A 57,671-nucleotide genomic window follows, 5' to 3' on the forward strand; every position below is an offset into this window, starting at 1 on the left:
TTTGTGATGAAATTCAATTTTTTCTAGCTTTTTTTGTGCTTTTAGGGAATAATCCGCCTCCCTTATGTCCCTAGCGGCTTGATGCGATTTAACACTTTTCCGCATCTGAACGGAATCAACTCAATCTGGATTTGTATTGGAATTGGTAGAGCTCGTGGGACCTTTTGTTTTTTTTTGTTAATGGGATCCCAATGACAGATACTGTAATTCAATTTAGTGATTTAGCACTAAATGACGCAATCCTTTCAGCTCTTGATAGCATGGGTTTTGTTTCTCCTACTCCTATCCAAGCAGCAGCAATTCCGCACCTTCTTGCAGGCGCAGATGCTCTAGGTAAAGCTCAAACCGGTACTGGTAAAACAGCGGCATTTTCTCTGCCTCTATTGAACAAACTAGATTTAGCTCAACGTAAGCCTCAAGCGATCGTTCTTGCTCCTACTCGTGAGCTAGCAATCCAAGTAGCTGCTGAGATGAAGAACCTAGGTAAGAACATTTCTGGCCTTAAAGTTCTAGAAATCTACGGTGGTACTTCTATCGTTGATCAAATGCGTGCTCTTAAAAACGGCGCACACGTGATCGTAGGTACTCCTGGTCGTGTTCAAGACCTTATCAACCGTGACCGTCTACACCTAGACGAAGTAAACACGTTCATCCTTGATGAAGCTGATGAAATGTTGAACATGGGCTTTGTTGACGACGTAACTGCAATCATGGAACACGCTCCATCTTCTGCACAACGCGTTCTATTCTCTGCAACTATGCCTCCAATGCTTAAAAACATTGTTGAGCGCTTCCTACGCGAACCAGTAATGGTTGACGTTGCAGGTAAGAACCACACTGTAGATAAAGTAGAGCAACAATTCTGGGTTGTTAAAGGCGTAGAGAAAGACGAAGCAATGTCTCGTCTACTTGAAACTGAAGAAACTGACGCGTCTATCGTATTCGTACGTACTCGCCAAGATACCGAGCGCCTAGCTGACTGGTTGTCTGCTCGTGGCTTTAAAGCTGCTGCACTGCACGGTGATATCCCTCAGTCTCTACGTGAGCGTACTGTTGATCATATCAAAACTGGCGTAATCGACATCCTAGTAGCAACTGACGTTGTTGCTCGTGGTCTTGATGTTCCACGTATTACACACGTATTTAACTACGACATCCCATTCGATGTTGAGTCTTACATCCACCGTATCGGTCGTACCGGTCGTGCTGGACGTAAAGGTAAAGCGATCCTACTAGTTCGCTCTAACCAAATCCGTATGCTACGCACTATCGAGCGCGTAACTAAATCTTCTATGGAAGAAATCCAACTGCCTCTACGTGATGCAGTAGCTGAAGCTCGTCTAGTTAAACTAGGTGCTGAGCTAGAAGCTGAGAAAGAACACAAAGCACTAGAAAAATTTGTAGAGCTAGTTGAAAAACTACAAGAGTCTCTAGAAATTGATGCAAACACACTTGCTGCAATGCTACTTAAACGCCAACAAGGCAAACGTCCATTGTTCTACATTGGCGAAGACCCAATGGTTGAAGCAATTGCACGTGACAAGCAACGTCGTCAAGATCGTCGCGAAGGCGGTCGTGATGGTGGCCGTGACGGCGGTCGTCGTGAAGGTGGTCGTAGCTTCAATACTCAAGATTGGGATACTTACCAATTACAAGTAGGTCGCGAGCAAGGCGTACAAGTTAAAGACATCGTTGGCGCACTAGCAAACGAACTAGGTCTTGTTAAAGGCTCTATCGGTGCTATCAAGCTAGACCAAGGTCAAACTTACGTTCAGCTACCAAAAGCGATGGACTCTGAAACTGCTGGTAAACTAAGCAAACTCCGTATCCGTCAGAAAGAAGTTGGTGCTGTAGTATGTGACTTCAACGATTTCCGTGAGCCTCGTGGTCGCGATGGCGGTGGTCGTCGTGATGGCGGCGGTCGTCGTGATGGTGGTTTCCGTGGTAACCGCGAAGGCGGCAACCGTGAAGGTGGCTTCCGTGGTAACCGTGAAGGCGGTGGCTACCGTGGTAATCGCGAAGGCGGTAACCGTGATGGTGCAGCTCGTCGTGAAGGCGGCAACCGCGATGGCGGCGGCTACCGTGGCAACCGTGAAGGCGGTAACCGCGATGCAGCACCTCGTCGTGAAGGCGAGCGTCGTTTCGACCGCAACCGTGGTGGCGACAACCGTGGTAACTTCCGTGGTGAACGTGGTCACGGTCGTCCAAACCGTAGCGAAGATTAATCTGATTTAATCAGTTAAGAAAGGGAGCATTATGCTCCCTTTTTTTATGCGATAAATACACGATTCAACGCTCTGCTATGCCTCAAGCTAACAAAGCAATAAGTACAAGTCGTTAAGACGCCACCATAACTTGCTCTTTTTGCCGACTGTAAATGAAGGTAACGGCAAACACGACGACTGCTATAAGCCTTACCATTAGCGGCAATTCTGGCCAAACTAAGCAAACTCCAGTGACTAGCATCACGATACGCATTAGCCAATTTAGTGGTCCCTCTAAATACCCTTCTATGGCAGCAATCAGTGCATAAGTTCCAATAATCGCGAAGAAGCCAACCAATAGGATGTGGCTTATATCCCAACTGACCAACCCGGTATAAGCGATCAACAAAGGCACTAAATAGAGCCCTTTGGCAATTTTCCATGCCGTTAGCCCTGTACGCATTGGCGGTGTTTTCGCAATGGTTGCGGCGGCAAATGCTGTTAAACAAACCGGAGGTGTCACATTACTGTCTTGAGAAAGCCAGAATATGATGAGATGTGCCGAGAGCAAAGCCAACGCAACAGCCTCAACCCCTAATGCTTGCTCGAGTAACATACTCATAAAATCAGCTGGCACCAAAGCCACTAACTCATTAGCGGTCTGCTCAAGCATTGGCGCATTAAGTAAAGCTAGCTTATCGGGTGCGGCCAACATAAAGATAGCCTTAGCTTGCTCTGGTAGTTCGCCAGCCATTAGCAACGCTATTAATTGATGCTCTGCGAGCAACTTATACAAAGCAGGTGCAGATAGGGTCCCTAGCACGATATACGCGGCTGTTACTGGTAAGCCCATACCTAATACTAACGATGCCAAGGCAATCAATGCCAGCATTATCAATAATTCGCCACCGGCCCAATTATCAATCATTAGAGAAAAGGTATTGCCAATTCCCGTTGTACTGATCACGTTAACCACCAAACCAATACCAACCAACAATACCGCTGTGGTTGCCATATTTCGTGCACCTTGTGCTAATGCTTCCACAATTGCGGTAAGACCCATCTTGTGTTCTTTCGAGAACCAGCTCGCCACCACTACTGATATTATCGACAAGCCCGCAGCATAAGTTGGAGTGAAGCCTTTTACGAGCAAGAACACCAACACAGCTAAGGGGATCAGGTTGTTCCAACCGGACAACAAAACCTTAGTCAGAGACTGTTCAGAGACTGTAATTTTCTGCACGCCACTGCGTTTTGCTTCAATACGGACAAAAAAGCCGACCGACAAAAAGTAAATTAGCGCAGGCATAAAAGAGACGGCAATGATGTCAACGTAAGGAATCTGCGTATAGGAGGCCATAATGAATGCGCCAGCGCCCATCACAGGTGGCATCAACTGACCACCCGTTGATGCAGCCGCTTCAACACCAGCTGCGAACCTCGCAGGGAACCCCGCTTTGCGCATCAAAGGTATGCTGATCACGCCCGTCGAAACGGTATTTGCAACACTTGAACCAGAAACCGACCCCATCAAGCCACTGCCTATCACCGCAATAAACCCCGGACCACCAATGATCTTGCCTGCTGCTGCGCGAGCAACATTGATGATGTAATCCCCTACTCCCGAACGCACTAAAAAAGCGCCAAAGAGGATAAACATAAACACGAAGCTCCAACTGATACGCGCAATTGGACCAAACATACCTTCCGAGGAGTAAAAGCTTCGATACAGCAATGTCTCTAGGCTTAAGCCAGGAAAATGGAATATCCCCGTCGCCCACTTACCCCACCACACTACGTAACTCAGGCAAATAATAATCAGTGTCGGTATAAACCACCCCATGGTGCGGCGAATCAGCTCAGTCACAATCACAATCGCGAGAATAGCAAAGACCCAATCACTGGTAACAAACTTAACCCCTCGTTGATAAAGCGCATCTTCTGCCAAAGGTAAATAAACCAAACAGGCGATAGCACCTAGTGCTAACAACGCATCAAAGCCAAGCGCCCACTTGCTATGAAGTAGACTGCGGTGAGCTGGGTAGAGCAAAGCACACATCACAGCAAAACCTGCAAAGTGCGTTGCTGAAATCCATAATTCTGAAATCGTTGAGAAAGTATTAAACCAGATATGCAGGAGAGACAGCATCACCCCAAAAACGGTGATCGTCGCGCTGACCCACTTAATATCTTTTCTTGTTGCGAGCTCAAATTGGCTCAATTCTACTACTTGGGCGTCACTCATAATTACTCCATTACAAATGAGGGACGAGATGTCTCAATACCCAAACATGGCATTGAGACATTTCAAGGCGAGGTTATTGAAGGATTAATGAATCTGGTACTTCAATACCCATCTCTTTATAGTATTTAGCTGCACCTGGATGTAACGGTACTGGTAAACCCGCAATCGCTTTTTCTAACGCCATTGCTTTTGTTGCTTTATGAATACCTTGTAGGAATGGCAGATTTTCATAAATTGCTTTGGTAAGTTCGTAGACATCATCATCTGATACGTCATAGCGCACAGCTAGGAAGTTTGGTTGAGCAATGGTGTTGATCGCCGTATCAACCGTTGGGTAAGTCCCCGCTGGGATTTCATATTTCGTCCAAAGATTGTATGAGCCATTCGCTTGTTTAATCTGCTCATCGGTAAATGATAAGATTTGGATTCCATCCCCCAATGCTGCAAATGCTTGTGTTACCGCGCCAACAGGCACGCCAGCAGGCGTATTCATCCCATCAATGGTGCCATTTTGCAGCGCACTCGCACTACCGCCATAGCCCATATGTGCCAAATTGAAGCTATCAGCATCGATGTCTAAACCTTTCATGATCTGACGACCTGAATTTTCTGTACCCGAGTTTTTCTTACCAATCGAGAACTTCTTATCTTTCAAGTTATTTAAATCAGTCACGGTACCGCTGCTCGCCAGATCACTGCGCACAATAAAGTGTTCAACGTTTTGCCACAGCATAGAAACGGATCGAAGATCCTCTTGGCGCTCTTTATAAGGACCCTCACCATTCCATGCCCAAGCGCCATACAGACCTTGTAGGATGGCAAACTGAGCTTCATTCTCGTTAAGCAGTTTGACGTTTTCACCCGATCCTGCCGAACTAATAGCGGATAAAGAGAATTTGTATTTCGGTGTCAGCTTAACCTTACTTAATGTCGCTAAGGCAACGCCAACCGGATAGTAAGTCCCGCCCGTCGATGCGGTTGTTAGAATGTAACTTCTATCCTCAGCAAAAGCTTGGCTCGCAAATCCCATACATGCTGTGGCTAGCGCTAAGCTTTTACCCAACTTTGATAGTTTCATCTGTGACTCTCCATGTTAACCGTAAGCAAGGCGTGTGAATCGCCTACTTCATGAATACCGCTCACATGAGTCACAACAAAAACATCGCTTCATGTGAGCTGGTTTCTCTACCAATTATTTAGTTCCTCACAACCGTTCAGCCGCTCTATCGACCTGAATCTAGTGAGAAAACAAACACTGCTTATAAAGTAAGCGATAAAAATAGGCGAAGGAAGGATCTACATCGCACTTATTAATAACAAAATGTTAACAATCAAGATTTGAGATAAAAAAAGAGTGCCTAGAAAGGCACCCTATTTAGATTTTTCTAACACTTTCAATAATTAGAAAGTAAACGCTAAATTCGCTGAGGCACCAAACTGGTTTTCACCTGCGTAAGAACCCGCTACATCAAAGCTCACAGCGTCAAATGGGCTAATACCAATACCAGCTGTGATTGAATCATCAAGCGTATCTTCTAAGTCCATTTCGTAACCAGCGCGAAGCTGTGCCCAGCCCCATGCATTGGCTTCCATACCAAAACGCACAAAGCGCGTGTCATCATCGATTTCTTTGATACGTTTTTGCTTAGTTAGGTCAAAGTCCATGCTTGCAGTAAAGTACTCACCTACGTAGCCCATGCCAAGCGTAGCTTGTGGGTTAAATTCATAAGTATAACTGCCTCCTAGAGTAGTAATCTCTTGTGAGAACAAGTTCTTCATCGCTAAGCCAGCACGCCACGCATCAGAATGCCATGCCACACCCATGTCCATATTGAATGCAGAATCACTGACTTCGCTCTTGTCGTAATCATCTAGCTCAAAGTTATCAATCTTGTCCACTTGATAGTAAGAAATCAATTCTTGATACTTAGGCGAAATACCAAATGCGATGTCTTGTCCGCCTAAGTTAAAGCTTTTTGACAAAGAAAGACCCACTTCAGTTACACCAAAAGCCGCCATTTCAAATTCAGAATCTTCATATCGTGTTTTTACATCAGCTGGTGTATTGCCCCCATCAGCGGCAATTAGTGTTCTAGCTACCACTTCAGTAAAACCACCTGCAAATAGGTTTACGGCTAGAGTGCGAGTTGGAATAGCCACCGCAAAATTCACTCCCGCTGTTGCCGCAACGGGTACATTATCGTTCAAATCAGACATCAACTTATTTAATGCTGTTGCATCTGTAGCTGTCTCACCACCGGCTATAAATCGGTCATAAAGATCTTGCGCATCATCAATGGTCTGAATTGACTCATCTTTATCGTGCACATTAATCCCAATCGCTGGGATCAAAATACCCACATCGTCATTGTCACGATGAAGCGCACCTAGCGCTGGGTTATGAAAAGGAGCGAGTAAGTAATCCGCAGAGACTACGCCGGTATTACCCATTGCATTGCTGCGTGCATCAGCCACGTGTGAAGCGGCCATCGAAGACATTGAGATTGCGCCAAGAGCACATGCCACTGCTAAAGTTGTTTTTTTCATAATCTATCCATGTTTTATATTTCGCTTTCTCACCACTTTTATAAATCGTGTGAATGAGTGGCGACAATACTAAACTTTTTAACTAGCTATAAAAATGCGCATAGGCGAAACAGTCCTGTGTTTTTAGACAGAATGTGTAGTGAGTCAACACTTGCAAATAAACCGAAGCAATCTATTGAAATATGATGAAGGTGTCAGAGATTTACTCATCATTTAGTACTAGCCAACAACTCGAAGGGGAATGGGTAAAATTTGGCAAGTACAACAAGGTGCAGCCCGCAAGCTGCACATTAAAATGATGTTATTCTTCTATTGTAGTTTTAAGCGTAGCAACGCTATTTCGTTCAACTAGAGTAGGTTCAAGTTGAACGACTTTTGGATCTCGTGTTTCATTTTCTAGCTTGCACAGCAAGGTTTCCACCGCCGCTTGACCAAGACGATATTTAGGCTGATGTATGGTACTCAATGGTGGAGACATATACTTAGCGATATGAATGTCATCGTAGCCGATAATCGAAAAATCATCCGGCACCGAGAGACCTTTCTCGTGAGCGGCATTCATCACCCCCATTGCCATCATATCGTTACATACAAAGATAGCCGTCGGAAGCGTCCCTTTACTGTACATACGATTAAACGCTTCATAACCGCCTTCGCATTCAAAGTTTGACTCTATTATCCAGTTTGGGTGGAACTCCAACCCAGCTTCATTGAGTGCACGCTTATAACCTTCGTAGCGCATTTGAGCTTGGTGACGATTCAATGGTCCCGTAATACAACCAATTTGGGTATGCCCACATTCGATAAGATGCTTTGCTGCCATATAACCCCCTTGCAGTGAGTTATCTTGGATCTTATCGCTGGTAAATAGCATTGGGCCCCAATCCATCACAACCACAGGTACGTCTGGATATTTATCAAAAATTTCGATGCGTTCACCTTCCAATGAAGAACACATCAAAATCATGCCATCAACTCGCTTTTGCAACAGCGTATTGATTGAGCTTTTCATTCGCTGTTGATCACCTTCGGTATTACACAAAATCAGGTTGTAGCCTTTTTGATAACAGCAACGCTCTACGCCTTTTACTACCTCACCGAAGAATGGGTTGGTCGAAGTTGTCATTAGCATGCCAAGAGTCTTGGTTCGATTCATCTTAAGACTACGTGCCAATGCTGAAGGGGTGTAATTTAACTCCTGAGCGGCGCGATTAACCCGCTCAGAAATTTCTTCACTAACGTAACGAGATTGGTTAATAACATGACTTACAGTGGACGTAGATACACCGGCCAATCTGGCAATATCTTTCATGGTTGCCATGCTATCGTGCTCCTTTATTGCTTAGCGATAAATGCTTCAACCTCATCCCGACGTGGAATAGAGGTTTGTGCACCTAAGCGAGTTACACTAATTGCAGCTGCGCCATGTGCAAATTTAATCGCCGATTCTATCGGCATATCTTCTAACAAGCCAGTGACAAATGCACCGTTAAACGTGTCACCTGCTGCTGTTGTATCAACCGCTTCAACTCGGAAGCCAGGGATCAACTCACCACGACCATTTTGGCTTAACCACACACCTTGCGCACCCATGGTAATCATCACAATTTCAATGCCCTTCAGGTGTAGAGCATTGGCTGCAAGTTGCGCTGAACTTTCATCCACCACGGTAATTCCCGTCAACACTTCCGCTTCTGTCTCGTTAGGGGTAATAACATCAACATTGGCAAGCAAGCGTTCTGATAACTCTTGTGCTGGAGCAGGGTTTAGAATTACGCTGGTACCCGCCTCTTTTGCTACCTGCACAGCGCGTTCAATACCCTCTATTGGCGTCTCGAGTTGAGTGAGTAAAAACTTCGCATCACGGATAGCGGATAAATCAGATTCAATTCGTTCGGCAGTTAGGAAATTATTGGCCTCAGCCGAAATACAGATGCTATTTTCACCACTTTCGGCGACTTGAATCATAGCAATCCCCGTTGGGCAATTAGGCTGCATTTTTACGCCCTGAGTATTGATGCCATCGAGCTTAAAGCTTTCGCGAATATTGATGCCAAAAGAGTCATCTCCCACACAAGCGATAAAACCCACATCAGCATTAAGACGAGCAGCTGCTACGGCTTGATTTGCCCCTTTTCCACCAGGAATAACTTGATAATTATGACCATGTAGCGTCTCACCCGGACGCGGAAAAGAAGGCACTTGAAGAACATGGTCAGCGTTAACACTACCTAATACCACTAACTTATTCATACGATTATCCTCGGTTATTCAACAACCAAAATTTATTTCAGGGAAATAGGTTTAAGAAAGAAGTTCCACTAGAAAACTCTTTGTTAAAGCCACTCAACATCAATGAGAAGGTGCACTTCCTGCCGCAGACACTCAGCGACAGGAAGATACGACCAATGACTAAAACGACTACTTAGTAATCACTTTCAGTGGAACAGGGATGCTTGCTTCGACTTGCTCGCCTTTAAGGACTTTTGAAGCAACTTCAACACCAAGCGCACCAATCAACTCTGGTTGTTGAGCAACAGTCGCGCTTAGCATGCCGCGGTTAACAGCTGCAATGCCGTCATCTGTGCCGTCAAAGCCGACAATCATCACGTCTTTACCAGACGCTTGTACAGCACGAAGTGCCCCCAGCGCCATCTCATCATTTTGGGCAAATACCGCTTGAACATCTGGATTTGCAGCAAGTAAGTTTTCCATTACATTTAGACCTTTAGTACGGTCAAAATCTGCTGGTTGGCTAGCCAATAACTCCATATTGCTTCCGTCTACAGACTGCATAAAGCCTTCACCACGCTCACGCGCTGCTGATGTACCCGCAATACCCTCTAGCTGGATAACCTTGGCTTTTTCACCCACTTTTTCCATGATGAATTTACCCGCCATTTCACCACCAGCCACGTTATCTGAGGCAATATGGCTAACCACTTCACCGCGTGACGCGCCTCGGTCAAGTGTTAATACTGGGATGTTCGAACGGTTCGCAATGCGGATTGCATTAGAGACCGCATCCGAATCAGTAGGGTTGATCAAAATCGCTTTTACACCACGAATGGTTAAGTCTTCAACATTAGATAGCTCTTTGCTTGGGTCATTCTGCGAATCCAGCACAATCAACTCGTAGCCTAACTCTTTTGCTTTTGCTTCAGCGCCATCTTTCATGGTAACGAAAAATGGGTTATTCAGCGTCGACAGTACAATAGCCATGGTATCTTGCGCTTGCGCTGAAACTGAAACGGTAGAAGTGAGTAACGCTGCTGAGATTAGGGTAGCTAATTTTTTCATCGTCATAATCCTTTGTATCGAGCGAGCCAAGCAAACTTGGCTCTGTTATTGGTATAAAATTGAAAGTCAGTTACTTATTTTTGTTGTCTACAATTACTGCCAGTAGAATCACCACTGCTTTAGCGATCATCTGGTAGTAAGAAGATACGTCGAGTAGGTTAAGGGCATTGTTAAGGAAGCCGATGATTAGCGCACCTATCAAAGTCCCCATAATGCGCCCTTTACCGCCCATTAAACTGGTGCCACCAAGTACGACTGCGGCAATAGCGTCTAGCTCGTAGCCCATACCTGCCGTCGGTTGTGCTGAAGAAAGACGAGAGGTGATAATGATGCCAGCTAGCGCTGCAAGCAGGCCACAAATGGCATACACACCAATTTTCACACGAGCAACATTGATACCTGAAAGGCGAGCTGCCGATTCATTACCACCCACAGCGTAGACATAACGACCAAAGCGGGTGTGGTTGAGTAAGTACCATGCTGCGGCAAATACAAACACCATTAGCCATACCGGGACAGGAATGCCTAACGTGTAACCTGTGCCAAACCAAGCAAAGGCGTCTGCGGTGTCAGTAAAACCGGTTGAGATTGGGCGACCGTCGGTATAAACCATGGTCACACCACGTAATAAAGTCATTGTCACTAGCGTGGCAATAAAGGCTTGTACCTTACCTTTGGCAATAATAATTCCGCTAATTGCACCTAATGCTGCACCAGCCACTAATGCTGTTGGCACGGCGATCATCACTGGTATTTCAAGCCCAATCATGGTGGCGGCAAAAGCACCACATAGCGCTAATACGGAGCCGACACTTAAGTCGATACCAGCCGTCAAGATAACCATTGTCATCCCGACTGCGATGATGGCATTTACCGACGTTTGGCGAAGAATGTTTAGAATGTTGTCTACGGTAAAAAAGTTAGGGTTTAAAAAAGAGACCACAACAATTAGCAACAACAGAGCAATTAAAGATTTCTGCTCAATTAGCCACTCTTTACTAAACAGCTTTTTGCCACTAGCTTGGGTTGTTTTGCTCATGGTTTCAGTACTCATGCTGCTTCCTCATTGATCTGCTTACCTACCGCACAGGCGAGTAATTTTTCTTGGTCAGCCTCTTTGGCTTCAAACATGCCGCTTACGCGCCCCTCATGCATCACCATGATGCGGTCACTCATTCCCAACACTTCCGGCATTTCAGATGAGACTAAGATGATGCTCATGCCTTCCGCTTTGAATTTATTAATGAGTTGGTAAATTTCTTTTTTCGCCCCCACATCCACACCGCGTGTGGGCTCATCTAAAATCAGCACCTTGGGTTTAGTCATTAAACCTTTAGCAATGGCCACTTTCTGTTGGTTACCACCAGAAAGGTTGCCAATAATCTGTTCGCGAGTTGGGGTTTTAATATTGAATAATTTGATGAAGTCGTCGACAGCGATCACTTCGTCATTGTGCTGAATGCGCCCATTTTTAGAGAGCTTATCCAATGCACATAAAGACATGTTCTCTTTTACTGACAAGCCAAGAACGAGCCCATCACCTTTACGATCTTCTGAAATATAAGCGATACCGTTGGCCAAGCCATCTTGTGGACTGACTGGGTTAATGGTTTTGTTATCTAAGTTGATCACGCCGCGTACGCTTGGTAGCGCACCATAGATAACTTTCATCAGCTCAGTACGCCCAGCCCCCATCAGCCCCGACACACCTAAAATCTCACCGCGCTTAAGGTTAAAACTGACATCATGCACACCTGAACCTGTCAGCCCTATAACCTCTAAACAGGTATCACCATGGCTTACCTCAATGCGAGGGTACTGCTCTTCTAGTTTACGACCCACCATCATTTCGATCAGCCCATCTTCATCAGTGTCTGACACCAAGCATTCACCAATGAACTTGCCATCACGCAGCACGGTAATATCGTCACAAATTTCGAAGATTTCTTTCAAACGGTGGGAAATGTAAACAATGCCGCAGCCTTGTTCACGCAGCTCATTAATCACTTTAAAAAGCGATTCGGTTTCAGTATCTGTTAGAGCATCTGTCGGCTCATCCATAATGATGACTTTAGATTCAAAAGAGAGTGCTTTGGCGATTTCAACCATTTGTTGCTCGCCTAAGCTCAGCTCGCCCAGTAACGTTTTTGAACTATGTTTTACATTCAGACGCTTAAGTAATAAGTCAGCTTCGTGATACATGGTGTTCCATTGCACTCGCCCTAATGGACTGGTGAACTCACGACCTAGGAAAATATTTTCAGCAATGGTTAGCTCAGGGATCAAGTTAAGCTCTTGGTGGATAATACTGATACCCGCTTGCTGAGAATCTCGCGGTCCTTTAAACGAAACTGGCGATCCTTGATAGTGAATTGACCCCGCATCCAGTGCATGGATACCCGTCAACACCTTCATTAAGGTTGATTTACCCGCGCCGTTCTCTCCCAATAGCGCCATAACACGTCCGGGATAAACATTTAAGCTCGCTCGGTCGAGCGCTTTCACTCCCGGGAAGGCTTTTTCAATCTCACTCAGTTGTAGAATTGCTTGAGTCATATTTTGTCCTCAACTCGGTATGGCTAAACTAAAACACCACACCCGCTTGAAAAATCACGTTGGCATAAGGCGTACATTCGCCCGTTCGCACTACGGCTTTGCTTTGATGAGTTCTTTGTTTGAAATCTTCATGGCAAACATAACTAATATTGAAGCGCTTACCGCAGCGGCTCTGTTCTAGTTCAAGTTCGGTCAATAGCGCTTGATGAAGTTCTGGACTAACTTGAGCAAATTCTTCCGCCATCACCACGCCTTCGATTTGAGATTCAGTTAAGATCACCCGCACAGTGTCAATAAAGCTCGGAACACCATGAGTTAAGGCAAGGTCAATGCGAGTGACATGATCCGGAATAGGTAATCCGGCATCGCAAATCGTTATTTCATCTGTGTGACCAAGCGTGGACACTAAATACGCAATTTCAGAGTTTAATAGGGTACTTTTTTTCATTTCTTCGACCTTCAATCACACGTCTTTCTGGCACTGAATTTTTGTTATCAAGTTTCAATGAATGTTGTCAAACAACTCATCGAAACGTTTCGATGACACTATAGATCAGATTTATTTCAGGTCACTCACCTTAGCGACAATGTGTGATTATGATCGAAATTGAGTAGATAAAAACCGCATTAGCGTGATACTGATCACCTTAATAAGAGCTATTAGTGTCATTAAGGTCACTTAAAGGCTGGGGGATTACGCAATATCCTATTTTACAAGCCACGGCTTAAGCCAGTATTAGAATTTACAAATAAAAACAACAATTTGACGAAACCCTATAAAAAAACGCTATAATTTCGCTAGTGAACATAACAAGGAAAAGAATGTGAAAAAATTACTCATTGCTTTGGGTTTGAGCCTATTTGTTGTTGGTTGCACCGAAGTCGGTAGCGAAGAATGGTGTGAAGATATGAAGCAAAAAGCCAAAGGTGATTGGACAGCGAATGAAGCGACTGATTTTGCCAAGCATTGCATTTTCTAGCTTGAGGCTTGCCTTACATGAGGGTTAGGATTATCCTCTTACACAAGACGCCAAACGCCTAGCTAAGCCGCAGATATATCTTAATACATATTTTTACTCGCGGGGTTACGATGCTTGGAATAGAATCTTCAATCCTAATTCTCATTACATCCGCCTTAATGTTATATACATGATAGGCAAACAAATTAGTGTTTTCGCTTATGGACCAAGATAAGTTTACCAATATTTATCGCTTACCAACTGCGTTTCAGATCCGAATTGGGCGGTGGCAACAGACCTTCAATGGAACATCTGACATTGTGCTGCATAATGCTATTGATGTGCGAAACAAGCAGTTTAAGCGACCGGAATTTTTACCCACTGGTTGGCATATTAAGCCATTCAAGTTAGATGATATTTCTATCACCAATCATGGCAAATATATCCAAACCGCTATGCGCACGATGATCGATCGCAAGGTATCCTATAAGCGAGTATATCTGTCACGTGTTGAGCTTGAAAAAGCAGAACCTGCATTATACGCGTATAAACTTGAGTGGATTAAAAAGCACAATCGAGTGGCAAACAAATACAACCAAATTAAGAAAAAGCAATTTATGCGCTTTGCTTATGAGGAAGTCGAAACTATTTATCCATCAATTCCAAAAGGTCAGTTTGATCGTCAGCTTTGGAATAAATTGGTGCTATCCGAGCTAGGACACGCCAATAAGTTTGATAACCCGTATTTCGTCAAAAAAGCTTGTTTCTAGATGCGTAAAAGGGAGCCATGGCTCCCTTTCTATATTCAATTCTATGCGGGTGTAGTCAGCAAATTATTTCGCGCTAACCCTTTACGTACACTGCTGCACATCTTGCCAAAACGGCGAATTTCATCAAACTGCGGGGTAATGCCACGCGCCATAGCGCTTTGCCAATAACTCAGCTCGCCATCCACCATTTCCAATAGCTTCTTCGGACAACCAATACAACTTCCTTTTGTACTACAGATAAATGTTTCAGGTTCATAAAGCGGTAGTTCTGCCAATACCTGCTCAATGAGATCTTTCATCGCAGTCATGCGGTCGGGTTTCTTATTTGTCATCATCTATTTGTCTTTATCTAGAACGAGTGCAGCTAGGATTAGCACACAATTTCCGTGCGACGAATTATAGGGACTGCGGTCAAGAATTCAACATTAGTTCTACTTATGACGGCGAGTTGGGCTATATTGAGCGAAATAACAAACTCTATTAATAGTTGGATTAGGAGGGAGAATGCGACGCGATGTACTCAATTTTTGGTTCAATGAACTACAGAGCAAAGACTGGTTTGTGGCAAACCCCGACATTGATGCTGTTATCCGAACTCGCTTTGGAGAACTTCTTCAGCAGGCTTCTCAAGCTGAGCTATATAGTTGGCGTGATACAGCTAAAGGACGTTTAGCCGAGATCATCGTGCTAGACCAATTCTCTCGCAATGTCTACCGCAATACCCCGCAAGCATTTAGCCAAGACCCGCTCGCGCTGGCACTGGCTCAAGAAGCGGTACGATTAGAATTAGACAAACAACTTACTCCACAAGAACGTAGTTTTTTGTATATGCCCTATATGCACAGCGAATCAGCGCTAATCCACGAGCAAGCACTTGAGTTATTTAACCAACCAGGATTAGAAAACAACTACGATTTTGAGTTAAAGCATAAAGTCATTATTGACCAGTTTGGGCGCTATCCGCACCGTAACGCTATCTTAAATCGTACAAATACGCCTGAAGAAGAAGCCTTTTTGTTGCAGCCTGGTTCTGGTTTTTAGTGAGCACATTCTTTTCTGGCTTTGCCTTGAGCCTATCACCATTTCTTTCCCCGCCTTTCGCCACGCAAGATCATGGAAAATACTGGAAGCGGTGATAGGGATGGTAATGCTGATGTTGGCGATTATGCTTATAGTCTAATCGTTACAAAATTGAGGTAAGCAATGATTCGTATTAATGGGTTAGATCATATCGTGCTAAGAGCACACTGCCTCGATAATATGCTCTATTTTTATCGCGATCTACTGGGTTGCCAAATCGAGCGAAGCTTGCCACAACTGGGACTAACTCAACTTAGAGCCGGTGAAGCACTGATTGATATTGTCACCATCAACAGCGAGTTGGGGCAACTAGGCGGCGCTCCCCCAACCCAGGATGGACGTAATGTCGATCATTTCTGTTTGCAAATTGATCCAATAGAAGAAGAAGTATTAATCGCGATCTTGGAGCAATTAAACATCACCCACTCCGGATTTGCCGAGCGCTATGGGGCGCAAGGATTTGGACGATCAATTTACTTAAGTGATCCCGAAGGCAATATTGTGGAACTAAAGCCCAACAAGGAGATGAAATGATTTCATGCAGTCAATATGATTATTTAGAGATAGCGTGTTTATACCACTTTCCAATAATCATAACGTTAATCGATGGCGGTGTTATTGAAGGAAAGGCCTTAGACACTGGCTATAATGATAGCCGCCAAGAGTGCCTACTCGTTGAAACCACAATGGGTGAAAAATGGCTCAGTACCGACCAATTAAAAAGCATCGAAGTCACCATCTCGAATCCACATTTTAGTTTTGTCGAATTTACGCAGTAAAAATCCAGCCGCAGCTGGATTCTCTCTATCGCCATACTAACAAAAGATTGCTATTAAATGGTGTAACAACAGTCTAGGCGGTAATCATCACCATTTTTAGCGGTATACTCTTTATCTTCCGTACAAGCGTTAGGCTTACCTTTTTTGTCACCTTTCACTAAGCTAATCCAGTGACGCATTGCAGAGCTCGCATCCGCTTGTGGGAATGTGGTGCAGGTTTCCATTTGAATATCATCAATCTCAATGTATTCAACACTACCTGTTCCTTTTTGACGACCAAAGATCACTTCCATATGGCTACCGTTTCCATCTCTAAATAGAATCGAATGCGGTTGCTCTTTTTCAGCAGTAAAGGCAACAAAGTGCTTTGGATGCTTCAAGCCACTGTGTGAGCCATCTTTGAAAAATGCTAAAACATGACGTAAGTCGATTACGTATTCCGTTACATCACTGTGCGACCCGTTTTCCAGAGGAAATAAACGGTCAAGAAGTTGCTTAGACTTCATCTGCTTCTCTTGTGCTTGCTCTGCTTTAATCGCTTCCACGGCAAAGACAGCACTTGCAATAACTGAAGTCGAATTTGTTTGGATTTCATTGTTTTCGAACGTTTGCATATTCATAGTCTTTCCCTCGCGTAAATCGCACAATTTTCTGATCCTTGGCAGTTCATGTAATTTGCAATTCAATTTAATGACAAATTTGTGAACTTGCTTACTAGGTAGATTAGCGAATTTTTGACTACAATTTCACAACAAAAATTTTACAATGTGAATTTTACAAAATGCAACTGTCAAAAAGCTTAATTCGTCAGTCCCATTTTTTAGGGACCAAGATAAGAAACCTGAGAAAACGCAACCACTTAACCATGGAAGATCTCTCTGCGCGTTGTATTCGCGTTAACCCAGAGTATGCACCTTCCGTTTCTTACCTTTCGATGATCGAAAGAGGAAAACGGGTGCCGAGTATTGATATGCTCGAGGTGATTGCTGAAGTTTTCCAAAAAGATCCTGCTTGGTTCTTAGATGATGCCCCTACTCAAGAAGCCATTACCCCAGATAAAGGCAACCGTGGTGGTATTAGCGGTATGGCACTAGAGCCGAGCTTCCTATTTTCTAAAGATATATTGCAAATCGCCATCCCGGAAATGTTGTCACAAACTGGCATCACTGGTCGTCAGTTTGCCCATCTACTTATTCGTGCCCATCAGGAGAGCCATCAAAACCATTTCCCTGATTTAGAACGTGCCGCTGAAGAAGTCGGATTAAAAAGGCTCAATCTTTCAACACAGGACTTAATGGATATCGCGCGTAGCATGGGGCTGACTATTCGTTGGATCTCTCGTGCACCGCAAGATGTGGTTGATGAGTTGGGCGTAAGTGCAAAGCAAGTGGTTACTTCATTTTTCGAGCCACCGGGAAGCATTTATCTTAACGAGATCCTACGAGATTACCCTACTCGCTTGAAGTACGATCTAGCGGTGTACATTGGGCACTGCGTTCTGCACAGCAAAGAGGGGCTCAAAAGCGTGTTATCGGTAGGACACGCGAATAGCTGGGAAGAACAAACAGATCGAAACAGCAATACAGAGCTGAACTCACAACATATATTACAAGCATGGCGCGACTTTGAATCCAGCTTTTTTGCTGGCGCCTTACTCTGCCCTAAGGTCCCTTTTAGGCAGTTACTCGACCGTAATGGCTATGAAATTGATGTACACAAAAAGGCGGGGGTTTCGCCTTCTGTAGCCATGCGCAGAATGACCGTTGTTTCCCCTTACCCACATTGGCACTACTTTGATGCTTATGGGCAAAACAAGCTCAAAGCCGTTTATCGTGGCAATGGTATCCCACTCCCTTGGGGTAATATGCGCAAGGTTAACGACCCATGCCAGCATTGGGCGGTTTTCCGCAAGTTATCAGAACCACAAAATGGTAGCTCGGCACAAATTTCAATCCTGCATGTTGGCGATGAACCAAGGATCTATTGTTGTGAATCGATGAATATGACCGACCCTGCTGGTAATAACCGCGTACTTTGCGCAGGCATCGATCTCAACCCGGCTATTGATGCACAAGGTGGCCATGCCCTTTCGATTGCAGAAGAGTTAAAAGCTCTATGCGTGGCGAACGGAGGAAGTGCCTCGATTCCGAACCATATTAAACGAGAGTTCACCACTATCGCCAAGATACTCAATATCAATTGGGTTGAAAGAGGGCTCGATTCTGATGCTCGCGTCATCTGCTCAAGAGGCGCGGTCTGCCCAAGACAGCCAAGTTGTTATAGCGACTAATTGCCTCTCCCATGCTGGCTATTGTTCTCTTTTAGTCAGTATGGAGTTTCAATTTTTTACTCACCAATACACTGCATAATTGGCAGTGCCAATATGAGCTTTGCTTCCGCCACTTTAATGCCCTTCCGACGTATAAATCTTCGCTTGCATCGCCTATAGATAATCCAATTTTAATTCAGATAGATAATAAAAATCTCACCTTTTCTAACGTACATGGGCTGCATCAAATCGAGCTTTGTTAATTCAATGGGAAGTATACGTTTCCCTTATAACGACTAATATTTAAAGGTCTACGACGTAAATTCGATACGTTGAGCAGAGTAAGCGATTTTGTCATTGTAAGAGTGATTGTCATGTCAGACATAAATTACAAGTATTATTGGCTTGGCGAAAAGTGGACCGACTCCATACTAGAAAATGTGGTTTATGTTCAAAGCATCGATGATATCCCAACCGAACTAGGTGGAATGATCTGCTTAAATTTTGTCGATAACCAAAAAATTGAAGAGTCATTAAAAGCCTTCTATAAACAAACCAACCGATGGTCGTGGTGTGTGTTTGTTACTAAAGAAACACCTTATTCTCAATGTGTTACAGATGGCATATTCAATGAACAACAATCCTTAGACACTTGGTATAACGTTCAAAACCACATACAAATCATGTTGCGACATGACTCGTTAGACCCGCTAATTGGTTGGCTAGGGGTCAATCGCCAGCGTAGATTAAAGGCACTAAAAAGCCTCGAATCAATGTCTATCTATTCCTACCCAATTATTGAAGTTCTCCTCCCAGAACTGTACTCAACTTATCGTTATGTCCTTTCAGAACAAAGCCGTGGCATCATTGAAGCGGAAAAGCTAATCGATAGAATTCGTGTTTGTTCCCATTGCAACAGTGGACACCTAAACTACGTCGAGGTATGCCCTTATTGCAGCAGCATTGATATAGATTCACAAAGCTCATTACACTGTTTCACTTGTGGTCATGTAGGCGATCAGCAAAGCTTTCAACGACGTGGAAAAATTGAATGTCCTAAATGCTTAACACAATTACGCCATATTGGTGTGGATTATGACCGCCCATTAGAAAACCACATTTGCAATAGCTGTTCGAGTCTATTTGTTGAAGCCGCTACCACTAGCCAGTGTTTGAGCTGCGACGAGAAAATAAAAGTTGAAGAGCTAGCCGTTCGCAAAATATTTCAATTCAAACTCGGTGAAGTTGGCGAGTATGTTTACCAACATGGTAAATCTATTCAAGCACCAGAACTCTCAATAAAAGGCAAAGTTGACATCGGTTTTTTCCAGAATTTAATCGCATGGCTTAATAAAGTGGCATTGCGCCATGGCGAGCAACACTTACTTTTAGGTTTACATCTCCCCTCTTTAGATGAATACGGAAAGCAATATGGTGACAGCAAGCTATTCTCACTTATGGATCAACTCACACTACGTTTGAGCAGTATGTTTAGAGACACCGATATTTGTTGTCAGTACAAACAAGATGTCTTATTAGTCCTAATGCCCAACACCACACATTCTAGCTTGTCCGTATTGCAGCAAAAACTATCTGAATTAAGTGACCTTATCGAAGATGACGAGTTTGAACTCAGTGTCTTCTCATGGAATCTACCGGACCCCGCAATTGAAGACAGCATTACGCTTTGGTTAGAAGCATTAGTGGATGAAACATATGCTGCAAGATAGTCTCATTTTACTTGATTATTTTCGCGGAATGCTGCTTCACAATGAAGAGCTATGGCTACTGCTATTCCCTATTATGATTGCTATCGAACTGCCACTCTATTTGCTGGTGATCACTGGCATTTTACGCTGGTCGTACGATCAAGAAGAGGCTCCTCTTACTCACTTTCCCTCAATAAGCTTCATTATCACTTGCTATGGCGAAGGCGACGCCATTGGCATCACCATTGATTCACTGGCGGAACAAGTTTACCCCGGTTATATAGAAATTCTCACTGTGGTTGATGGTGCCGTGCAAAACCGAGATACCTATCAAGCAGCGCTGAACGGTAAGAAGCGGCATCTAGGCACCCGAAACCGCAAAGTCCGCGTGCTACCGAAATGGCAACGTGGAGGACGGGTATCGACGCTCAATGCCGGCCTTTCTGTGGCAATTGGCGACATTGTTATCAATGTTGATGGTGATACCTCATTTGATAATGACATGGCATTAACCATGATGACGCAATTTGCATGTGAGAACGTGATTGCAAGTGGCGGCGCCCTGCGCGTAAGAAACCACAATAAAAATATACTAACTAAAATGCAGTCATTGGAATACATGCTTTCCATGCAGGCTGGCAAGACTGGAATGGCAAGTTGGGGTGTATTGAACAACATATCTGGCGCTTTTGGAGCTTTTAGAAAAAACCTGCTAAGACAAGTTGGAGGGTGGGATACCCACACTGCTGAAGACCTCGATTTAACCATGCGTCTAAAGCAATATAAGCGGCGTTACCCAAATCATAAATTGGCATTTTCGACGCACTCGATCGGTCATACCGATGTGCCAGATACTTTTAAAGATCTCATTATGCAGCGATTACGTTGGGATGGTGACTTGCTGTTCCTTTTTTTGCGAAAGCACAATGAAGGACTCACGCCATCACTACTCGGCTGGGGAAATTTCCTATTTACCTTAGCATATGGGATTATTCAGAATGTGTTACTGCCCCTACTGGTGGTCATTTTCACTGTGTATATGATCGTCGCCTATCCGCTTAATTTTGTATTTGCACTAATGCTGCTTCTATATGCAATGTACTTAGTCCTCTCAATACTGCTGTTTATTATTTACATCACCTTAGTCTCTGAACGTCAAAAAGAAGATTTGAAGTTTACAGGGTGGTTATTGCTGTACCCGATTTACCAGTTTTTGATGCGCTTAATCACCGCATTTTCAATGGTGAACGAGGTATTTAGGCGAAGCCATGAAGAGTCCAGTATGGCGCCTTGGTGGGTATTGAAACGAGGTAAGAAGTTCTAGTATGAAAGTTAACTTTCACTTAGACAAACACAACAAACCACAATCTGAAAGTGGTATGAAAGTCATGTACGGGCAAGCAAAGCGTAGTGGTTACCGCCTGCGCTGGTATTTAATTTTAGGCATAGTGATCAGCCCGCTACTGTTTATAGCGTACTACATATTTTATAACCAAGTTTTAGTCACCGCTCCCGGCATAGTCACCTCTTATCCTTTAACTATTACCGCTCCACAATCCGCTTTCGTCGAAGATCTAAACGTAAAAGTCGGGTTCGAGATTGACGAAGGGCAGGTGTTACTATTACTCAAAGATAAATCGCTGAATAAAGAAGTCGATTTTCTTCACGTTGAATTAGAAAAACTCTCCACAAATACCGTGCAAAGTATCGATGTTTTGTATCAGACCGCTATTCAAAACACGAAAAAGAGTCTAGAGAAAGTAGAGCAAATTCAGAACAAATATGACCAATTCCGTAAAAAAGGACAAGTTTCTGAAGTTGACTATGCCGCTATTGTAAACGCAACTAATGCATTGAATAGTCAACTTAGCAGCCAAGAGATAGCCTATGTGAATGCTCAGCGCGAGAGAGAACTGCGCAATTTAGCAGGACCAGAAGCACAACAACATCGCGCTTTAACACAAGAGCTGATAGTTAAGCGTGCGCAACAAGAAAACCTTGTCTTTAGCGCACCGTTCAATGGGCGTGTTTTAGATATCCATGTTCATCAAGGGCAACGCGTTACAGAAAATACACCGTTATTGACCGTAGCCAAAAATATCACTCCTGAAATTACCGCATTCCTCAACCCAAAGCATCTCAAATACAGCCAACTCGGCAGCAAAGCTAAAATTATTTTTCCGGATGGGAAAACATTCTTAGCCACCGTCTCTAAGCCAGTTGAAGTGGTAAACAAATTGCCTCAAGAACTGCAAAGCCCATTTGAAGGACAACCCGCTTTCTTAAAAGTAATCTTGAGCTTTGATACCCAGTTAGAGAAGACTTTTTGGATAGAAGGAATGGAAGTGGAAGTACGTTTTAGTTTGTTACAGAGTGCGCCTTAGCTTCTGGTTAGCAGTTCACTATTCGCCTGATTACTCCGGCTAAAACACGCATAAAAAAAGCCAATCACAACAAATATGATTGGCTATATATGAATGTGAACAAATAGTAGGTTCACTAACAACGTCAGTTGGCTAGGTGACCCTCGGCTTAATAAGGGTCATTTATTAAATAGCATGATGCGTGCCAACTTTGAGAAACAGCAATTCAGCCCAAACTTGACCAATTATCCAGCAGTTTCAGCAAAACAGAGTGCATAGAGTAATTGCAAAATGCGAAACTGATACCAAAATGCACATTTTTCATTTTGCATATTGCAAATTTACGGTTTCTTGTGTGATTTTTCTTGATACATCTGCGCATCGGCTGCTCTCAGAATATCCTCAACTGAATTCATCTCTTGATCGTAAATGGCACAGCCAATGCTGGCTTGTAATCTGATCTGTTTCGAATCGTACTCGATAGGTTCGTTACAGAGGTTGTTTAATATCGATGCTACAATGACTTGAGTGTTCTTTTGTTCCATTATTCTTGGTAATAACACCAGAAACTCGTCCCCGCCAACTCTTGCAACAACATCTGACGCTCGAATCGCTTCCTGTATCCTTATCCCTACCGTTTTCAGGACTTTATCTCCCGCATCATGACCGTAGCTGTCATTGATCTCTTTAAACTTATCCAAATCAATATTAAGCAAAGCAAATCGCTCTTTAGAAAGCGATCGTTTAGCAATCGAAAACTGATGCTTAAGGGTAAACATAAAATAGCGTCGATTCGGTAACCCCGTAAGCTCATCATGCAACGAAAGTGTTCGCGCTTTGTGATAAAGCCTATACACAGCGAAAAAGGCAATAGATACCATAAATAATGCGCTGTAACCGATGAGCCGAGGGCTATTGAGCTGATACCAATTGGCATTACTCAAGAAACCATGTTCCGTCGCTGCTGCCAATAACCAGTTACCATGAGGAAAGTGTACAAATTCTGTCGTGAATGCATTTTCAAATGTCTGCTGAAGACCATAAATCAGTGAGTCTTGTACGTCGGTACTTTCTATCGCAAGTATCGCCACATCATACTCATTGGCAAGTTGAAATACGCCAGCCTCATTCAGTAAACCATCCAAGTCAATGATCACACTGCATGCCCCCCAGTAACGATGATTAAAAGGTGGGTCAACGTAAATAGGCACTGTTGCGATCAGACCTAAATTACCATTAGATAAACGGATAGGGTCTGGATTCAACGCCTGCTTCAACGAATGTGGTCGGTGCCTGGGTCGATTAATATCCTCTGTTCGATCCAAGTCACCAATAAAATGTTGGTTACCTTCGGTTGGATACACATTGCGAACAACATCATCAGGAGCAAGAAGAATGGCTTCTATGTGAGAGCTCCGCTGAATAATATTGGCAGCAATCCGTTTCCATTGCTGTTGTGTCACCTCAGGGTTGCTCGCAATAATAACCGGTAAGCTATTGACCAAGTAGATATCAGAAATAATCAATGACTCTAATTGTGAGCGAATGATCGACAACTCTTCTCGAGCACTCTCTTTTTCATTCTGAATAACATATTGATGTTGCATGTTATTTATATATTCAATGCACGCGCTCGCAACAACGATAAGAGCAATAAAGTACAACGTAAGCGAACCGTGCCAGCTACGTTTGAACCTCATATGCTCCCCCGCAAATATGAGAAAAAAGTAAACTCACTTAAGAGACAGGTGATCTAACGCCACCGTTTGCCAGATAACACTTAAGCAATTAATGTTTACATTTAATCTTAGTAATATATTTATCATTTTTTCAAAATATAATGATAACGGTAGGAAAAATCGTCGCTCACACGTAAATTAATAAGCAACCAGACTATTATCGAGGTTCTACATGGTCGCTTTCCCTCAATGGCAAAATATCGAGCATGGCAAAGTGCTTTATTTGGAAGGTTTTCTTTCTCAACAGGAGGCAGACAAACTCTACCACTTTATGTATAACAAAATGCCGTGGCGTCAGGAGTCCATAGTCTTATTTGGACGCGACGTTCTTCAACCAAGATTACAAGCTTGGTTTAGTGAACATGCCTATCAATACTCAGGTTTGTTACTACAGCCCAACCCCATGCCTCAACCCATCTCTGCCTTAAAAACTAAATGCGAGCAAATCTGCGGACAAACATTTAATAGTGTTTTGTTAAACCTCTACCGAGATGGCCAGGACTACATGGGCTGGCATCAAGATAATGAAAAAGAACTAGGGCATAGCCCCATCATTGCTTCAATTAGCCTTGGTGCTGAAAGAAAATTCACGCTAAAGCACAAAGACAATAAGCAAAAACTCGATTATAAACTCAGCCACGGCAGCCTATTTGTCATGGCGGGTGAAATACAGCATTACTGGAAACATGCACTGCCAAAAACGAAGTTGGTTAGTGAGCCTCGAGTTAACCTCACATTCCGCTATATTAAAGGTAACTAAGATAAGTTTGCTATCTCTGACAAATTACTCACATTGATATGTGTGATGTTTGCTAATGTTCAATACTCACACTCATTGCTAGGATTGACTGATGCGTCGTAAATTATTCTCCCTCATACTTGGTCTTACCCTTTCACATTACGTTTTTGCCGATACAGCAACTGCCTACCAAGAATCAGCGGATTTAATTAAGCAAACCTATGAACAAAAACTGTTTACGTTGCCCGCTTTTAAGGAAGGTCATTACGGCTTAAGAATGTACCGTCAAACGCTTGATGAAAAATACACAGCCGCAATTTGGAGTGACCTAGCTCGTGTAGCGAGCCGCCTTAACTATTTTGCCGCTGAAGTGAATACACCTGAAAGCATTTATGTCTATTCTGAAGAGCGTCTAGCTGGCTATATAGGTGACGATGATGAGCGCAGCATTCGTCGCTTTAATGCCACCAAGCATATGCCTGAGTATCTTTATTTGGGCATCGATTTACTGGGTTCAATGGCTCGTGCTAACGAATACGGTCTGAAGCATAAACAAGATGAAAAATTGCGCCAAGTGATCCGCCGCCATGACTTCGCTCGCTATGCTACCGATACCGAGATGATCCGAGCATGGGCGGCGCAATTAGCTAACCAAGTCTATTGGTTACGCCAGCTAGGTGAACAAGATGTGGTTGAGCCCTTCATTGAGAGTTTCCGTAATACCTACCCAGACTCAATAGACAAAAAGCTTTCACCACAGCAATACGGCAACAAACTCTACGGTATGACTCATATCATATTTGCCGATTCGCAATACTACCAACGCCAAGTTAATGAGAAAGAGCACCAGTGGATTTATGACTACTTTCGCACCCACATTGACCAGATTATCTTAAGAGCAAAGGAAGATGTTATCGCTGAAGTGGGAATTTCCTTCCTATTAGCTGGCCTAGAAAATGAACCTGTGGTTGAAAAAACACGCAAGGCTATTAACAAAGCGATTAATAAGCAACACGGCATGGTGCCATCGAACACCGGGGACTTTGATTTCTCTAAAGGAGAACATCGCAATGTACTTGCTATAATGCTGCTAGATTGGCAACAGGTCAATTTGGCTCCGACCTTAAAGAATCAGCCGGACGTTTTCTCTCGTCTACCATACGGTCTAGTACCGAAATAACGAAGTAAGCCCACAGCCAAAGACTGTAAGCCCTCTGAAAGAGGGCTTTCGCATACGAAGCTTCATGCCTATGACTTAGGCGCTTTGAGGTCTTTAAGCTAAAAATGTCGCAGATCATCATTTAGTAATTAATACTATCTCACCCGTTTAAATGAGATATAAACACGAGCAATTCCCCTTTTTCTATTACTCTAGTTCATAAGATTCATGCATTTAATTGATGAATGTCACGCTAATTTATTATTAGTTTTAACTCATAAAAAAAATATTCTCCTAGACTTATCTTTGCAGTATGAACATAAGGGCACATAAGGCATGGGGAATTTTGTCGGGAGTCATCTAGAAGAAATGGCAGATATACGTGCGACACGTAAGTGTAAGCTCGTTCGTCTTTGCTCTATCATTTCTTTCGTCGTACTACTTGCTTATGGACTAACCCATTTCCTTGACCAAGAGTACACGCGAGCAAGTATCAATGTTATCTGCTGCATTATTGTGGGTTTAAACTTTTGGCAACTGACACGAAATGAAGGTTTGCAATATACGGATATTATGTTGACTGGTGTTTTAATGTTTCAGGGACTTGTTCTTCTGTTCTACAGCGGACAATATCCAGAGCGCTTAGTATGGCTATTTCCGTTAATGATCTCAGTCATTATTATTAATGAATTTAAAGTGGGCCTAATATGTAGCCTAACATTTTGTTTTCTACTCCTTACCACCAGCCTATTTTTGCAAACCAGTTATGTTATAAGTGATCTGCAATCAGGGTTTATACTGAGTATTTTTGCCAGCTGTGTTATTTGTAATACCGCGTCTTTTTACTATTCAAAACTGCTCAATTATATCCAATCTTTATATAAAGAAGGGATTGAAGATCTCGCCTACTTGGATCAATTAACAGGGCTTGCGAATCGATGGAGCTTTGAGAATTGGGCGAAACAAAAACTCACCGAAGTCACCAATCTATCCACCACGACTGCACTCATTTTCCTCGATATTGATGATTTTAAAGAAATCAATGATACCTATGGCCATGCAGTTGGCGACCGCGTATTACAAAATTTCTCTCGTCGACTAAAAAATAATATTCGAACTCGAGACAGAAAAAGTAACCATCACGATTATTCCATCGCTCGATTTGCTGGTGATGAATTTGTGATTTTGCTTTATGACGTACGCAGTAAGAAAGATCTCGATGGGATCTTACATAGAATTTGCCACTTATTCCAAGATAGCTATACCGGCTCAAATCGCGTAGGGAGTTTAACTATCAGTGTTGGTGTTGCACTCTACCCACAAGATGCGACCAATCTAAGTGAGTTAACCCGTTGTGCCGATAAAGCAATGTATGCAGCAAAACATTCTGGAAAAAACCAATATCAATATTACCAAAATGATCTTTTGTACTCACTGGAAGAAATGCCGAGTAAGCACAATGTGCATGATATAAAACGAGCATCAGCCAGTCATATACATAAGCCAAAGAAGGAAGACCAGCGCGACAGAGAGCCACACGGCATATCTTAATGACTTCACCTCTTTATCATTTTTAGCTTTAACCACTGGCTTGAGAGCATTACGTTTGGCGCTCTCAATTAAATCAGGAGAATAGAGTTTTTGTTGGCGTTCCCGCTGTTCTCGATCACGCTCAGCTCGATTGGCAACATTGCCGAAACGGCGTAGTTGATCAGGAGTGAAGTCCTGGCTTGGGTCATAACGTGCATTTGAGTCAGTTTTTCTTGATCCTACAGCCATATCAACCTCCCCATATAAGTGATTACCAATAATCTCAGTATAGTCAAAAGGTTGATAAATATTAGACGAATATTTCGAAGCAAAACATCGCTTTTCTTGAATAATGTCGTCGGGGTAGGTGTAGATTTACGTGCAATAAGCGTAACTATGAAGCGGTTCACTAATATGGCGAGAGAACAAAAGGGTTACAAGATATTTTATAACCGATGTTGGTTAGATTTCACTGCAATCTGACTTATCGCAATCAGTGACGATTGGCGATAAATATTTGGTTATCGCCGCGCTCAAAGCGCGGCTTTTCTTTTTACAAATACTCACATAAGTAAGCAGTCGCTACTTCCACTTTCAATTGGAAAGAAGAATCACCAGTCACGTTGAAAGACTCGCCATCACGAAAAGTAGTCCAATCCGCTTCGCCGTCTCTCTTAATCGTTAAGGCACCTTTAATTACAGACATTTTCTCAGGAGCTGCCGTACCAAACGTGTACTCGCCTGGAGACATAACACCCACACTCGATTCATCACTGAGCTGCGTAAAAGACAGTGACTGTACATTTCCTTCGAAGTAAACATTGTGCTTCATTTTTCTTCCTTGTTTTACTGAACAACATTTGTCGGTTTAACGTAAAAAACCATAACATGTAATCTTGTATATCAAAACTTGCACTACAACAAGCATTAACTTAGGGTTCAATATTCAACCAATTAACTGTTCAAGCTCATAACTAGGATCTCTAAAGCCAACTTGATAGCGAACTATGTCTGATAACGAATCGAAAATCCCAACCAACCGACTGTCTCGAATCGGTCAGTTTGCCTCACTCGCAACCCGAATCGGCGGAAACGTCGTTGCGGAAGGAACAAAGCAATGGCTCCAAGGTCAACGCCCTCAAACCAAAGATCTCCTACTGACACCAGCCAACATTAAGCGCGTTGCTGATCAGCTCGCCCATTTACGGGGCGCAGCAATGAAAGTTGGTCAGATGCTGTCGATGGACAGCGGTGACTTACTCTCACCGGAATTGACAGAAATACTTGCTCGGCTGCGTTCTGATGCAAACCCAATGCTGGCGAAGCAGTTGAACGGCGTACTTGAGCAAGGGTTAGGAAATGATTGGAAGCAGCACTTTCTTTCATTTAACTTCAAACCCGTGGCAAGTGCATCCATTGGACAAGTACATCAGGCTTATACCGATGATGGTGATAATGTCGCTGTAAAAGTACAATATCCGGGAATTCGAGACAGTATCGACAGTGATGTAAACAACGTAGCAACCTTGCTAAACATTGTTGGTGTCATTCCAAAAGATATCGATATCAAAGGGTTGCTTAACGAAGCTAAGAAGCAACTGCATGCCGAAGCCAACTATCAACTAGAATGCCAGTATCTCAATCGCTACAAAGCGCACCTCAGTAACCATACTCAATTTATTGTGCCTAATGTCTACCCTCATTTAAGTAGCCAATCTGTACTGACAATGGAGTTTGTCGAAGGGGACAATATCGAAAACTTGGTTAATGCACCGCAAGCACTAAGAGATCAAGTCATGCATGACTTACTTGAGCTTTTGTTCGCCGAGTTATTTGAGTTTCAGTTGGTTCAGACAGATCCCAATTTTGCCAACTATCTATACAACCACCAGCAAAATAAAATCGTGCTACTCGACTTTGGTGCGACTAGAGAATACAGCGATAGGATCAGCTTGGGTTATCGACATGCCTTTCGAGCTGCAATGATAAATGACCATGAAGCCCTTGAAGATGCCCTTACCCAAATTGGCTTTTTTAGCCAAACGATAGTTGAAAGCCAAAAGCTTGCCATTCTCGACTTAGTGTCACTGGCATGCGAGCCAATGCGCCACCAAGGTTGCTATGATTTTGGGCAATCGGATCTAGCCAACAAAGTTCGCCAAAAAGGGGCAGCACTGAGCCTACAAGAAAATTATTGGCATACGCCTCCAATTGATGCCATCTTTCTGCATAGAAAAATCGGTGGACTATACCTTTTAGCAGCTAGGCTTAAAGCTAGGATCGACATCCAAAGTTTGGTTGTTCCCTATCTCAACTTGTGATTTCAGTTTGCGCTGAAGATCAAACTTATATAGATCAAGATTGCTTTCAAAGACAATCTCTTACAAGATTTTCACCTCAGAGACAGTGTTCTATCCATACGCGGTAAGAGTGGAGTAAGTAGTTGTGACCATGTACTCATTTAATAAACAGTCCACAAGTCGAAAGAGTCACATTCACTTCTCCTTTCTTCACCTTGTTTTTCTGTGCTGTGTGAGCGCAGTTTTGGGGGCATTTTCAATTCTGATCTATTCAAGCTACCAACAGTATATCGCACCGAATAATGTCTATGGACGCTGGCTAGAGGTTGGCACCGCTTCTTACAACCGTTCTTCAATTGAATTCAATCAAAATGGTGTTTTTCGTAATCAGCGAATGGTCGCAACGCAGTTTGAATTTGATGGCCAACAAATCCATGTTGAAACAGGATCTGGCATCTCCATCTATCAATTAACACGGGCTAAGGACACACCTCAATTAAAGCGAATCCAACCCAATAGCCCAACTCAACGTTTTGTAAAGCAAGGTTACGAGCACTTAATTGACATGGAAGCTGTTGGTATCGCAAAACAGCGCCGAGCTGCACTCGCTAACCACTTCAATGAAAAGTAACCTCGACGCTAAATACTCCCTCAATCTAAGTGTTTTCGCATTGTTATTGAATGTATATACTCATGTAGCAAATTGCTTAAGTGACCACACTTATCATCTCACTTTAGAACTCTAACAATGAATGAACTAAAATCTCTTCTCCCTAATAGTTGGGAGTCTTTTTATCAACAACTCGATTCCAATGTGCTGCTTCTCACCGCTATCAGCTTAGTCGCTTGGCTTGTTTGGCGTGTAGTTTACGGTCGTCTCGAAGTGTTAGTTGCTCGTACTGCTATTCACTGGGATAACTTAACCCTTCATGCATTGAAAACACCAATTAGCACACTTATTTGGTGTTGGCCAGCTACCATTTCTCTTGGCTTCTTACTTCAGCAGCAGATGGGCACTAAATTAGATTGGTTAAGCACAGTCAAACTCATTTTGGTTATTGCCATATTTATCTGGTTTACGATGCGACTGATCAATAATGTTGAAGAGTATGTGTTGCAACAAAAAAAACGTGACGAAACAACTGTCCAAGCGGTAGCCAAAGTTGCACGACTGTTTTTCCTCACCATTGGTGCGCTGACCATAATGCAGGCATTTGGGCTAAGCCTTTCAGGCTTACTGACGTTTGGTGGCGTCGGTGGACTGATTGTCGGTTTGGCGGCGAAAGATCTGCTTTCCAATTTCTTTGGTGGCATGATGATCTACTTTGATCGTCCGTTTAAAGTTGGCGACTGGATTCGCTCTCCCGATCGTCAAATTGAAGGTACCGTCGAACGTATTGGGTGGCGAATGACCATCATAAGAACCTTCGATAAACGCCCTTTATATGTTCCAAACTCAGTATTTAGCAATATTGTTGTTGAAAACCCATCACGTATGCTCAATCGCCGCATCTATGAAACCGTTGGATTACGCTATGAAGACGGCGCTAAAGTAGAACAAATCGCACAGCAAATTAGAGACATGTTGGAACATCACGCTGATATCGATGCTAAGCAAACACTCATTGTTAACTTGAATGGCTTTGGGCCGTCTTCTTTAAATTTGATGGTTTACACCTTTACCAAAACGGTCAATTGGATTCGCTACCAAGAAGTGAAACAAGATGTGCTGTTAAAAATCATGACCATCGTGAGTGAAAATGGCGCTGATATCGCCTTCCCTACTCAAACCATAAAAATCGATCCCACAAGTGCGGGAGAGATTCCAATTCTTGCTCATCAATAGACAACAAAGCCTTCCCTTGGAAGGCTTTGTTTTTTTACCCTATATTAAAACTGATAGCCAACTGTAAAGGCTAGTTGAGTCATATCATAAGAAAGCACAGCATCCTCAACTTCAAATAAGTCATAACTCAAATCAAGATACACATTGACGCTCGACGTATAGCGAGCCCCAATTCCATAATAGAACTGACTTGATGAAAAGCGACTTCCTCCTAGCAAGTTTGACTCTTCACTATAGCCAGAAAAGCCTAATGTCACATATGGTTTGAATACACCAATTGGACTCTCAACAGGGTAGCCTAAATCAAAACCACCTTTAACGGTACTACCTTCATAGCTAACATTAGTCGAGCCAATATCCCCTTCATTCTGTTCGTAACTTAGCTTAATACCAACGTAAGGGTTAACATCATAACCTAGCTCTACTTTGAATCCTGTACCGTAATCATCAGAATTTGAAAGTACTTCTATATCGGTTTCAGAGTACCCAACTCCTAAGCGAAAAGCATTTGATTCACTCGCTACAACTGGTGCGCTCACTGCGGTAATAATAGCGAGCAATAAAATATTACGTCTCATACTTCCTCCATATAGTATGAGGGAAGGCTATCAATCCAACATATACACATCAATGCATATTAATGCTTTAGTTTATTTTGTATGAGTGACTACAACTAAAGTCCAGCCAAATCTACAAGCTTTACATTGCAACATATGGTAAAGGTTAATTTCCTTGTAGAGCAGTATGTTGTGTATGCTCATTTTTATGACCTATTCGCTATCTTAAAAAGTAAACGATGGTGTATACTTTAGTAACCTGACAATAAATAGTAAACACAGTCGTTTACTTTTAAATAGTGAAACCGAGCAATGGTAAAGATCAGCGATATAAAACAAGAAGATATTATCAACTCTGCCATTCTAGTTTTTTCTCAAAAAGGCTTTGAACAAGCGAGTATGGAAGGTATTTCGAAGCAAGCTGGGGTTTCTAAACGCACCCTATACAAATACTATCCAAATAAAGAGTCTCTATTTGAGGTTATTGTAGACAAACTCCTCTGCCGGTTTGATGAGCACACCACACCAAAATTTGAACCGTCGGTGCCTATAGTGGACCAACTAACAGAGCTTACGCTTAAACAGCTTTGCTATATCAATACTGAGGATTTTCAGGTAACTGCTCGCATGGTGATGGGAGAGTGTATTCGCAGCCAAAATGCCTCTAAAATGCTGATGAGTAAATTTGGTGCCATCGAAGACAGTTACGGATTGCATAATTGGATTAGACAGGGAATAGAAGCAAACTATCTTGAAGTGGATAATATTTCTTTAACTGTCGAACAATATATTGGCAGTATCAAAGCCGTAGTCTTTTGGCCTCAACTTCTGGCGCACCAAACACCACCGAGCTGCGATGAAGTAAAAATTGCGGTAGAGCAAGCGGTTAAAGGATTTGTTGCGACTTACGCTGTTAATTAATTATGTGTACATCTATGGGTCGCTGCTGCTGATAACTAACCCAAACAGGAAATTCACATCGCTGTGAATACAATACAACCAAAACAACGAAACATTGGTTGTTATTGTATTCCTATTTCCTCTCACCTATTGCGTAACGCAATAGGGTGATCTGGGTTAAGCTGCAGCAAATCCCAAAGGTTGCCGTATAAATCTTCAAAGACAGCCACAGTGCCATAGTCCGCTTCAACTGGCTCTCTAACAAAATGGATACCAATTGAAAGCATGCGTTGGTAGTCTCTCCAGAAATCATCTGTATTTAAAAATAGAAATACACGCCCGCCAGTTTGATTACCGATAAAATCATGTTGCTGTGGCTTCGAGGCTTTAGCAAGAAGCAATGCCACACCACTAGAGCCTGGCGGCGCAATGACTACCCATCGTTTATCTTGCTCTGCTTGATATGTATCTTCTAGTAAATCAAATTTCAGCTTATTCACATAAAAATCTAAAGCTTCATCATAATCACGTACAACCAAAGCAATATGGACTATAGACTGTTTCATTGCTGACTCACTTGTTTATGGCGATGAATTATATTGGTAAACGAAATCAGAATAGTTCTTTCCATTAATCTCGAATGCCTCAGGCACAATGTTAATTAACTTGAAACCACACTTGACTAATACGCGTTCAGAGGCGGCATTCCCTTCGGTAACAACCGCTTTGAATTGGTGGATACTGTGCTCGGAAATCGCCCATTTAAGCAACGCATTAAGCGACTCTGTAGCATATTGATTGCCGTAATATTGCGGCAAAAATAGATAACCGACTTGTGCAATATCGTCCTCATATAAGAACCCTGTGATTCCAACGGGAAGATTGTTCGCTTTATTGATGACCACAAGACAAAGCCACGAACTGACGTCTTTAGTCCAATGGTTTAAGCGTGCCTGAAACTTCGCTTGAATCTCCTCAATTGAAGGAGGATCGAAACAGAGTGACGTCACCTCAAGGTCGGTATGTAAGTTGTAGAAAAGTTGCCAATGCTGTTCTGTCATCGGTACTAACTTCAGCCTAGCGGTTGTGATTTCCATTTCCTAACCACTCCACTATTTCCAACGTTGCACGTAGCAAATTAAATCCATTTAAAACTCCGCTTTAATCTTATTAATGAAGTTCTCAACTCTTTCTCTTGTTACATTTTCACTCTTATATAACGACAACATCTTAAATTTGCATCGCTTTGTGCAAGCGCCGAGTAGTGCTATTTTTAATACTCTATTTACTGGCTTCCAAAGAATAAAAGTATCGACCCACCACGGCGAGCCTAAAGTGGTGATCACTTTTACTTCTTTTAAATTATCGAGTCGTGGTTGAATAGCACCAAGATCAGAAGCATGATCGTAAGCATGACCAGGCGCCCAGACTCGATCAAACCAGCCTTTTAATATGGCAGGAAAGCCGAACCACCAAGTTGGAAACACCAAAACTAAAGACTCTGCTTGTTTGAGCTCTGTGATGCGCTGCGCTACCTGGTTTTGATCAAACTGATCAGCATAATAACTCTGCCTCTCAGATTGGCTTAAGCTTGCTTCAAACTCTTGTTGATACAAGTCAAGCAAAGTGACCTCATACCCTTTCGCTTCAAGATGCTTTACGGTTTCATTACATAGGTGATGACAGAGGCTCTTGGGAACCGGATGCGCTACTACCACCAAGCATTTCATAAATCGTCCTTAATTTTCTATGCTGTTTATTAATTCAACATAGTGCCTAAAGATTCAAGTCAACTCAACAGTAATGTAGCGCCCGTTTCACTAAGATTTTTAGGAAAAGGTATTGATATATAACGCTTCTACCTTATCGCGTGCCCACTGTGTTTTACGTAAGAACTTAAGTGACGACTTAATTGAAGGGTCATTTGTAAAACAGTTAACTCTGATTTCATTATGTAAACCTACCCAGCCATAGTGTTCGACCAAACGTGTCACTATTTTCTCTAGAGAAAGACCATGAAGCGGGTTATTGGGTTGATCTTGTTTCATGAAACTCATATTCCTAATGCAAATCAGTGGTGAATTCGTCGCTCGGTGCGACTCTTAATCAAGCATTTTAACAAGGTCCACAACGTTTACCTAACTAAACAAGCTTATGTTGATTCTAGATGTAAAAAAGCCTAGCGGTTGCTAGGCTTAAGTTGGTTTAGCTCAAGACTAAAATTACTTATTTAACGCATCTATCAGAATCAACTCACGTTGTAAGTCAATGCTTTCTGCTTCGTTAGCTTTGGTGAGTTTCTCTTTTCTCAGTGAAATTGCACTTTGCATCGCCTTCTCACTATCAAATAACAAACCTTGTACGTTTATAGAAGCAATATTGGTATAACGACCATCATCACTCATCGGCACATCAATCTCACCAGCATTAATCAGGCTCTTTACAATGTCACGCTGCACGGCATAACTGTCATCCATACCCGCCAATTTCCAGCGCTGCATTGCTTTACCTTGGTAGACGCCTTGCTTCTCTTCCGTTAGATATTTGATGGTCAAGTTACGAATAGTACCGGCATCTTCGCCATACTCCACTTCAGTATCGAACAGAACAGGGAAATCACGCCCTTCTAACACTCCACCTTTTTTGGTTAAATGCCCCATGCGGTAGCTATTCATACCAAGACGAATATTGCTTTCATCTGTTATCTTAATCCCGTCAGCAAACTGAAGATCCGTAATACGCTCACCTTTTGGCTTGGTCAAATCAATGGTATAAGTCACACCAGAGAAGAAGTCATTCGTTGAGTATTTAGATGCGCGGCGGATAGGGTCAAAACTGTAAGTAACATCACCTGGCTCTACTGAGTTAAAGTAGGCTGCCGACCACTCCATATACGTTTTCAGTTCTTTACCCGTCATTTGATAAACAGTGATTTCACCGCCAGCGTATTGATAGTTATAAGCGATATCTTTTGCTTTAATCGGTCCGACATCCAACTCGGCATTGTCATTATCAATCTGCAAAGCAATCACATTTGCCTTAGGAGCATAAAAGAAGCTGGCTTCTTGGAATAGAGCGCTGATGCCGGTATCTTGAATATGAACTTGTGGGATGCCTCGGATTTCATTTTCTGGCACTAAGTCGATCCCTTTCAGTTCCGCAACTGCACGATTTGCCATTTCACGCAAACGTTTATGATACGGCTGATACAACTTATCCATCTCTAGATCAGATTCTATCCCTTTAATCTTATAGGTATAGCTGTCCTTATTAACAAGACTGAATTTGCCATCACGCTCTTCAAACTGAAGGTCAACACGAGACAATGCTCTACCGTACTTATCAGGTTCGGTAATAATCACGCCATTGACCACGGCTTTATCGATACGGGTATGCATGTGCCCAGCAACAATAGCATCTAGCTCTGGGTTTGCATTGGCAATATCACGTACCCCTGTGTTTGCAATATCGTTTTCATTATCTAAACCCATGTGAGCAACTAAAACGATAGCATCCACTTTATCGTCAATTTGCTTAATGATCTTTTTCACTTCCAGTGACGGGTTAGTAAAAGTCACACCATTTAAGCGATTCGTCCCTTCAGCAAAAACTTGGGTCATCGGCGTATCCATACCAATCACACCGACTTTGATACCGTCGCGCTCAATAATGGTATAACCCGGTAAAAATGGATTACCATCAGCACGTTTGATGTTGCCACCAAGAGATTGTCCTTTAAATTGGCTCAAAGAACGATCAAGTACACCTAAACCAAAATCAAATTCATGGTTACCAAGTACCCAGACATCGTATTTCATTTGGTTGAAACCCAGCATCATCGGATCTACGGGTTCTTCTTTAAATGTCTCAACAAAATTGCCTTGAATGGTATCTCCCGCATCAACCAAAATAATGTTTGGTTGCTCTTGGCGAATATCCGCAACCTTTGTCGCAATTTGGCTTAAGCTACCACGCATATTGAGCTTATCCGCAGCGTAGTCCCATGCCATAAAGTGACCATGCAGATCAGAGGTACCAAGAATGGTAACCTGATGCATATCACCATCAGCAGCAAAGGTCGGAAAAGCTAGGGAAAGTAGGATAGCGCTAGATAAGAGATTTTTTTTCATTGTTGCTCTTCGTCTGGTTATAAATAGATCATGCGCATACTATTGAACATCACAACGATCTAACGTGATCCTTATCGAATATCCCTTCTTTTTAATGCATTGATTTCAGTATAAATGCGATATAGATCTAGTTAAATACAAATTAAGTCTCTACTTTCTGTCAGATTATTCCCAACTAGCCACTAAATTTAACTTCAGGAGCAGAATATCAATCTGCAAATTAAAGGGATTTCATAGACGAGCAATTTCGATTTCTTGCCATTAGTTGCCACTGCTACCATATGTCACAAATATAGATGAAACCCTACTCTTCTCAGTATGAAGTTTTGCCTACCAACTTGGGTTTCACACGGACTAAGATCGACAATTTGTAGAACTGACTTACTCTTTACTCATGTATATATAACCAGTACAAATAAACATGAAAAGTCAATTCTTACTCAGTTTCAAAGAGTATATGCAGCAAAGATACTACGCGAAGAAAACGATTGAGTCTTACATGATTTGGGTATCACGCTATATACGACACCACGATATGCAGCACCCCATTAAGCTCGGCACAGCCGATATAGAACGCTTTCTCACCCACTTAGCTGTCGAACATCGAGTCGCAGTGAAAACGCAAGCGCTCGCGCTCAATGCCATATTATTTATGTATCGTGATTACCTTCAGGTGAAAGTGGAGCCTGATATGCGATTTCAGAAGTCTCTTAAGCATGCCAAATTACCGTTAGTATTAACTAAAACGGAAATGCGCCACTTTGTTGACCATATTGATCCCCGCTATAAACTCCAATCGATGCTGCTATATGGTTCGGGGTTGAGGCTGATGGAATGCATCAGATTACGGATACAAGATATCGATTTTGACTACGGAGCAATCAGGGTTTGGCAAGGTAAAGGTGGGAAAAATCGAACTGTAACGCTGGCAAAGGAACTACACCCGTTAATTCGTGAGCAGATCTCATTAACTCATCGCTATTATCAAAAGGACATGCAAACCAAAGGTTACGGCGGAGTTTATATTCCTCAATCAAGAACAGCAAAATACCCAAACGCGCAGTATGAGTTTCGCTGGCACTTCTTGTTTCCTTCACATCGTTTGAGCAAAGATGCGGAATCTGAGTTGTTGAAACGTCATCATATGGCAGAGACAGTAATTCAACGTTCAGTCAAGAGAACAGCAAAAGAGGCGGGAATAGAAAAGAATGTCACTTGTCATACCTTGCGACATAGCTTTGCAACGCATTTACTCGAATCAGGAGCTGATATTCGAACCGTACAAGAGCAACTCGGCCACAGTGATGTAAGAACCACTCAAATCTATACGCACGTCATAGACCGAGGGGCTAGTGGTGTTTTAAGCCCACTATCAAGCTTGTAAATACCTACGGATATTGATTTATTGCAGATAAGAAAAAAGGAGAGCCTAAGCTCTCCTTTCATTTAAACCTGAACTGCTAATTAAAGAGCAGCTTTCGCTTTTTCAACTAGTACAGCAAATGCTGCTTTGTCGAATACTGCGATGTCAGCAAGAATCTTACGGTCGATCTCGATAGATGCTTTCTTAAGACCGTTAATTAGACGGCTGTAAGATAGACCATTTTGACGAGATGCCGCGTTGATACGTGCAATCCAAAGTTGACGGAATTGACGTTTCTTGTTGCGACGGTCACGGTAAGCGTATTGACCAGCTTTGGTAACTGCTTGGAAAGCTACGCGGTAAACACGTGAACGTGCTCCGTAGTAACCTTTAGCTTGTTTTAGAACTTTCTTATGACGTGCACGAGCTTGTACACCACGTTTTACGCGAGGCATTATGCTTCTCCTAAACTAAACGATTATTAAACTAAAAAGAATTAAGCGTATGGCATCATACGCATAACAGCAGCTACTTCACATTTAGGAAGGATTGCGTTAGGACGTAGTTGACGCTTGTTCTTAGTAGTACGCTTAGTCAGGATGTGACGTTTTGTAGCGTGCTTAAATTTAATACCACCAGCAGTTTTCTTAAAACGCTTAGCAGCACCTCTGTTGGTTTTCATCTTAGGCATGATGAATAACTCCGCATTGTTGAGTTGTTTATAACAATAGTAATCAGGGCGAACAAAACCCAACCGCCAGGCCTTTATGAAAAGGACGACAGCTGAGTTTTCTTACTTGTAAAGCCGTTAATTACTTCTTTTTAGGGGCCAACACCATGATCATCTGACGACCTTCGATACGGCTTGGGAAAGATTCTACTACAGCAAATTCTGCAGTATCTTCTTTTAAGCGACGAAGAACATCAACACCGATGTCTTGGTGAGCCATCTCGCGGCCACGGAAGCGAATAGTTACTTTCACTTTGTTGCCGTCTTCAAGGAAACCAGTCAGGTTGCGTAGTTTTACCTGATAGTCTCCAATATCAGTTCCAGGTCGGAATTTAATTTCCTTAATCTGAACCTGTTTTTGCTTTTTCTTCTGCTCTTTAGCAGACTTGCTCTTTTCAAAGAGGAATTTGCCATAGTCCATTACACGACAGACTGGTGGCTCAGCGTTAGGACTGATCTCAACAAGATCCATACCTGCTTCTTCAGCAGCTGCGATCGCTTCTTGGATCGATACTACGCCAACTGATTCACCGTCAGCGCCAGTTAAACGAACTTCACGAACGCCACGAATTTCACCGTTTAAACGGTGTGGGTTTTGTTTTACCGGCTGTTGGCCGCGTCTTCCGCCTTTAATAGCTTATTCCTCCAGATTGAGCTTACGGCTAGCGATCTCGTCTTGGATGTATGCTATAAAATCATCCACTTTGAATTTACCGAGATCCTTACCTTTACGAGTACGTACTGCGATTTCGCCGGCTTCCATTTCTTGGTCACCACAAACCAGCATATACGGTACACGCTTTAAAGTGTGTTCGCGGATTTTAAAGCCAATCTTCTCATTTCTCAAGTCCGCTTTAGCTCTAATTCCACATTTTTGTAGTTTTTGGGCAACTTCTTGTGCGTAATCAGACTGTTTGTCCGTAATATTCATTACGACAGCCTGTTCTGGCGCCAACCACGTAGGGAAGAAACCAGCATAGTCTTCAATCAGGATACCGATGAAGCGCTCAAGTGAGCCTAAAATTGCACGGTGGATCATCACAGGAACAAGACGTTCGTTGTTTTCACCCACGTAAGTTGCACCAAGGCGACCTGGTAGGTTGAAGTCTAGCTGAACCGTACCACATTGCCATGCACGATCTAAACAATCGTACAGCGTAAATTCAATCTTAGGTCCATAGAATGCACCTTCGCCTTCTTGAATTTCGTATGGGATTTCCATCGCTTCAAGAGATAGCTTCAATGCTTCTTCAGATTGATCCCAGATCTCATCTGAACCTACACGTTTTTCAGGACGCGTAGATAGTTTAACAACAATGTTGTCAAAACCAAATGTTTGGTATGTATCGTATACCATCTTAATGCAAGAAGTGACTTCTTCTTGAATTTGGCTTTCTGTACAGAAGATGTGAGCATCATCCTGAGTGAAGCCACGCACACGCATAATACCGTGTAGTGCGCCCGATGGTTCGTTACGGTGACAAGAACCAAACTCCGCCATACGTAATGGTAGGTCACGGTAAGATTTCAGACCTTGGTTAAAGATCTGGATGTGACCAGGGCAGTTCATTGGTTTTAGCGCGTATTCACGGTTCTCAGAAGAGGTCGTGAACATCGCTTCTGCGTATTTGTCCCAGTGACCAGAACGTTCCCAAAGAACACGGTCCATAATTAGAGGACCTTTCACTTCTTGGTAACCGTATTCGTTAAGCTTAGAGCGTACAAATACTTCTAGATCACGGAAAATAGACCAACCATTATGATGCCAGAACACCATACCAGGTGCTTCTTGCTGCATGTGGAATAGGTCTAGCTGCTTACCAATTTTACGGTGGTCACGCTTAGCCGCTTCTTCTAGGCGAGTAAGGTGCGCTTTCAGTGCTTTCTTATCATGGAAAGCTGTACCGTAAATACGTTGCAGCATTTTATTGTCGCTGTTACCACGCCAGTAAGCACCCGCAACATTCAACAGAGTGAAATGTTGGCAGAAGCCCATGTTAGGAACGTGAGGACCACGACACATGTCAATGTATTCTTCGTGATGGTAAAGACCTGGACGATCGTCGCGAGCAACGTTTTCATCCAAAATTTCCATCTTGTAAGTTTCGCCACGCGCTTCGAATGCATCGCGCGCTTCCTGCCAGCTAACTTTCTTCTTGATAACTTCGTATTTGGTCTTAGCAAGCTCTTTCATACGCTTTTCAATCTTTTCAAGATCGTCTTGCGTTAATGATTCTTCTAGATCGATATCGTAGTAGAAACCGTTATCAATTGTAGGACCGATCGCCATTTTGGCTTGCGGATAAAGCTGCTTGATTGCGTGACCTAGAAGGTGAGCACAAGAGTGACGAACGATTTCTAGACCGTCTACTTCATCTTTTGCTGTGATGATTTCTAGGCTTGCATCTTGTTCAATTAGATCGCATGCATCAACGCGTTGACCATCTACACGACCAGCGATGGTTGCTTTTGCAAGACCAGGGCCGATAGATTGCGCGACTTCAAGAGTAGATACTGGGTTGTCAAATTGACGCTGACTGCCGTCAGGAAGTGTAATAATAGGCATGTATAATCCTTACAGTGGTGTTGCATACCAAGCAACACTTGCTGGTTTTAACCGCTTCATCGAGATGCCGCGATTAAGAAAATTGTTTGTTTTACTCGCATTTAGAGACAAATACGGATGCCCCTTTCTACGAACAGGCGCACATTGTAACTGAAGTTTTCAAAATAACAATCAAGTTCACATAATTTACTTAGCAATCTTTACTCTCAGAAATGACGTTTTCAAAAAATAAAAAAACACCGCAATGAATGCTCTATTGCGGTGTTTTATCAAACATTTTAAAGATGGTATCTCAGATAGCTTTTACAGCTTGAAGAACGACAACTGCTCTTTCTGTTTCTCTGCCAACTGGGATAGCTCGTTACTTGCGCTCGCGCTTTGGCTAATGCCAGTCACATTTTGATTCACAAGCTCCGACATATTAACCACATTACGATTGATGTCTTGGGTTACTTGCGATTGTTGCTCTGCTGCCGTCGCTACCTGTGTGTTAGCATCATTGATACGCGTGACCGCCTCTGTGATACCTACCAATGCATCATTAGCATAACGCGAAAGCTCATTGTTCTTGTCCAGCATATCAAGGCTTAATTGCATGCTGTCGTTTGCCAGCCCTGATTGAGTTTGTAACTCTTCAATAATCGATTGAATTTCACCGGTTGATTCTTGAGTGCGCGCAGCAAGCAATCGAACCTCATCAGCAACAACAGCAAAACCACGACCTGTTTCTCCGGCACGCGCCGCTTCAATCGCTGCGTTGAGTGCAAGTAAATTGGTTTGCTCTGAAATGCCACTGATCACTTCAATAACATTATTAATCTGCTCAGATTGCTCTTTCAGCTTGGTGACCACCTCAGCAGCACCATTCAGTGCTTCACTCATTTGCTTACTTGCAGCATTGCTTTCATTAAAGGTTGCTAATGCCGATTGAGCCAACTGGTCGGCTTCGCGAGCAGTACTATCTGCAAGCTGGGCATTGTCACTCACGTTATCCGCTGTACTTGCTAATTCATTGACCGCTGATGCCACCTGCTCGATTTCAGCCAATTCTTGATGCGAGTTGCTCTCTGCTTGGGTCATCACTGCTGCTAGCTCTGTTGAAGCAGATGCCACATCTTCACTAATGCGGATAAGTTGGTCGGTCGTTTGCGCTAATTGTTCAACGGTTAAATTCACGTCTTTGTTTAGTTGAGCTATTTCATTCTCACCATCAGCATCAGCACGAACCGTCAGATCCCCCTCAGAAATACGACGCATCACACTTTGCAGCTTCTGTATCGGCGTCACTATCATTCCAGAGAGAATCCAAGCAACGACAAGAGATAGCGCCAGAACACCGAGCACTGTCCATGTTGCTACATTTTGCACACTAGCCGCTGCGCGCTCACTTTCTGCCATCGCCATTGTCGCCACAGAATTGACTTTACGTGACAAGTCGTTAATAGACTCAATCATCACTTTGCCTGATTCGCGATACTTGACGATAAACTGGTTATATTCTTGCTCTGAGACACTCCCAGCATCACGACGTTCAAAGAACTTAACCGCCTGTTCAGAAAGCAATATATATTCTTCGATTTTATCTCTTACAACCCTTGAATCAGACCCGAATGTTCCTTGAGCCTCGACAATATCCAGTGATGAATTAATATCTTTCATCGCCTGTTTAAGCTCACCAAGAAATATTTCTCTTCGGCTTGCGTCATAAATTGCGTACACAGCGCTAATGCGTAGTGGGTATACGCGGTCATCAATTTTTGCTAGTGCATCTTTGTTTGCGACCAAAGATTGTGTATTAGATGAAATTAATTCTTGCTCTGTCTGTAGGTTGTTTTTAGTTATCCAAAGTGAAATAAGCAAAGCGAATGTGGTGAACAATACTGGTATAAGTACTTGGGTGCGAATTGAAAAATTTTTCAGCGTAAAAGGCATGCATGTCCTCAAATTATTTGTTATCTCGACCTAATTCGTAACTGGGACTGTTCCCATGTATGGCGCGCATGTTATTACAATTTGTTAGTGATCTCCATTCCAGTAAGTCATTAATTGTTAAAAATATTCTATCTTTCCCCCGCCAGAATATTGCCTTCCCGACAATTTAATGGCGCTCATTCGTTAACCTATTGATGTCAATGTTAAACTCAAACAGCGTTATCAATTTGTGGCTCTATTCTGATATTTTGCTATTAGAAAGCGTGCAGCTAATTTCTCATCTTCGCGTGTCAATCTCTTAAATATGACTTGCAGGCATTCGGTTGTTCCACATAAAAAAACACCGCAATGATTGCTCTATTGCGGTGTTTGGGGATAATTCCGAAGAGTTATCTCAAGTAGCGTTTACAACTTGAAGAACGATAACTGCTCTTTTTGTTTCTCCGCCAGTTGGGATAACTCACTACTCGCACTCGCGCTTTGACTAATACCCGTCACATTCTGATTCACCAGTTCCGACATATTGACCACGTTACGATTGATGTCTTGAGTAACTTGCGATTGCTGCTCGGCTGCTGTCGCTACCTGTGTATTGGCATCATTGATACGCGTTACCGCCTCGGTAATTCCCATCAATGCATCGTTAGCATAACGAGAAAGCTCATTGTTCTTATCCAACATATCAAGGCTCAATTGCATGCTGTCGTTTGCCAGCCCAGATTGCTTTTGTAACTCTTCAATAATCGCCTGAATTTCTCCAGTTGATTCTTGAGTACGAGCGGCTAGCATACGTACCTCATCAGCAACCACTGCAAAACCACGCCCCGTCTCACCGGCACGCGCCGCTTCAATCGCTGCATTGAGGGCGAGCAAGTTAGTTTGCTCTGAAATACCACTAATCACTTCAATGACGTTATTGATTTGTTCTGATTGCTCTTTCAGCTTGGTGACCACCACTGCTGCATCATTTAGGGCATGGCTCATTTGTTCGCTGGCAACATTACTCTCATTGAAAGTTGCCAATGCAGACTGCGCTAACTGGTCGGCTTCGCGGGCAGTACTATCTGCTAACTGGGCATTGTCACTCACGTTATCCGCCGTACTTGCAAGTTCATTTACTGCCGAAGCCACTTGTTCGATTTCAGCCAATTCTTGATGGGAATTGCTTTCCGCTTGGCTCATCACGGCAGCTAACTCTGTCGAAGCCGATGCCACATCTTCACTGATGCGGATAAGTTGATCCATGGTCTCTGCAAGCTGTTCTGCCGTAAGGTTGACGTCTTTATTCAGTTGAGCAATTTCATTTTTGCCATCTTCGTCTGTACGTACAGTAAGATCACCCTCAGCGATTTTACGCATCACGCTTTGCAATTGTTGTATTGGAGTCACAATCATTCCAGAAAGAATCCATGCCACCAAAAGGGAAAGAGTAAGTACACCGAGCACTGTCCACATCGCAATATTTTGTACCATCGCAGCCGCTTCCTCTGTCTCAATCATCACTGCGTTGTTAACCGTGTTGACTCTACTGGAAAGATCATTGATTGCGCCTGCCAATGCATTACCCGTTTCGCGGTACTTAGCGATAAAATTGTTATATTCTTGCTCGGACACAAGTCCTTGATCACGTCGAGTAAAAAACGCAACAGCCTGCTCAGAAACAGAGACATATTCTTCTATCTTCTCTCTTACCAAAACAGCTTCAGTACGGAATGTTCCTCGCGCTTCGATGACACCTAAAGATTGTTTGATTTCCTGCAAGCCCTGCGTTAATTCTGCAAGAAACGTTTCACGACGCTTTGCATCGTAAATTGCGTATACCGCACTGATACGTAGTGGATAAACGCTATCATCAATCTGAGCCAGTGAGTCTTTATAGAAAATCAGTGATTGCGTATGGTCCGCCATCATCGCTTGCTCTTCTTGCAAGTTATTCTTGGTTATCCAAAGCGCAATAAATAAAGCCACGATGGTGAACAGCACAGGTACCAGTACCTGTGTACGAATAGAAAGGTTTTTCATCGAAAACTGCATATACGACCTCAATTTACTCTTATGACTCTGTATTCTTTTATTTAGGAATTTAGGAGGGGCACTCACTATAAGCGCGGATGCTATTACACTTTGTTACAGAATGATATTCCTAAAGATAAATTATTGGTAACTAATTGAATTAATTAGCTGCGACATAGAGCGGCCATTTACACATAAGAAACATTAATATCAATTAAAGCTATTGAATAACCGTGAAAATATATTAATAAAACTCTTGATATGAATATTCGCAATTTAAAAATTTAATTTCTAAAAGTGGAACTAAGGTCATGCAGACCTGAATTGAAATGGCATGAAATTGACTATTAATGACGAAATATCAACGTGATGACAGTCGCCGTATTAATATAAAAACATTCAAACTCGAATCAATGGGAAACACATAGTGCAGGCTAGCGGGTATCTTTGGGTGACCCCATCACCACCATGGTCGTAATTGAATTGACATGCTCACATTCGCCCAGCACGTCAGAATGAAACTTCTTATAGCTCACCAAATCTTTGGTTTCTACGCGAAGTAGATATTCATTCGCCCCTGTGATGTTATGGCACTCTACTACTTCATCCTCAAAACGAACGTGCTCTTCAAACGCTAATTGAGCATGCTTACTATGGTTCGAAAGACCAATTGAAACATAAGCAACAAAGCCAATACCGAGTTCACTGGTGTTTAACTTAGCTTTGTAACCAGTAATCACCCCTCGTTTTTCTAACTCTTGCACTCTACGCAAAGTAGCGGAAGGCGATAAACCGACCTGTTCAGCAAGATCAACATTAGAAATTCGTCCATCCGATTTCATTAACTGCAATATTCTTTCGTCAAACTTATCCATATCGACCATTTATTGTTAATTAAGCACTACATAGAACAATAAAAGCACAAAATTGAGCGCATTTCTACGTAGACTAGATCTTGACCGGTCAGATACGCAATTTTTGTTCATTTATTAGGAGTGCAATCGAATATTATGCAATGGGAACATATCACTGCTTTGGCATTATTTGCCTTTGTCTCAACATTTACACCTGGTCCAAATAATTTGATGTTAATGACATCGGGTGCGAACGTGGGTTTCAATAGATCCATTCCCCATATGCTGGGCATCACGATAGGCTTCCCAGTCATGGTTATATTGGTTGGATTTGGCTTAGTTGAACTGTTTGAGCGCTACCCTATGGTTCACCAAGTGCTTAAAGTCGTCAGTCTGACGTATCTTTTTTATTTGGCATACCGAATTGCTCGTAGCCAGCCTCCACAGGGGGGAGAGGTTAATTATCAACCACTGAGTTTTCTTAAAGCCGCGAGCTTTCAATGGGTCAATCCAAAAGGGTGGTCAATGGCATTAACTGCGGTCACAGTCTATAACCCCGAAAACAGTTTATTCGGTTTAGCCTTAATCGCCGTCATTTATGCGATTGCTAATATTCCATCAGGCTCTTTTTGGATTGTAGCGGGCAAGCAATTGCAATACTTTTTAACCAGCAATACTCGCATTCGTCTGTTTAACTACACAATGGCTGCACTGCTGATTGTATCGACTTTGCCGATGATCTGATTTTAACAACCATTGCATCAACCACATTGCCGTTACAAATGTAAATTAGGTTAAAGATGCTGTGTACTCGATAAATTGAATGTTAGTCTAAATGAGAAGAAGAATATTTATCGAGTACACTATGCAGCCAAACCGACCTCAAACTGTTACCGTTCGTAGTAGCGAAACAATAACGCCAAATATGCAACGTCTAGTCCTACAAGGTGGCGTTCTAAGTTCCTTCAATGATGATTGTGAAGGCGGCTACATTAAACTGTTATTTAATGCTGAAGGCGGCACTGATCTATCCAACATGCCAGATGGAATGCGACCAGCGATGCGCACTTATACTATTCGCCGTTTTATGGCAGAGGAACATGCCATCGAAGTCGATTTTGTTCGTCACATCACGCAAGACAATCAATGTGGTTTTGCCTCTCGTTGGGCAATGAATGCGCAAATTGGCGATACAATTGAAATCCGCGGTCCTGGAGATATTTCAAGCTTAAATCACAGCGCTGATTGGTTTGTTTTCGCAGCTGACATGACGGCTTTACCAGCTCTATCGGTAAAAGTGAAGCAACTGCCAACGGATGCTAAAGGCTACGCGGTTATCCAAGTTGTGAGCGAAGAAGATGTGCAACCTCTGGAAGTACCTGCAGGTATTAAGGTTCACTGGGTGACAGAAGAGCTATCTCAAGCCGTTCGAGCTTTGCCTTGGCAAGACGGTCAAGCTTCTGCATGGGTTGCGTGTGAGTTCGACTCTATGCGCGGTTTACGCCAATACCTACGTAATGAGAAGGAGCTTGAGCGCGACTTTATCTACATCAGTAGCTACTGGAAACAAGGTGTGGCGGAAGATGGGCACAAAGTAATCAAACAACAAGATGCCCAAGAAAACAACTAGTCTCTCTGGTTTCTTTAATTCCATCAACCTATAGCGAAAGAATTAATCCGCTTAAACCAAACCTCTAAGCATCGATGACGATGTGATGAGGTTTGGTAAGAGCAAATCAATACCTCTGTAACTTCAAGGGTAAAGATTACTCAGCCATTTGCTCAGCAAGGTAATCAATCAGCAAACGAACTTTTGGTGATAAGTTTCTATTTTGAGGATACAGCGCCCAAATCCCTTCTCGCTCATCACGGAACTCTTTCAACACCTCAACTAACTCACCATTATCCAACGCTGTTTGCACGTAATAATCTGGCAACTGTATTAACCCCAACCCTCGCTTTGCCGCATCCAACAAAGCAAAACCTGAGTTGCATTGAATTCGACCACTGACCCTAACCGACTTCTCACTCTTTTTATGTCTAAAGCGCCAATGAGCCATCGAACTGACTAAACATTGGTGATGAGACAACTCCGACAAACTGTGCGGTGCGCCATATTTAACAATGTAGTCAGGGCTCGCACAGACATACAATTGACGAGAGGCCAAACGTTTGGCCACCAACGAAGAGTCTCTTAAGCGCCCCAAGCGAATGGCAACATCATAGCCGGCTTCAATTAAGTCTACAGTCTGGTTCGTTAGATCGAGCTCGAGATCAATTTGGGGGTAAAGCAATAAAAACTCATTCAATAATGGTGCGACATGAATTTCGCCATACGTCACCGGAGCGGTAATTTTAATTTTGCCTTTTGGCACAGCTTGCAATTGAGTCACCGCAAGTTCGGCCAGCTCTAAACCTTCAACCAGCAATTTACACTGCTCAAAATATACTAGCCCAGCTTCGGTTAGCGTCACCTTACGTGTCGTACGGTTAAGCAGTTTTACCGCCAATCGTTCTTCCAACGCTGCCACTCGACGGCTAATCTGCGCCACTGATGTATGAAGTTTCTTTGCTGCCCCAGTAAAACTGTTCGTTTCAGCAACGGCAACAAACTCACTTACCCCTTCCCAATTCGCCATTTAAGATTTCCATTATTACAAATAGGTAAAAATCATTTACATAATAGCCTGATTATCATTTCAAATGAAATATATAAAATAGCGACCATCTTAACGAGGCAGCGCAAAGCGAAAACCTTAACTAAGCTTTAAATCATTATTCGATACCGGTGATACAACACGGGTACTTTAAGAAGGAAAACACAATGGCGCTTGAAATCAAACCAGGTCAAACTCACATCAAATCAAAAGCGATGGTTGCATGGGCAGCGGGCGAACCGTTGAAAATGGAAGAGGTTGATGTACAACTTCCTAAAGCAGGTGAAGTTCTAGTTCGCATCGTTGCGACTGGTGTTTGTCATACTGATGCGTTCACTCTATCAGGTGACGATCCAGAAGGTATCTTCCCATCAATCTTGGGTCACGAAGGTGGCGGTATCGTTGAAATGATTGGCGAAGGTGTGACTAGTGTTGAAGTTGGTGATCATGTTATCCCTCTTTACACTGCCGAATGTGGTGAATGCAAATTCTGTAAATCTGGTAAAACAAACCTTTGCCAAGCAGTACGCGAAACTCAAGGTAAAGGTTTGATGCCTGACGGCACTAGCCGTTTCTCAATCAACGGTGAAACGATCTTCCACTACATGGGTTGTTCTACTTTTTCTGAGTACACTGTCCTTCCTGAAATTTCACTAGCGAAAGTGAATAAAGAAGCGCCTCTTGAAGAAGTTTGTCTACTAGGCTGTGGCGTAACTACAGGTATGGGTGCAGTACTGAACACAGCAAAAGTTGAAAAAGGCGACAACGTAGCGGTATTTGGTCTTGGTGGTATCGGTCTTTCAGCTATCATCGGTGCTCGCATGGCTGGTGCTAACCGCATCATCGGTGTCGATATCAACGAAAGCAAATTCGAACTAGCAAAACAACTTGGTGCGACTGACTGCATCAACCCAATGAATTTCGACAAACCTATTCAAGATGTCATTGTCGAAATGACAGATGGTGGTGTGGAATATTCATTTGAGTGTATCGGTAACGTTAACGTTATGCGTCAAGCTCTTGAGTGTTGCCACAAAGGTTGGGGTGAATCGGTTATCATTGGTGTTGCTGGTGCAGGTCAAGAGATCTCTACTCGTCCGTTCCAACTTGTGACTGGTCGCGTATGGCGTGGTTCTGCTTTCGGTGGTGTAAAAGGCCGCTCTGAGCTTCCAGAAATTGTTAACCGTTACATGGCAGGTGAGTTTGGTCTTCAAGAATTCATCACTCACACCATGGGTCTACAAGACGTGAACGAAGCATTTGAATTGATGCACAAAGGTGAGTCTATTCGCACTGTTCTGCATATGGACAAATAATAGCCACTAACCATGTAATTAGGCTCTTCAGCCAAAATTGGAGAGCCTACAACGAGCTGAATGCCCCTAGCCTTCCATTATAGTTTTATCGAGAGATTATCCATGACCATCGAAAACATCAGCCAAGCCAAAGTGTTTGGTGGCTGGCACAAACAGTACACGCATGAGTCTCAAAGCCTCAATTGCTCAATGCGATTTGCGATTTACTTGCCACCAAGTGCAACGCCAGCGACGCCCGTACCTGTAGTTTACTGGCTATCAGGTTTGACTTGTACTGATGAAAACTTCATGCAAAAAGCTGGGGCATTCCGTGCTGCTGCTGAGCTTGGTATTGCGATTGTCGCTCCAGATACAAGCCCTAGAGGCGAAGATGTTGCTGACGACGAAAACTATGATCTGGGTAAAGGTGCAGGGTTTTATCTCAATGCAACTCAAGCGCCTTGGAATACACATTACCGTATGTATGATTACATCGTTGATGAACTACCAGCTTTAATCGAGGCTAATTTCCCAGTCTCAAGTAGAAAATCTATATCGGGTCATAGCATGGGCGGACACGGTGCGCTAACGATTGGTTTGAAAAACAGCGACCGCTATCGTTCTATCTCTGCATTTAGCCCCATCAGTAACCCAATGCAATGCCCTTGGGGGCAAAAAGCATTTGCCGCTTATTTGGGTAAATCAGTAGAGAGTTGGAAAGCGTACGACGCGTCTGAGTTGCTCAAACAACATATGGCAAAACTGCCAATGCTGGTTGACCAAGGTGATGCGGATAACTTCCTGCATGAGCAATTGAAACCGGAAACGCTTGTGCATGCAGCGCAGCTGCATAACAGTGACCTGACGTTAAGAATGCAGCCAGGTTACGACCACAGCTACTACTTTATTTCTAGCTTTATAGAAGAACATTTGCGTTTTCACGCTAAATATTTGCTTGCTTAGATAACCGCTTTCAAAGCAACAAATGACAAGCCCCTCTTCACTGCCTTTTGAGGGGCTTTCTCTATACCCAAGTAACCTCAAGATGCTTGGCTATATTTAACTCGATCGCTCTTTTACATTTCTTTGCACTCGTCGCTTGCTGCGCTAAACTAGCCACACTTCTTATTTGCTTGCCGTAGCTACGATTGACCATGTCGAAAATTAAAATCACCTTTTTAACGCTAATTCTCATTGCTTCCGCTGTTGCTGCATGGGTTTTTATTCCCACTCATACCAGCCTTGGTTACCCAATTGCCTCCATACCGGTAGGTGAAAACTTGTCCTTGATGGGTTACAAGTTAGCCTCTACTGAAAAAAAATTAAACAAGCTCAATCAATACTATTTAATTGAGAACGGCAGCGAAATTGGCGACCAAGAACCACTAATCACAACATCCGATCAGTTCCTACGCATTGAATCAATCAAAGACAACACGCTAACTTTAAGTGTAAAAGGGCGTATCGAGCAGTATCGCAATGATATTTGGGTAGAAAAAGCAGATGGCACCGTACAGCACTGGCTAGTCAGTTTAAACTCAAGCTACGTACGCTAACGCTTCTGACACAACGAATCCAATCCACCTTGCTTAGCAAGGTGGTATTCCTTTTCTAAACAGGTAAAATCGCGACTCTTAAATAACGCTGATAGAAATTTACCATGCACCAACCTGAGCAACTCTTTACCCGTTTTAACGCCAATATCGACAGTATCGATTTACCAAGCGCGTTTACTTTCCCTTTTTACTATCAGCCACACCCTCTTTGCATTATTGCTGCGACTGAACTGCAACAGCATTTAGAGGCTCAAACTCAATGGCAACATGACTTTGGCATTGAAGGGAATGAATCCGGTACGGGTAAAATGTTTGGTGTGCTTCTGGTTCGCTCCTCGCAAGGTGAGTTAGGCTATCTAAGCGCTTTTTCTGGTAAGATTGCTGAGCAAAACTTACTGCCTAACTTTGTTCCACCAGTATTTGATATGCTGGCAGAAGAGTGCTTCTTTCGTACAGAATTAGACGACATCACCCAGCTAAATAGCCGAGTAAAAACGCTATCAGCCGATCCTACATTGGCTGAACTCAATCAAACGCTCGCTCAATACCAAGCAGAATATCAGCAGCAAGAACAACACCAACGCCAAGCAATCATCTATGGTCGTGCCGAACGAAAACGCCAACGCCTAGAAGCAGAGCAAACTCTTCCAACAGAAGAGGTCAAAACGGTGCTTGATCAACTCGCCAAGCAAAGTGTCGCGGATAAAAATGTTCTCAAATACCTAAAGTTAGAGTGGGATGAAAAGATTGCTCAAGTTCAATCTAAACTGCTGAAATACAATGACGAAATCCATCAAGCAAAACAGCAGCGTAAGAATCTATCCAATGCTTTGCAAAACAAGTTATTCGAGCAATATTGTTTTCTCAACGGCAAAGGCGAACAAAAATCGTTGAAAGCTATTTTTGCTGAAACCACAAACCCTACACCACCAGCGGGCGCAGGTGAATGTGCGGCACCGAAGATGCTGCACTACGCTTACAAGCATGGTTTTACTCCCCTAGCGATGGCAGAGTTCTGGTGGGGGATATCACCTAAATCAGAAATCCGACAACATAAAAAGTTTTACCCTTCATGCCACGGTAAATGTAACCCAATTTTAGGACATATGCTGCAAGGGCTCACGGTGGATCCCAACCCACTTGAAGACAATTGGGGCGAAAATAAACCACTTGAAATTGTCTACCAAGATGACGCTATTGTAGTAGTCAACAAGCCGTCTGGTCTCTTATCTGTGCCAGGGAAAACCATTAAAGATTCTGCCTATACACGGGTACAAGCCTTATTCCCAGATGTAGAAGGACCGTTCGTGCTGCACCGTTTAGATATGGCAACCTCAGGGCTTCTAGTGTTTGCTTTGACACGCCGAGCAAATAAAAGTCTACAGCAACAGTTTATTGCTCGCGGCATTGAGAAACGGTATTTGGCGATGGTTGAAGGGGTTGTTTCACAGCAAAGTGGTGAGATTAACTTACCAATGCGGGGGGACCCAGATGATCGCCCACGCCAATTAGTTTGTTATGAACACGGTAAGCCTGCAACGACTTACTGGGAGTTGATCGAGACAAAAGATGGTAGAAGCAAACTCTATATGTACCCTAAAACGGGTCGTACCCATCAACTTCGTGTGCACTGCGCCCATTACCAAGGTCTGAATATGGCAATGGTCGGTGATGGTCTCTATGGAGAAAAAGACTCTCGATTACATTTACATGCTGAGCGTTTATCTCTCGATCATCCATACAATAAAAAACGCATGACTTTTAACGCTGCTTGCGAATTTTAACACCCCATTTTTCTATCTAATCTCCACTATTTTCCAATCACTATTTATCTCATTAAATAGTGATTGTCGGATGATCATTTTGTTTCATATTAATAATGTTTAATCGTATAATGTGCGGACTCTGGAGGAAAGTGAATGAGTCACGCCGCAATAAAACAAATAAAAGCGATTATGTCCCAATTGCCACTAACACAAGGCGTTGAGGGTGTTGCACAAACTAAAAATAAAATAGACGACGTCTGCCAGGAGTATAATTACCACTTACCTAAGCTTTTCACACTTATTTTAGAAGGTGTTAAGGGGAATCGAAATAACACTCGCCTTGAAGCGATGGACATTTTCGAAGAAGCACTATCACTTTGCCAAGAAGATGATGTAGTTCAGCGCTTGCAAATACAGACTTTCTTAGGCTCAATCTATGCGGACTATGACGACTACCATAAGGCATATATCGCTTATCGCGATGTACTTGAGCATGCCTACCGATTAGATGCGAACTATCTGTCATTCGCATACACCAATATCAGTGATTTCTATCTGTGCCTAGGTCAGTACGATCAAGCTTATCAAATAGCAGAGCATGGCGCTCAATATGGTGAGAAAATCGGTCATCACTCTAATCACGCAATTTGTCTGCTCAATATGGGATACGCTCTGGGCTACCATCACAGCAAGCACCAAGCCGCAATTTTACACTGTAAACAGGCATTGAAGCTGGGCAGCGATAATGGTGCGACACGAGTAGAAGCCATTGCACACGGCTATATCGCTCAAATTATGGCACGTAATGCCAACATGTACTCCCCCACGCAAATCAACCATCATTTCAATCAGGCTGATTATTTGTTCACTGGGGTTTTTGACAATCACAATCAAACCGAATGTCGAGTTCACCATATTGCTTACATGACCAAATTTGGTGACCGACAGCAAGCATTACAACGAGCGCTTAAGCTCCATGAAGAAATAAATGCAGAAGACAACTATGGCTTCTTCGCGCTTTTATGTGACTGTCTCTGTGAATTGTTACACGACAATGATGACGTGGTGCTGCTTTGCAAAATCCAATCTGATTATATCCATATCACTCGACAGCATCTAAAGAAGCTACAAACCAAAGAGTTTGACAAGCTAATTAATCAAATAGAAAAAGCGACACAAGATCATGAACGGTTAGTACTCGACAAAATGCAGCAACACATTGGGGCTGTCACTGAAGTCGGTCAATCGATAGCGACATCGGAAGATATTGCTAACAATCTCCCAATGATCTACGAAAAAATCTGTTCGATTTTCCCGACCAAAGAGTTTGGCATCGCGCTATATCATGAAGATAGTGACACTTTAGAGTATTGCTACTTTCACGATAATCATGGTCCCGTTGCTAATTCCATCGTCAATTGTAAGACGCAATTTTCTGTCGGCACCTATGTAGTTAAACATAAGCGTACCGTTCATTTGAACCAAATTAATGATGAAGCGCTCAGCGCCTTTGTTCCAATACAAGAACGCTCAACTAAAGAGTGTGTCTATTTTAGAAATGACTCACCGGTTCAATCGATCATTTTGACCCCTATTTTGATACAAAATAAGGTGCTTGGTTTGCTTTCAATTCAACACCCGCTGGCTGATCAATATTTACAGTACCACTGTAACTTATTTGAACAACTCGCCAGTTTCATTGCCGTTGCATTAGAGAACCACATGCAACGCAACCGCCTTGAAGCTGCCTATCAAAAGCTGGAAACCTTATCAAAAACTGATCCTCTAACAGGGCTATACAATCGATATCAATTAGATGATATCGCACCAAAACTGATAGAAAATTCAAGCAAGTACGGTTTCAACCTTGCTATCGCAGTTATTGATGTCGATTATTACAAAGGCTACAACGACTTTCATGGTCATCACCAAGGTGACGTGGCCCTTCAATATATCGCCAATGAAATGAAGAAAGTGTTTGCTGACAACGATGACTACCTCTTCCGCTACGGTGGGGACGAATTTTTGCTACTGAGTTACAACTTGCCTGAAGTCGCGTTCAAGTTAAAGCTAGAACAGATGCATCAAGCGATCAGCGATTTATCATTAACTCATCCACTATCCTCGTGCAGCGATTGCGTGTCACTGTCGATTGGCGCAGCCTATTTCAGCGAAATCGATCATATCAACAATAACTTCTCTGAACTGTTCAATATTGCGGATCAAGAGTTGTATAACGTCAAAAAGAGCGGTCGAAATCGCATTAGTAGCGTTAGGAAGAAACTGGTTAGAGAAACCGTTTAGGTCCAATAGCAAACTATTTCACAAGCTGTTTCCAGCCATAAGGAACAGCTTGTGATTTATTCATCATTGATATTCACACGAATAACCCGGCATGGATTACCCGCCGCAAGTACGTTTGCAGGAATGTCTTTGGTGACAACACTACCGGCACCGATAACCGCATTTTCTCCAATAGTGACTCCTGGACAAACGACCACACTCCCTCCTAACCAAGCATTGTTACCAATGGTGATAGGTTTACCAAACTCCACCCCTTCTTCCACTCTACTTTTCACATCCAACGGATGACCCGCCGTGTAAAGCTGCACATTGGGACCCAACAATACGTTATTGCCAATCGTCACCTCTGCGACATCAAGTATTACGCAGTTAAAATTGGCACAAAAGTTTTCACCAAGCTGAATATTACTACCGTAATCACAACGGAAAGGCGGTTCAATAAACGCATTTTCACTATTAGGAATCAACTGGTTAATTGCATCACGCCATTCTGAAGTATCTGGAATACTGTTATTGAGCTGCTGTAAAGTTTTACGGCAAACAATACGTTCCGCGTACAGCGCCGTATCCCATGCATCATAAGCTTCACCAGCGAGCATCTTTTGTTTTTCAGTTTTCATCACTTTTCTCTAATCGGAAGTTTGTTTATGCGTGCCAGCATTGTGGGTGGCTAGCACATGAAACTTAAAACCATTATATCTTGGTAAAATAGCATTAAATCATGCCGTTCGGTCTCCCTTCTCACTTGATGATTTCTACAGCCAAATTGAACCACTAGCGCCCCGACTTATTTACCCTCACAACAATAGTAAAAACCACAATCACAAAGTGGAAATTTTAACTAAGCAGGTCAACACTTAAGACAACTAAGGGAGGTCGGTATGAAAGAGTTTAAAAATATACTATTTGTTAGCCAAGGATTAACAGGGAATAGTGACTCACTGGAGCAAGCTC

55 protein-coding genes (1 of these 55 only partly in view) are annotated in these 57,671 nt (G+C 42.9%); 26 read left to right on the forward strand and 29 right to left on the reverse strand.

Features of this window, described 5'->3' with window-relative positions; genetic code table 11:
* Window positions 1–191: 191 nt before the first annotated feature.
* Window positions 192–2,225, forward strand: a complete 2,034-nt coding sequence (locus H2O73_RS01370) for a DEAD/DEAH box helicase (RefSeq protein WP_182105773.1) — start codon at window positions 192–194, stop codon at window positions 2,223–2,225.
* Between the two features lie 112 nt (window positions 2,226–2,337).
* On the opposite strand, the gene H2O73_RS01375 is transcribed toward H2O73_RS01370, so the two are convergent.
* From H2O73_RS01375 to rbsD, 9 genes are all read right to left on the reverse strand, one after another.
* Window positions 2,338–4,449, reverse strand: a complete 2,112-nt coding sequence (locus tag H2O73_RS01375) for a TRAP transporter permease (RefSeq protein WP_182105775.1) — start codon at window positions 4,447–4,449, stop codon at window positions 2,338–2,340.
* A 73-nt stretch (window positions 4,450–4,522) separates the two neighbouring features.
* Complete coding sequence (locus tag H2O73_RS01380; protein WP_182105777.1) at window positions 4,523–5,527, reverse strand: TAXI family TRAP transporter solute-binding subunit; 1,005 nt, start codon at window positions 5,525–5,527, stop codon at window positions 4,523–4,525.
* 323 nt (window positions 5,528–5,850) lie between these two features.
* Window positions 5,851–6,996: a conjugal transfer protein TraF gene (locus H2O73_RS01385; protein ID WP_182105779.1), complete on the reverse strand. Its 1,146-nt coding sequence runs from the start codon at window positions 6,994–6,996 to the stop codon at window positions 5,851–5,853.
* Between the two features lie 301 nt (window positions 6,997–7,297).
* Complete coding sequence (locus H2O73_RS01390) at window positions 7,298–8,317, reverse strand: substrate-binding domain-containing protein (protein WP_182105781.1); 1,020 nt, start codon at window positions 8,315–8,317, stop codon at window positions 7,298–7,300.
* Window positions 8,318–8,331: 14 nt separating this feature from the next.
* Window positions 8,332–9,249: a ribokinase gene (rbsK, locus tag H2O73_RS01395; protein WP_182105783.1), complete on the reverse strand. Its 918-nt coding sequence runs from the start codon at window positions 9,247–9,249 to the stop codon at window positions 8,332–8,334.
* Window positions 9,250–9,417: 168 nt separating this feature from the next.
* Window positions 9,418–10,296 carry a ribose ABC transporter substrate-binding protein RbsB gene (gene rbsB / locus H2O73_RS01400; RefSeq protein ID WP_182105785.1) on the reverse strand — a complete coding sequence of 293 codons (879 nt, stop codon included), beginning with the start codon at window positions 10,294–10,296 and terminating at the stop codon, window positions 9,418–9,420.
* 70 nt (window positions 10,297–10,366) lie between these two features.
* Window positions 10,367–11,350: a ribose ABC transporter permease gene (gene rbsC / locus H2O73_RS01405; protein ID WP_182105787.1), complete on the reverse strand. Its 984-nt coding sequence runs from the start codon at window positions 11,348–11,350 to the stop codon at window positions 10,367–10,369.
* Entirely contained in the window at window positions 11,347–12,852 is a 1,506-nt protein-coding gene (rbsA, locus tag H2O73_RS01410) for a ribose ABC transporter ATP-binding protein RbsA (protein ID WP_182105789.1), read from the reverse strand. The genes rbsC and rbsA overlap by 4 nt, the downstream gene beginning before the upstream one ends.
* 28 nt (window positions 12,853–12,880) lie before the next feature.
* The gene (gene rbsD, locus H2O73_RS01415) at window positions 12,881–13,300 is read right to left on the reverse strand and encodes a D-ribose pyranase (protein WP_182105791.1); all 420 of its coding nucleotides are present in this window, start codon (window positions 13,298–13,300) and stop codon (window positions 12,881–12,883) included.
* Between the two features lie 391 nt (window positions 13,301–13,691).
* Between rbsD and H2O73_RS01420 the strand changes: the two genes are divergently transcribed.
* The gene (locus tag H2O73_RS01420; RefSeq protein ID WP_438696035.1) at window positions 13,692–13,832 is read left to right on the forward strand and encodes a DUF3012 domain-containing protein; all 141 of its coding nucleotides are present in this window, start codon (window positions 13,692–13,694) and stop codon (window positions 13,830–13,832) included.
* A 200-nt stretch (window positions 13,833–14,032) separates the two neighbouring features.
* Window positions 14,033–14,581, forward strand: coding sequence for an MSHA operon transcriptional regulator (locus H2O73_RS01425; protein WP_182105795.1), 549 nt, complete (start codon window positions 14,033–14,035; stop codon window positions 14,579–14,581).
* Between the two features lie 41 nt (window positions 14,582–14,622).
* Here the strand turns inward: H2O73_RS01425 and H2O73_RS01430 are convergent, their stop codons facing one another.
* The gene (locus tag H2O73_RS01430; RefSeq protein WP_438696036.1) at window positions 14,623–14,913 is read right to left on the reverse strand and encodes a hypothetical protein; all 291 of its coding nucleotides are present in this window, start codon (window positions 14,911–14,913) and stop codon (window positions 14,623–14,625) included.
* Window positions 14,914–15,085: 172 nt separating this feature from the next.
* Between H2O73_RS01430 and H2O73_RS01435 the strand changes: the two genes are divergently transcribed.
* The 3 genes from H2O73_RS01435 (at window position 15,086) to H2O73_RS01445 (ending at window position 16,440) form a co-directional block, all read left to right on the forward strand.
* Window positions 15,086–15,622: a DUF924 family protein gene (locus tag H2O73_RS01435; protein ID WP_182105799.1), complete on the forward strand. Its 537-nt coding sequence runs from the start codon at window positions 15,086–15,088 to the stop codon at window positions 15,620–15,622.
* A 162-nt stretch (window positions 15,623–15,784) separates the two neighbouring features.
* The gene (locus H2O73_RS01440; RefSeq protein WP_182105803.1) at window positions 15,785–16,195 is read left to right on the forward strand and encodes a VOC family protein; all 411 of its coding nucleotides are present in this window, start codon (window positions 15,785–15,787) and stop codon (window positions 16,193–16,195) included.
* Window positions 16,192–16,440 (forward strand): Rho-binding antiterminator, encoded by a 249-nt coding sequence (locus tag H2O73_RS01445; protein WP_182105805.1) that lies wholly within the window; start codon window positions 16,192–16,194, stop codon window positions 16,438–16,440. Before H2O73_RS01440 ends, H2O73_RS01445 begins: the two co-directional genes overlap by 4 nt.
* Before the next feature lie 53 nt (window positions 16,441–16,493).
* Here the strand turns inward: H2O73_RS01445 and H2O73_RS01450 are convergent, their stop codons facing one another.
* Window positions 16,494–17,060 (reverse strand): aldolase/citrate lyase/malate synthase family protein, encoded by a 567-nt coding sequence (locus H2O73_RS01450; RefSeq protein ID WP_182105807.1) that lies wholly within the window; start codon window positions 17,058–17,060, stop codon window positions 16,494–16,496.
* Between the two features lie 161 nt (window positions 17,061–17,221).
* Here H2O73_RS01450 and H2O73_RS01455 point away from each other — a divergent pair, with 161 nt between their 5' ends.
* From H2O73_RS01455 to H2O73_RS01470, 4 genes are all read left to right on the forward strand, one after another.
* The gene (locus H2O73_RS01455; RefSeq protein WP_182105809.1) at window positions 17,222–18,730 is read left to right on the forward strand and encodes a DUF3612 domain-containing protein; all 1,509 of its coding nucleotides are present in this window, start codon (window positions 17,222–17,224) and stop codon (window positions 18,728–18,730) included.
* A gap of 353 nt (window positions 18,731–19,083) precedes the next feature.
* Window positions 19,084–20,439, forward strand: a complete 1,356-nt coding sequence (locus tag H2O73_RS01460) for a TackOD1 domain-containing metal-binding protein (RefSeq protein ID WP_182105811.1) — start codon at window positions 19,084–19,086, stop codon at window positions 20,437–20,439.
* Window positions 20,426–21,742: a glycosyltransferase family 2 protein gene (locus H2O73_RS01465; RefSeq protein WP_182105813.1), complete on the forward strand. Its 1,317-nt coding sequence runs from the start codon at window positions 20,426–20,428 to the stop codon at window positions 21,740–21,742. Before H2O73_RS01460 ends, H2O73_RS01465 begins: the two co-directional genes overlap by 14 nt.
* Before the next feature lies 1 nt (window position 21,743).
* Window positions 21,744–22,802, forward strand: coding sequence for an HlyD family secretion protein (locus H2O73_RS01470; protein WP_182105815.1), 1,059 nt, complete (start codon window positions 21,744–21,746; stop codon window positions 22,800–22,802).
* Window positions 22,803–23,122: 320 nt separating this feature from the next.
* Here H2O73_RS01470 and H2O73_RS01475 read toward each other — a convergent pair whose 3' ends face one another.
* Window positions 23,123–24,388 carry a sensor domain-containing diguanylate cyclase gene (locus H2O73_RS01475; protein ID WP_220457435.1) on the reverse strand — a complete coding sequence of 422 codons (1,266 nt, stop codon included), beginning with the start codon at window positions 24,386–24,388 and terminating at the stop codon, window positions 23,123–23,125.
* A gap of 304 nt (window positions 24,389–24,692) precedes the next feature.
* Between H2O73_RS01475 and H2O73_RS01480 the strand changes: the two genes are divergently transcribed.
* From H2O73_RS01480 to H2O73_RS01490, 3 genes are all read left to right on the forward strand, one after another.
* The gene (locus tag H2O73_RS01480) at window positions 24,693–25,280 is read left to right on the forward strand and encodes an alpha-ketoglutarate-dependent dioxygenase AlkB family protein (protein WP_182105818.1); all 588 of its coding nucleotides are present in this window, start codon (window positions 24,693–24,695) and stop codon (window positions 25,278–25,280) included.
* 91 nt (window positions 25,281–25,371) lie between these two features.
* A complete protein-coding gene (locus tag H2O73_RS01485) occupies window positions 25,372–26,439 on the forward strand; it encodes a DUF3541 domain-containing protein (RefSeq protein ID WP_182105819.1) in 1,068 nt (355 codons plus the stop codon).
* Window positions 26,440–26,754: 315 nt separating this feature from the next.
* Window positions 26,755–27,969: a GGDEF domain-containing protein gene (locus H2O73_RS01490; protein ID WP_182105820.1), complete on the forward strand. Its 1,215-nt coding sequence runs from the start codon at window positions 26,755–26,757 to the stop codon at window positions 27,967–27,969.
* On the opposite strand, the gene H2O73_RS01495 is transcribed toward H2O73_RS01490, so the two are convergent.
* Window positions 27,901–28,197 carry a hypothetical protein gene (locus H2O73_RS01495; RefSeq protein WP_182105821.1) on the reverse strand — a complete coding sequence of 99 codons (297 nt, stop codon included), beginning with the start codon at window positions 28,195–28,197 and terminating at the stop codon, window positions 27,901–27,903. The genes H2O73_RS01490 and H2O73_RS01495 overlap by 69 nt on opposite strands.
* A gap of 304 nt (window positions 28,198–28,501) precedes the next feature.
* Window positions 28,502–28,780, reverse strand: a complete 279-nt coding sequence (gene ppnP, locus H2O73_RS01500; protein WP_182105822.1) for a pyrimidine/purine nucleoside phosphorylase — start codon at window positions 28,778–28,780, stop codon at window positions 28,502–28,504.
* Between the two features lie 175 nt (window positions 28,781–28,955).
* On the opposite strand from ppnP, the gene H2O73_RS01505 reads away from it, so the two are divergent.
* The 3 genes from H2O73_RS01505 (at window position 28,956) to H2O73_RS01515 (ending at window position 32,094) form a co-directional block, all read left to right on the forward strand.
* Window positions 28,956–30,269, forward strand: coding sequence for an ABC1 kinase family protein (locus H2O73_RS01505; protein WP_182105823.1), 1,314 nt, complete (start codon window positions 28,956–28,958; stop codon window positions 30,267–30,269).
* Window positions 30,270–30,492: 223 nt separating this feature from the next.
* Window positions 30,493–30,879 (forward strand): DUF2850 domain-containing protein, encoded by a 387-nt coding sequence (locus H2O73_RS01510; RefSeq protein WP_246335810.1) that lies wholly within the window; start codon window positions 30,493–30,495, stop codon window positions 30,877–30,879.
* A gap of 117 nt (window positions 30,880–30,996) precedes the next feature.
* Window positions 30,997–32,094 (forward strand): mechanosensitive ion channel family protein, encoded by a 1,098-nt coding sequence (locus H2O73_RS01515; protein WP_182105825.1) that lies wholly within the window; start codon window positions 30,997–30,999, stop codon window positions 32,092–32,094.
* Between the two features lie 44 nt (window positions 32,095–32,138).
* On the opposite strand, the gene H2O73_RS01520 is transcribed toward H2O73_RS01515, so the two are convergent.
* Window positions 32,139–32,672, reverse strand: a complete 534-nt coding sequence (locus H2O73_RS01520) for a porin family protein (RefSeq protein WP_182105826.1) — start codon at window positions 32,670–32,672, stop codon at window positions 32,139–32,141.
* A gap of 291 nt (window positions 32,673–32,963) precedes the next feature.
* On the opposite strand from H2O73_RS01520, the gene H2O73_RS01525 reads away from it, so the two are divergent.
* Window positions 32,964–33,572 carry a TetR/AcrR family transcriptional regulator gene (locus tag H2O73_RS01525; RefSeq protein WP_182105827.1) on the forward strand — a complete coding sequence of 203 codons (609 nt, stop codon included), beginning with the start codon at window positions 32,964–32,966 and terminating at the stop codon, window positions 33,570–33,572.
* 122 nt (window positions 33,573–33,694) lie between these two features.
* Here H2O73_RS01525 and H2O73_RS01530 read toward each other — a convergent pair whose 3' ends face one another.
* The 5 genes from H2O73_RS01530 to H2O73_RS01550 all read right to left on the reverse strand — a co-directional run bounded on the left by H2O73_RS01530 (window position 33,695) and on the right by H2O73_RS01550 (window position 37,681).
* Window positions 33,695–34,117 (reverse strand): VOC family protein, encoded by a 423-nt coding sequence (locus H2O73_RS01530; protein ID WP_182105828.1) that lies wholly within the window; start codon window positions 34,115–34,117, stop codon window positions 33,695–33,697.
* A gap of 15 nt (window positions 34,118–34,132) precedes the next feature.
* Entirely contained in the window at window positions 34,133–34,648 is a 516-nt protein-coding gene (locus H2O73_RS01535) for a GNAT family N-acetyltransferase (protein ID WP_182105829.1), read from the reverse strand.
* Between the two features lie 51 nt (window positions 34,649–34,699).
* Window positions 34,700–35,281 (reverse strand): NAD(P)H-dependent oxidoreductase, encoded by a 582-nt coding sequence (locus tag H2O73_RS01540; RefSeq protein ID WP_182105830.1) that lies wholly within the window; start codon window positions 35,279–35,281, stop codon window positions 34,700–34,702.
* Window positions 35,282–35,380: 99 nt separating this feature from the next.
* Entirely contained in the window at window positions 35,381–35,599 is a 219-nt protein-coding gene (locus H2O73_RS01545) for a VF530 family protein (protein ID WP_182105832.1), read from the reverse strand.
* Between the two features lie 174 nt (window positions 35,600–35,773).
* A complete protein-coding gene (locus tag H2O73_RS01550; protein WP_182105834.1) occupies window positions 35,774–37,681 on the reverse strand; it encodes a bifunctional metallophosphatase/5'-nucleotidase in 1,908 nt (635 codons plus the stop codon).
* Between the two features lie 421 nt (window positions 37,682–38,102).
* Here H2O73_RS01550 and H2O73_RS01555 point away from each other — a divergent pair, with 421 nt between their 5' ends.
* On the forward strand, window positions 38,103–39,065 hold the full coding sequence (locus H2O73_RS01555; RefSeq protein ID WP_182105836.1) for an integron integrase: 963 nt from the start codon (window positions 38,103–38,105) through the stop codon (window positions 39,063–39,065).
* A gap of 80 nt (window positions 39,066–39,145) precedes the next feature.
* Here the strand turns inward: H2O73_RS01555 and rplT are convergent, their stop codons facing one another.
* The 7 genes from rplT to H2O73_RS01590 form a co-directional block, all read right to left on the reverse strand.
* Complete coding sequence (rplT, locus tag H2O73_RS01560; protein ID WP_017052550.1) at window positions 39,146–39,499, reverse strand: 50S ribosomal protein L20; 354 nt, start codon at window positions 39,497–39,499, stop codon at window positions 39,146–39,148.
* A gap of 41 nt (window positions 39,500–39,540) precedes the next feature.
* Window positions 39,541–39,735 (reverse strand): 50S ribosomal protein L35, encoded by a 195-nt coding sequence (gene rpmI / locus H2O73_RS01565; protein WP_182105838.1) that lies wholly within the window; start codon window positions 39,733–39,735, stop codon window positions 39,541–39,543.
* A gap of 121 nt (window positions 39,736–39,856) precedes the next feature.
* Entirely contained in the window at window positions 39,857–40,408 is a 552-nt protein-coding gene (gene infC / locus H2O73_RS01570) for a translation initiation factor IF-3 (RefSeq protein WP_182106900.1), read from the reverse strand.
* 3 nt (window positions 40,409–40,411) lie between these two features.
* Window positions 40,412–42,340, reverse strand: coding sequence for a threonine--tRNA ligase (thrS, locus tag H2O73_RS01575; protein WP_182105840.1), 1,929 nt, complete (start codon window positions 42,338–42,340; stop codon window positions 40,412–40,414).
* Between the two features lie 303 nt (window positions 42,341–42,643).
* Window positions 42,644–44,272, reverse strand: coding sequence for a methyl-accepting chemotaxis protein (locus H2O73_RS01580; protein ID WP_182105842.1), 1,629 nt, complete (start codon window positions 44,270–44,272; stop codon window positions 42,644–42,646).
* Between the two features lie 405 nt (window positions 44,273–44,677).
* Window positions 44,678–46,306 (reverse strand): methyl-accepting chemotaxis protein, encoded by a 1,629-nt coding sequence (locus tag H2O73_RS01585; RefSeq protein WP_182105844.1) that lies wholly within the window; start codon window positions 46,304–46,306, stop codon window positions 44,678–44,680.
* Window positions 46,307–46,719: 413 nt separating this feature from the next.
* Window positions 46,720–47,160 carry an Lrp/AsnC family transcriptional regulator gene (locus H2O73_RS01590; protein ID WP_182105846.1) on the reverse strand — a complete coding sequence of 147 codons (441 nt, stop codon included), beginning with the start codon at window positions 47,158–47,160 and terminating at the stop codon, window positions 46,720–46,722.
* Between the two features lie 135 nt (window positions 47,161–47,295).
* Here H2O73_RS01590 and H2O73_RS01595 point away from each other — a divergent pair, with 135 nt between their 5' ends.
* Window positions 47,296–47,883, forward strand: coding sequence for a LysE family translocator (locus H2O73_RS01595; protein ID WP_182105848.1), 588 nt, complete (start codon window positions 47,296–47,298; stop codon window positions 47,881–47,883).
* A 121-nt stretch (window positions 47,884–48,004) separates the two neighbouring features.
* Window positions 48,005–48,769 carry a siderophore-interacting protein gene (locus tag H2O73_RS01600; RefSeq protein ID WP_182106902.1) on the forward strand — a complete coding sequence of 255 codons (765 nt, stop codon included), beginning with the start codon at window positions 48,005–48,007 and terminating at the stop codon, window positions 48,767–48,769.
* A 136-nt stretch (window positions 48,770–48,905) separates the two neighbouring features.
* Here H2O73_RS01600 and H2O73_RS01605 read toward each other — a convergent pair whose 3' ends face one another.
* A complete protein-coding gene (locus H2O73_RS01605; RefSeq protein WP_182105850.1) occupies window positions 48,906–49,778 on the reverse strand; it encodes a LysR family transcriptional regulator in 873 nt (290 codons plus the stop codon).
* Between the two features lie 185 nt (window positions 49,779–49,963).
* Here H2O73_RS01605 and H2O73_RS01610 point away from each other — a divergent pair, with 185 nt between their 5' ends.
* From H2O73_RS01610 to H2O73_RS01630, 5 genes are all read left to right on the forward strand, one after another.
* Window positions 49,964–51,112, forward strand: a complete 1,149-nt coding sequence (locus tag H2O73_RS01610; protein WP_182105852.1) for an S-(hydroxymethyl)glutathione dehydrogenase/class III alcohol dehydrogenase — start codon at window positions 49,964–49,966, stop codon at window positions 51,110–51,112.
* A 102-nt stretch (window positions 51,113–51,214) separates the two neighbouring features.
* Entirely contained in the window at window positions 51,215–52,054 is an 840-nt protein-coding gene (gene fghA, locus H2O73_RS01615; protein WP_182105854.1) for an S-formylglutathione hydrolase, read from the forward strand.
* A 191-nt stretch (window positions 52,055–52,245) separates the two neighbouring features.
* Window positions 52,246–52,647, forward strand: a complete 402-nt coding sequence (locus H2O73_RS01620) for a hypothetical protein (protein WP_182105856.1) — start codon at window positions 52,246–52,248, stop codon at window positions 52,645–52,647.
* A 104-nt stretch (window positions 52,648–52,751) separates the two neighbouring features.
* Entirely contained in the window at window positions 52,752–54,431 is a 1,680-nt protein-coding gene (locus H2O73_RS01625) for an RluA family pseudouridine synthase (RefSeq protein ID WP_182105859.1), read from the forward strand.
* 135 nt (window positions 54,432–54,566) lie between these two features.
* Complete coding sequence (locus H2O73_RS01630; RefSeq protein WP_182105861.1) at window positions 54,567–56,717, forward strand: sensor domain-containing diguanylate cyclase; 2,151 nt, start codon at window positions 54,567–54,569, stop codon at window positions 56,715–56,717.
* Between the two features lie 56 nt (window positions 56,718–56,773).
* On the opposite strand, the gene H2O73_RS01635 is transcribed toward H2O73_RS01630, so the two are convergent.
* The gene (locus tag H2O73_RS01635; protein ID WP_182105862.1) at window positions 56,774–57,337 is read right to left on the reverse strand and encodes a sugar O-acetyltransferase; all 564 of its coding nucleotides are present in this window, start codon (window positions 57,335–57,337) and stop codon (window positions 56,774–56,776) included.
* Between the two features lie 261 nt (window positions 57,338–57,598).
* Here H2O73_RS01635 and H2O73_RS01640 point away from each other — a divergent pair, with 261 nt between their 5' ends.
* On the forward strand, window positions 57,599–57,671 hold the 5' end (the start) of the coding sequence (locus H2O73_RS01640) for a universal stress protein (RefSeq protein WP_182105863.1). 860 nt of this gene lie beyond the right edge of the window; only the first 73 of its 933 coding nucleotides appear in the window; it begins with the start codon at window positions 57,599–57,601; its stop codon lies off the right edge, out of view.

The sequence above is a fragment of the Vibrio marinisediminis genome, assembly GCF_014050145.1.
Classification (GTDB): Bacteria; Pseudomonadota; Gammaproteobacteria; order Enterobacterales; family Vibrionaceae; genus Vibrio; species Vibrio marinisediminis.

Bases quoted from the DNA above. Each gene is read 5' to 3' on its own strand.
- H2O73_RS01370 (WP_182105773.1), top strand. From the start codon at position 192: ATGACAGATACTGTAATTCAATTTAGTGATTTAGCACTAAATGACGCA.
- H2O73_RS01375 (WP_182105775.1), bottom strand. From the start codon at position 4,449: ATGAGTGACGCCCAAGTAGTAGAATTGAGCCAATTTGAGCTCGCAACA.
- H2O73_RS01380 (WP_182105777.1), bottom strand. From the start codon at position 5,527: ATGAAACTATCAAAGTTGGGTAAAAGCTTAGCGCTAGCCACAGCATGT.
- H2O73_RS01385 (WP_182105779.1), bottom strand. From the start codon at position 6,996: ATGAAAAAAACAACTTTAGCAGTGGCATGTGCTCTTGGCGCAATCTCA.
- H2O73_RS01390 (WP_182105781.1), bottom strand. From the start codon at position 8,317: ATGGCAACCATGAAAGATATTGCCAGATTGGCCGGTGTATCTACGTCC.
- rbsK (WP_182105783.1), bottom strand. From the start codon at position 9,249: ATGAATAAGTTAGTGGTATTAGGTAGTGTTAACGCTGACCATGTTCTT.
- rbsB (WP_182105785.1), bottom strand. From the start codon at position 10,296: ATGAAAAAATTAGCTACCCTAATCTCAGCAGCGTTACTCACTTCTACC.
- rbsC (WP_182105787.1), bottom strand. From the start codon at position 11,350: ATGAGTACTGAAACCATGAGCAAAACAACCCAAGCTAGTGGCAAAAAG.
- rbsA (WP_182105789.1), bottom strand. From the start codon at position 12,852: ATGACTCAAGCAATTCTACAACTGAGTGAGATTGAAAAAGCCTTCCCG.
- rbsD (WP_182105791.1), bottom strand. From the start codon at position 13,300: ATGAAAAAAAGTACCCTATTAAACTCTGAAATTGCGTATTTAGTGTCC.
- H2O73_RS01425 (WP_182105795.1), top strand. From the start codon at position 14,033: ATGGACCAAGATAAGTTTACCAATATTTATCGCTTACCAACTGCGTTT.
- H2O73_RS01430 (WP_438696036.1), bottom strand. From the start codon at position 14,913: ATGACAAATAAGAAACCCGACCGCATGACTGCGATGAAAGATCTCATT.
- H2O73_RS01435 (WP_182105799.1), top strand. From the start codon at position 15,086: ATGCGACGCGATGTACTCAATTTTTGGTTCAATGAACTACAGAGCAAA.
- H2O73_RS01440 (WP_182105803.1), top strand. From the start codon at position 15,785: ATGATTCGTATTAATGGGTTAGATCATATCGTGCTAAGAGCACACTGC.
- H2O73_RS01445 (WP_182105805.1), top strand. From the start codon at position 16,192: ATGATTTCATGCAGTCAATATGATTATTTAGAGATAGCGTGTTTATAC.
- H2O73_RS01450 (WP_182105807.1), bottom strand. From the start codon at position 17,060: ATGAATATGCAAACGTTCGAAAACAATGAAATCCAAACAAATTCGACT.
- H2O73_RS01455 (WP_182105809.1), top strand. From the start codon at position 17,222: ATGCAACTGTCAAAAAGCTTAATTCGTCAGTCCCATTTTTTAGGGACC.
- H2O73_RS01460 (WP_182105811.1), top strand. From the start codon at position 19,084: ATGTCAGACATAAATTACAAGTATTATTGGCTTGGCGAAAAGTGGACC.
- H2O73_RS01465 (WP_182105813.1), top strand. From the start codon at position 20,426: ATGCTGCAAGATAGTCTCATTTTACTTGATTATTTTCGCGGAATGCTG.
- H2O73_RS01470 (WP_182105815.1), top strand. From the start codon at position 21,744: ATGAAAGTTAACTTTCACTTAGACAAACACAACAAACCACAATCTGAA.
- H2O73_RS01475 (WP_220457435.1), bottom strand. From the start codon at position 24,388: ATGCAACATCAATATGTTATTCAGAATGAAAAAGAGAGTGCTCGAGAA.
- H2O73_RS01480 (WP_182105818.1), top strand. From the start codon at position 24,693: ATGGTCGCTTTCCCTCAATGGCAAAATATCGAGCATGGCAAAGTGCTT.
- H2O73_RS01485 (WP_182105819.1), top strand. From the start codon at position 25,372: ATGCGTCGTAAATTATTCTCCCTCATACTTGGTCTTACCCTTTCACAT.
- H2O73_RS01490 (WP_182105820.1), top strand. From the start codon at position 26,755: ATGGGGAATTTTGTCGGGAGTCATCTAGAAGAAATGGCAGATATACGT.
- H2O73_RS01495 (WP_182105821.1), bottom strand. From the start codon at position 28,197: ATGGCTGTAGGATCAAGAAAAACTGACTCAAATGCACGTTATGACCCA.
- ppnP (WP_182105822.1), bottom strand. From the start codon at position 28,780: ATGAAGCACAATGTTTACTTCGAAGGAAATGTACAGTCACTGTCTTTT.
- H2O73_RS01505 (WP_182105823.1), top strand. From the start codon at position 28,956: ATGTCTGATAACGAATCGAAAATCCCAACCAACCGACTGTCTCGAATC.
- H2O73_RS01515 (WP_182105825.1), top strand. From the start codon at position 30,997: ATGAATGAACTAAAATCTCTTCTCCCTAATAGTTGGGAGTCTTTTTAT.
- H2O73_RS01520 (WP_182105826.1), bottom strand. From the start codon at position 32,672: ATGAGACGTAATATTTTATTGCTCGCTATTATTACCGCAGTGAGCGCA.
- H2O73_RS01525 (WP_182105827.1), top strand. From the start codon at position 32,964: ATGGTAAAGATCAGCGATATAAAACAAGAAGATATTATCAACTCTGCC.
- H2O73_RS01530 (WP_182105828.1), bottom strand. From the start codon at position 34,117: ATGAAACAGTCTATAGTCCATATTGCTTTGGTTGTACGTGATTATGAT.
- H2O73_RS01535 (WP_182105829.1), bottom strand. From the start codon at position 34,648: ATGGAAATCACAACCGCTAGGCTGAAGTTAGTACCGATGACAGAACAG.
- H2O73_RS01540 (WP_182105830.1), bottom strand. From the start codon at position 35,281: ATGAAATGCTTGGTGGTAGTAGCGCATCCGGTTCCCAAGAGCCTCTGT.
- H2O73_RS01545 (WP_182105832.1), bottom strand. From the start codon at position 35,599: ATGAAACAAGATCAACCCAATAACCCGCTTCATGGTCTTTCTCTAGAG.
- H2O73_RS01550 (WP_182105834.1), bottom strand. From the start codon at position 37,681: ATGAAAAAAAATCTCTTATCTAGCGCTATCCTACTTTCCCTAGCTTTT.
- H2O73_RS01555 (WP_182105836.1), top strand. From the start codon at position 38,103: ATGAAAAGTCAATTCTTACTCAGTTTCAAAGAGTATATGCAGCAAAGA.
- rplT (WP_017052550.1), bottom strand. From the start codon at position 39,499: ATGCCTCGCGTAAAACGTGGTGTACAAGCTCGTGCACGTCATAAGAAA.
- rpmI (WP_182105838.1), bottom strand. From the start codon at position 39,735: ATGCCTAAGATGAAAACCAACAGAGGTGCTGCTAAGCGTTTTAAGAAA.
- thrS (WP_182105840.1), bottom strand. From the start codon at position 42,340: ATGCCTATTATTACACTTCCTGACGGCAGTCAGCGTCAATTTGACAAC.
- H2O73_RS01580 (WP_182105842.1), bottom strand. From the start codon at position 44,272: ATGCCTTTTACGCTGAAAAATTTTTCAATTCGCACCCAAGTACTTATA.
- H2O73_RS01585 (WP_182105844.1), bottom strand. From the start codon at position 46,306: ATGCAGTTTTCGATGAAAAACCTTTCTATTCGTACACAGGTACTGGTA.
- H2O73_RS01590 (WP_182105846.1), bottom strand. From the start codon at position 47,160: ATGGATAAGTTTGACGAAAGAATATTGCAGTTAATGAAATCGGATGGA.
- H2O73_RS01595 (WP_182105848.1), top strand. From the start codon at position 47,296: ATGCAATGGGAACATATCACTGCTTTGGCATTATTTGCCTTTGTCTCA.
- H2O73_RS01600 (WP_182106902.1), top strand. From the start codon at position 48,005: ATGCAGCCAAACCGACCTCAAACTGTTACCGTTCGTAGTAGCGAAACA.
- H2O73_RS01605 (WP_182105850.1), bottom strand. From the start codon at position 49,778: ATGGCGAATTGGGAAGGGGTAAGTGAGTTTGTTGCCGTTGCTGAAACG.
- H2O73_RS01610 (WP_182105852.1), top strand. From the start codon at position 49,964: ATGGCGCTTGAAATCAAACCAGGTCAAACTCACATCAAATCAAAAGCG.
- fghA (WP_182105854.1), top strand. From the start codon at position 51,215: ATGACCATCGAAAACATCAGCCAAGCCAAAGTGTTTGGTGGCTGGCAC.
- H2O73_RS01620 (WP_182105856.1), top strand. From the start codon at position 52,246: ATGTCGAAAATTAAAATCACCTTTTTAACGCTAATTCTCATTGCTTCC.
- H2O73_RS01625 (WP_182105859.1), top strand. From the start codon at position 52,752: ATGCACCAACCTGAGCAACTCTTTACCCGTTTTAACGCCAATATCGAC.
- H2O73_RS01630 (WP_182105861.1), top strand. From the start codon at position 54,567: ATGAGTCACGCCGCAATAAAACAAATAAAAGCGATTATGTCCCAATTG.
- H2O73_RS01635 (WP_182105862.1), bottom strand. From the start codon at position 57,337: ATGAAAACTGAAAAACAAAAGATGCTCGCTGGTGAAGCTTATGATGCA.